At 69.6% G+C, this 45,126-nt stretch carries 42 protein-coding genes and 2 pseudogenes; 20 read left to right on the top strand and 24 right to left on the bottom strand.

All coding sequences use genetic code 11. From position 1 onward, the window contains the following. Both BC793_RS46480 and BC793_RS46475 read left to right on the top strand, forming a co-directional pair. A pseudogene (locus BC793_RS46480) lies at window positions 1-423 on the top strand (SPFH domain-containing protein); the annotation flags it as partial. A 192-nt stretch (window positions 424-615) separates the two neighbouring features. Next, window positions 616-1,098, top strand: coding sequence for a GNAT family N-acetyltransferase (locus tag BC793_RS46475; protein WP_109603059.1), 483 nt, complete (start codon window positions 616-618; stop codon window positions 1,096-1,098). Window positions 1,099-1,140: 42 nt separating this feature from the next. Here BC793_RS46475 and BC793_RS46470 read toward each other — a convergent pair whose 3' ends face one another. From BC793_RS46470 to BC793_RS46460, 4 genes are all read right to left on the bottom strand, one after another. Then, window positions 1,141-1,677, bottom strand: a complete 537-nt coding sequence (locus tag BC793_RS46470) for a hypothetical protein (RefSeq protein WP_109603058.1) — start codon at window positions 1,675-1,677, stop codon at window positions 1,141-1,143. A 185-nt stretch (window positions 1,678-1,862) separates the two neighbouring features. Next, a complete protein-coding gene (locus BC793_RS50055) occupies window positions 1,863-2,309 on the bottom strand; it encodes an STAS domain-containing protein (RefSeq protein WP_158319575.1) in 447 nt (148 codons plus the stop codon). Window positions 2,310-2,475: 166 nt separating this feature from the next. Beyond that, window positions 2,476-4,335: a hypothetical protein gene (locus BC793_RS49310; protein WP_146246767.1), complete on the bottom strand. Its 1,860-nt coding sequence runs from the start codon at window positions 4,333-4,335 to the stop codon at window positions 2,476-2,478. 53 nt (window positions 4,336-4,388) lie between these two features. Further along, the gene (locus tag BC793_RS46460) at window positions 4,389-5,072 is read right to left on the bottom strand and encodes a hypothetical protein (protein WP_146246766.1); all 684 of its coding nucleotides are present in this window, start codon (window positions 5,070-5,072) and stop codon (window positions 4,389-4,391) included. Between the two features lie 187 nt (window positions 5,073-5,259). On the opposite strand from BC793_RS46460, the gene BC793_RS46455 reads away from it, so the two are divergent. Beyond that, window positions 5,260-6,540: a serine hydrolase domain-containing protein gene (locus BC793_RS46455; RefSeq protein ID WP_109603055.1), complete on the top strand. Its 1,281-nt coding sequence runs from the start codon at window positions 5,260-5,262 to the stop codon at window positions 6,538-6,540. A 159-nt stretch (window positions 6,541-6,699) separates the two neighbouring features. On the opposite strand, the gene BC793_RS46450 is transcribed toward BC793_RS46455, so the two are convergent. Then, window positions 6,700-7,197 (bottom strand): hypothetical protein, encoded by a 498-nt coding sequence (locus BC793_RS46450; protein WP_146246765.1) that lies wholly within the window; start codon window positions 7,195-7,197, stop codon window positions 6,700-6,702. A gap of 319 nt (window positions 7,198-7,516) precedes the next feature. Between BC793_RS46450 and BC793_RS46445 the strand changes: the two genes are divergently transcribed. Both BC793_RS46445 and BC793_RS46440 read left to right on the top strand, forming a co-directional pair. Then, window positions 7,517-8,029, top strand: a complete 513-nt coding sequence (locus BC793_RS46445; protein ID WP_109603053.1) for a hypothetical protein — start codon at window positions 7,517-7,519, stop codon at window positions 8,027-8,029. Between the two features lie 476 nt (window positions 8,030-8,505). After that, entirely contained in the window at window positions 8,506-8,907 is a 402-nt protein-coding gene (locus BC793_RS46440; protein WP_158319574.1) for a protease complex subunit PrcB family protein, read from the top strand. A gap of 229 nt (window positions 8,908-9,136) precedes the next feature. Here the strand turns inward: BC793_RS46440 and BC793_RS52080 are convergent, their stop codons facing one another. The 4 genes from BC793_RS52080 to BC793_RS46420 all read right to left on the bottom strand — a co-directional run bounded on the left by BC793_RS52080 (window position 9,137) and on the right by BC793_RS46420 (window position 11,068). Next, a complete protein-coding gene (locus BC793_RS52080) occupies window positions 9,137-9,547 on the bottom strand; it encodes a helix-turn-helix domain-containing protein (protein WP_428839546.1) in 411 nt (136 codons plus the stop codon). Beyond that, window positions 9,513-9,785 carry a helix-turn-helix domain-containing protein gene (locus tag BC793_RS52075; protein ID WP_275416338.1) on the bottom strand — a complete coding sequence of 91 codons (273 nt, stop codon included), beginning with the start codon at window positions 9,783-9,785 and terminating at the stop codon, window positions 9,513-9,515. Before BC793_RS52075 ends, BC793_RS52080 begins: the two co-directional genes overlap by 35 nt. Window positions 9,786-9,938: 153 nt before the next feature. Continuing rightward, window positions 9,939-10,355 carry a hypothetical protein gene (locus BC793_RS46425; RefSeq protein WP_239170719.1) on the bottom strand — a complete coding sequence of 139 codons (417 nt, stop codon included), beginning with the start codon at window positions 10,353-10,355 and terminating at the stop codon, window positions 9,939-9,941. Window positions 10,356-10,573: 218 nt separating this feature from the next. Next, window positions 10,574-11,068: a VOC family protein gene (locus tag BC793_RS46420; protein ID WP_146246764.1), complete on the bottom strand. Its 495-nt coding sequence runs from the start codon at window positions 11,066-11,068 to the stop codon at window positions 10,574-10,576. 267 nt (window positions 11,069-11,335) lie between these two features. Here BC793_RS46420 and BC793_RS46415 point away from each other — a divergent pair, with 267 nt between their 5' ends. The 8 genes and pseudogenes from BC793_RS46415 (at window position 11,336) to BC793_RS46380 (ending at window position 21,523) form a co-directional block, all read left to right on the top strand. After that, the gene (locus BC793_RS46415; protein WP_239170720.1) at window positions 11,336-11,686 is read left to right on the top strand and encodes a GntR family transcriptional regulator; all 351 of its coding nucleotides are present in this window, start codon (window positions 11,336-11,338) and stop codon (window positions 11,684-11,686) included. Beyond that, a pseudogene (locus BC793_RS52990) lies at window positions 11,676-12,167 on the top strand (ATP-binding cassette domain-containing protein); the annotation flags it as partial. The gene BC793_RS46415 and the pseudogene BC793_RS52990, both read left to right, overlap by 11 nt. A gap of 395 nt (window positions 12,168-12,562) precedes the next feature. Continuing rightward, window positions 12,563-13,384: a hypothetical protein gene (locus BC793_RS46405; protein ID WP_109603049.1), complete on the top strand. Its 822-nt coding sequence runs from the start codon at window positions 12,563-12,565 to the stop codon at window positions 13,382-13,384. A gap of 351 nt (window positions 13,385-13,735) precedes the next feature. Beyond that, window positions 13,736-15,220, top strand: coding sequence for a family 43 glycosylhydrolase (locus BC793_RS46400; RefSeq protein ID WP_109603048.1), 1,485 nt, complete (start codon window positions 13,736-13,738; stop codon window positions 15,218-15,220). A gap of 139 nt (window positions 15,221-15,359) precedes the next feature. After that, window positions 15,360-16,328 (top strand): SMP-30/gluconolactonase/LRE family protein, encoded by a 969-nt coding sequence (locus BC793_RS46395; RefSeq protein ID WP_109603047.1) that lies wholly within the window; start codon window positions 15,360-15,362, stop codon window positions 16,326-16,328. 58 nt (window positions 16,329-16,386) lie between these two features. Beyond that, on the top strand, window positions 16,387-18,516 hold the full coding sequence (locus tag BC793_RS46390; protein WP_373871334.1) for a PQQ-dependent sugar dehydrogenase: 2,130 nt from the start codon (window positions 16,387-16,389) through the stop codon (window positions 18,514-18,516). A 194-nt stretch (window positions 18,517-18,710) separates the two neighbouring features. Then, window positions 18,711-20,126: a family 43 glycosylhydrolase gene (locus BC793_RS46385; protein ID WP_239170721.1), complete on the top strand. Its 1,416-nt coding sequence runs from the start codon at window positions 18,711-18,713 to the stop codon at window positions 20,124-20,126. A gap of 11 nt (window positions 20,127-20,137) precedes the next feature. After that, window positions 20,138-21,523, top strand: coding sequence for a glycoside hydrolase family 43 protein (locus tag BC793_RS46380; protein ID WP_109603045.1), 1,386 nt, complete (start codon window positions 20,138-20,140; stop codon window positions 21,521-21,523). Window positions 21,524-21,539: 16 nt separating this feature from the next. On the opposite strand, the gene BC793_RS46375 is transcribed toward BC793_RS46380, so the two are convergent. After that, complete coding sequence (locus tag BC793_RS46375; protein WP_109603044.1) at window positions 21,540-22,190, bottom strand: TetR/AcrR family transcriptional regulator; 651 nt, start codon at window positions 22,188-22,190, stop codon at window positions 21,540-21,542. Between the two features lie 196 nt (window positions 22,191-22,386). Between BC793_RS46375 and BC793_RS46370 the strand changes: the two genes are divergently transcribed. Further along, window positions 22,387-23,202, top strand: coding sequence for an oxidoreductase (locus BC793_RS46370; protein ID WP_109603043.1), 816 nt, complete (start codon window positions 22,387-22,389; stop codon window positions 23,200-23,202). Here BC793_RS46370 and BC793_RS46365 read toward each other — a convergent pair. The 3 genes from BC793_RS46365 to BC793_RS46355 are packed head-to-tail and all read right to left on the bottom strand — an operon-like array spanning window position 23,183 to window position 24,881. Next, entirely contained in the window at window positions 23,183-23,788 is a 606-nt protein-coding gene (locus BC793_RS46365) for a DUF3618 domain-containing protein (RefSeq protein WP_109603042.1), read from the bottom strand. The genes BC793_RS46370 and BC793_RS46365 overlap by 20 nt on opposite strands. Continuing rightward, window positions 23,764-24,186: a phage holin family protein gene (locus tag BC793_RS46360; protein ID WP_109603041.1), complete on the bottom strand. Its 423-nt coding sequence runs from the start codon at window positions 24,184-24,186 to the stop codon at window positions 23,764-23,766. The genes BC793_RS46365 and BC793_RS46360 overlap by 25 nt, the downstream gene beginning before the upstream one ends. Then, complete coding sequence (locus BC793_RS46355) at window positions 24,183-24,881, bottom strand: hypothetical protein (RefSeq protein WP_203896645.1); 699 nt, start codon at window positions 24,879-24,881, stop codon at window positions 24,183-24,185. The genes BC793_RS46360 and BC793_RS46355 overlap by 4 nt, the downstream gene beginning before the upstream one ends. Before the next feature lie 534 nt (window positions 24,882-25,415). On the opposite strand from BC793_RS46355, the gene BC793_RS46350 reads away from it, so the two are divergent. Then, entirely contained in the window at window positions 25,416-26,228 is an 813-nt protein-coding gene (locus BC793_RS46350; RefSeq protein ID WP_109603040.1) for a DUF2382 domain-containing protein, read from the top strand. Window positions 26,229-26,407: 179 nt separating this feature from the next. Further along, window positions 26,408-27,892 (top strand): SulP family inorganic anion transporter, encoded by a 1,485-nt coding sequence (locus BC793_RS46345; RefSeq protein ID WP_109603039.1) that lies wholly within the window; start codon window positions 26,408-26,410, stop codon window positions 27,890-27,892. Window positions 27,893-27,966: 74 nt separating this feature from the next. Here BC793_RS46345 and BC793_RS46340 read toward each other — a convergent pair whose 3' ends face one another. From BC793_RS46340 to BC793_RS46325, 4 genes are all read right to left on the bottom strand, one after another. Beyond that, a complete protein-coding gene (locus tag BC793_RS46340) occupies window positions 27,967-28,938 on the bottom strand; it encodes a flagellar M-ring protein FliF C-terminal domain-containing protein (RefSeq protein ID WP_158319573.1) in 972 nt (323 codons plus the stop codon). 242 nt (window positions 28,939-29,180) lie between these two features. Continuing rightward, entirely contained in the window at window positions 29,181-29,402 is a 222-nt protein-coding gene (locus tag BC793_RS46335) for a DUF397 domain-containing protein (RefSeq protein WP_239170722.1), read from the bottom strand. A gap of 253 nt (window positions 29,403-29,655) precedes the next feature. Then, on the bottom strand, window positions 29,656-29,814 hold the full coding sequence (locus BC793_RS50050; RefSeq protein ID WP_158319572.1) for a hypothetical protein: 159 nt from the start codon (window positions 29,812-29,814) through the stop codon (window positions 29,656-29,658). Between the two features lie 153 nt (window positions 29,815-29,967). Further along, window positions 29,968-31,137, bottom strand: coding sequence for a helix-turn-helix domain-containing protein (locus BC793_RS46325; RefSeq protein WP_158319571.1), 1,170 nt, complete (start codon window positions 31,135-31,137; stop codon window positions 29,968-29,970). A 225-nt stretch (window positions 31,138-31,362) separates the two neighbouring features. Between BC793_RS46325 and BC793_RS46320 the strand changes: the two genes are divergently transcribed. Continuing rightward, window positions 31,363-31,776 carry a YkvA family protein gene (locus BC793_RS46320; RefSeq protein WP_109603035.1) on the top strand — a complete coding sequence of 138 codons (414 nt, stop codon included), beginning with the start codon at window positions 31,363-31,365 and terminating at the stop codon, window positions 31,774-31,776. A 25-nt stretch (window positions 31,777-31,801) separates the two neighbouring features. Here BC793_RS46320 and BC793_RS46315 read toward each other — a convergent pair whose 3' ends face one another. The 6 genes from BC793_RS46315 to BC793_RS46290 form a co-directional block, all read right to left on the bottom strand. Further along, window positions 31,802-32,440, bottom strand: coding sequence for an ATP-binding protein (locus tag BC793_RS46315; RefSeq protein WP_109603034.1), 639 nt, complete (start codon window positions 32,438-32,440; stop codon window positions 31,802-31,804). Between the two features lie 86 nt (window positions 32,441-32,526). Then, window positions 32,527-35,595, bottom strand: a complete 3,069-nt coding sequence (locus tag BC793_RS46310; protein ID WP_239170723.1) for a hybrid sensor histidine kinase/response regulator — start codon at window positions 35,593-35,595, stop codon at window positions 32,527-32,529. Between the two features lie 80 nt (window positions 35,596-35,675). After that, window positions 35,676-37,976 (bottom strand): putative bifunctional diguanylate cyclase/phosphodiesterase, encoded by a 2,301-nt coding sequence (locus BC793_RS46305; protein ID WP_109603033.1) that lies wholly within the window; start codon window positions 37,974-37,976, stop codon window positions 35,676-35,678. A gap of 164 nt (window positions 37,977-38,140) precedes the next feature. After that, entirely contained in the window at window positions 38,141-38,716 is a 576-nt protein-coding gene (locus tag BC793_RS46300; RefSeq protein ID WP_109603032.1) for a hypothetical protein, read from the bottom strand. Further along, a complete protein-coding gene (locus tag BC793_RS46295) occupies window positions 38,713-40,056 on the bottom strand; it encodes a hypothetical protein (RefSeq protein ID WP_109603031.1) in 1,344 nt (447 codons plus the stop codon). The genes BC793_RS46300 and BC793_RS46295 overlap by 4 nt, the downstream gene beginning before the upstream one ends. Then, window positions 40,053-40,769: an ATP-binding cassette domain-containing protein gene (locus tag BC793_RS46290; protein ID WP_109603030.1), complete on the bottom strand. Its 717-nt coding sequence runs from the start codon at window positions 40,767-40,769 to the stop codon at window positions 40,053-40,055. Before BC793_RS46290 ends, BC793_RS46295 begins: the two co-directional genes overlap by 4 nt. 240 nt (window positions 40,770-41,009) lie before the next feature. On the opposite strand from BC793_RS46290, the gene BC793_RS46285 reads away from it, so the two are divergent. The 3 genes from BC793_RS46285 (at window position 41,010) to BC793_RS46275 (ending at window position 44,319) form a co-directional block, all read left to right on the top strand. After that, window positions 41,010-42,191 carry a sensor histidine kinase gene (locus tag BC793_RS46285; RefSeq protein ID WP_109603029.1) on the top strand — a complete coding sequence of 394 codons (1,182 nt, stop codon included), beginning with the start codon at window positions 41,010-41,012 and terminating at the stop codon, window positions 42,189-42,191. Next, a complete protein-coding gene (locus tag BC793_RS46280) occupies window positions 42,188-42,850 on the top strand; it encodes a response regulator (RefSeq protein ID WP_109603028.1) in 663 nt (220 codons plus the stop codon). The genes BC793_RS46285 and BC793_RS46280 overlap by 4 nt, the downstream gene beginning before the upstream one ends. A gap of 188 nt (window positions 42,851-43,038) precedes the next feature. After that, window positions 43,039-44,319 carry a lactonase family protein gene (locus BC793_RS46275; RefSeq protein ID WP_203896646.1) on the top strand — a complete coding sequence of 427 codons (1,281 nt, stop codon included), beginning with the start codon at window positions 43,039-43,041 and terminating at the stop codon, window positions 44,317-44,319. Between the two features lie 63 nt (window positions 44,320-44,382). On the opposite strand, the gene BC793_RS46270 is transcribed toward BC793_RS46275, so the two are convergent. Beyond that, window positions 44,383-44,976: a hypothetical protein gene (locus BC793_RS46270; RefSeq protein WP_109603026.1), complete on the bottom strand. Its 594-nt coding sequence runs from the start codon at window positions 44,974-44,976 to the stop codon at window positions 44,383-44,385. Window positions 44,977-45,126: the final 150 nt, after the last annotated feature.

Below are 45,126 nucleotides of genomic sequence, written 5' to 3'. Positions count from 1 at the left end.
CAGGCCGAGGGCCAGGCCAAGGCGATCCGGACGGTCTTCGACGCCATTCACCAGGCCAACCCGTCGCAGAAGGTGCTGGCCTACCAGTACCTCCAAGCCCTGCCGCAGATCGCCGAAGGGTCGGCCAACAAGGTCTGGATCGTCCCCACCGAGCTCACCAAGGCGCTGGAAGGACTCGGCGGAGCATTGGGCGGGCTGGCGGGCATGGCCCACGACGTACCAGCCGCCGCGGTGGACTCCCAAGCCGTGGAACGTGAAGCCACCGAGGCAGCCCAGGCGGCTGCCGCCGAAGCCCAGAAGATCAACGCCGAGGTACGCGCCGCTGAGGCGGAAGTGTCGGCGGCGACCGGCGAGCAGCCCGGTGGCCTGCCTGCGCCGGATTCACCCCGGTCGCTGCGCGCCGGTGACGACGTCGAGCCCTGACTCGTGACGCCCCCCTGGCACGCTGGTCACCCAATAGGTTCATCGGGACGGCCGCTCCGGCGCCATAGCTCGTCCGGCAGGTGCCGCACAGATGCGAGTCACCGCGGGGAACAGGAGGGGTCCACCCGGGCGAGCGACGGAGTGCGGTCAGGGGGTCGAGTGACCACAGTCGGACCGACGGATACTCGACGCATGACTCACGCATACTCGGTGCGTCGTGCCGCGGACGGCGACCTTGCATCGGTATTGCAGGTGCTGGCAGACAACCAGTCCAGCCGGCCAACGGAACGACCTGACCCTGCGGCCTCTCCGTCGGATCGGCAGATCGCGATGTGGAGCCGGATCATCCGCAGCCCCGACGTGACGGTCTACCTCGCTGAGTCCGGTGGAGAGCCGGTCGGCACGGCGTGCCTGTCCATCCTGCCCAACATCACCTACGACTGCCGTCCGACGGCGTTCATCGAAGCCGTCGTGGTTCGCTACGAACATCGCCGGCGCGGGGTGGCGAGACTCATGCTCGGGTGCGCTCTCGATGCCGCCCGTCGCGAGTCCTGCTTCAAGGTCCAGCTACTGACGCACAAGAGGCACGCGCTCGACGGCGCGCATGACCTCTACCGGTCACTCGGCTTCGAGGCGGAAGCGGAGGGCTTCAGGCTCTACCTGCACGACGCCTGAATCTCTCTGCCGCTCGGCATGCCAGGATCACCGGCGGTATCGTCATCGCCTCAATCCGTGGCGCTGCAGGTGGCAGCGGATTGTCGCCGCCGAACCCATACCGGCAAGCGGCAGCAGGTACCGTTCGCCTCGCGGGGTGCATATCGGTCGATTCCCTTCGCCGCCGTCGGACGTACCTCGCGAATCTCGGTCACCGCCGCCGACACAGACTTCGAGGACGGCGACCGGCCAGAACCACCGCACACGTGCGGACGACACCGCCTCGTACGCCACCGTCACGGTGTCCTTGCCGGGTGCCGCCAGTTCCAGAACGTCGGCGCCGAACACCAACCGGGCCGGCCGACGTCGGGCGGTGACGACCGGGAAGACGGTGGAGCAGAACGTGAAAACCGCTACGAACACGATCCCGCTGAGCCAATCCGGATCCGGCGATCGCCCCATGGCGGCCGGGATCAGCAGTGAGGCACCGAGCCAACCGGTGCCGGCGCCGATGAATCCCACCGTCGTCGCCGCCAGGGCGAAGCTTCGCGCGGACCACACCACGATCTCGCGTGATGGAGCGACGGGGACACTGGACATGAACCCATGGTGCTCCCCTCGACGCGTGAAAGCCACCAGCCGCATCGATGGTGATGGTTACGTTGGCGAAGCATCGATCCTCGGAATGAGTCAGAACCACGTCGCCGGTGAGGCGGAGTAGCCGCCGCAGCGGAGCCACGCCGCTGGATGACCGTACGCCGACCGCACGGGCGTCGGCCCGGCGATCAGGCCGCGTCGAATTGCAGGGTGAGGCGAGCCGGTCGTGGAAGCGTGAAGCCGTCCCGGCCTGATGGAGGAGCCTGGCAGGGGTGCGCCGCGTCGACGGGCATGAGCATCTCTGCGGCCCGCAGGTCACCGAGTGCGGACAGCAGCAGCGGGGACGGCGCCGTGAAACAGAGCTGCACGGCACGGCTACTGGCCAGGTCCTGTGCCGCGATGAGCACACTCAGCCCGGTCCTGTCGATGTGCACCGCCTTCGAGAGGTCGACGACGACCCGGTCGTGACAGCCGACCGCCCAGGTGAGAGCGTCACGCAACACCGGTGCGGCTGCCGAGTCGATCCCGCCACGCACCGCGACGACGGCGGCGCCGGCTGTCTCCTCGATCCTGACCGTGTCCGGGCGCGCGGTCTCCGGAGTGCTGTCACGGTCTTCAAACGCCCGCTCCGACATGCTGGTCCTTCCGTCCGGTGCTGACGACGTTCGCCGGGGCGCGTGGCGGTGAGTACACAGCTTGATGTCATTCCTTTGACGATTCCTGCCGCGGCTCGAAGCCCGCAACGCCGCGACGCCGGTCGGCGTTCCGATCCGGCATCCACTCCCCGGCCGGGTGGGAGGTTCACGGGACGAAGGGTGTCTCCCGCAGGACGATCCGGTCGTCACGAACCACCAGGACCCGGCCGTCGTCGGCGACCGCCAGCAGTTCCCGGCGTGGCTCGCCGGCATAACCGTCCATCGGCGCGCTCGTGCAGGCGAGGCCGGAGCAGCGCCACACGGTCTGCCGCCAGTACCGGGCCGGCTGGCCGATGGTGACGTGGAAGCCACGCGCCCCGGTGCCGGGCAGGGCGGCGGTCAGATAGACGTACGGCCCGACGGCGGCCACCGCACCGGACTGCGCACCCGCGCCGGGAGCGATCATGGCCGAGTTGTCGCCGTCGTACAGTTCGCCGGCCCGGACCGCGATCGTACGGTCGCCGGCTGTTGCCCAGACCGCGTCCGGTGGAGCGGCTCGTCCGTCGGACCGGCGCGGGCCGGCGCAGGTGACCGGTTCGCAGCTGAACCGGTACACGCTCCAGCCGAGCCAGAACGAGGCGACCGGCCGCCCGTCGGCGCCGATCGTCAGCCGTGCCCGTCGTCCGTGGGGAAAGCCGTCTTCGGGGGTGTGGTCGGCGAAGCCGAGGTCATGGCGTTGCGGAGCGGCACAGGCGACGTCCGCGCAGCGGATCATCAGGAACCGGTACCGGCCGTGCTCGCCGCCTTCGACCGGAACCGCGGCGAACAGCCAGATGGAGCCGTCCGGTGCGGCCGCTCCGGCCGCCTCGGCCCCGACACCCGGCGGTCCCGGTTTCTCCCGGCCGCTGGCCCGCACCGGCAACCACGCCTGCCGGCAACCGTCGCGTACGCAACGTGCGTACTGCACGAAGGGGCCGCCGGTGTCCGGACCGCCGGTCACCGCGGTCTTGACGACCGTTCCGTCCACACCGATGGACGCGGTCCCGAAGCCGTCGATCGTGGGCGGGCCACCGCTGACGTCGGTGAAGCGGTCACACAGGTCGTCGTCGCAGAACCACACTCCGCCCGAGGTCACGATCACCGGATGTCCACCGGACGGCCAGGCCACCGCCATCGCGGTACTCGGGCCCCGATCATGCGTGCGAACCGACGGCAGATCGTACGGGTTGAGGACGACCAGACCCGCTGGCGCGAGTACAGCCGCACCGATCAGGGCGAAGCCCGGCCACCATACGGCCCGGGCCGGAGGGACCCCGCCGGCGGCGTGCGGGCGGGCGGCGAGGCCGATCTGGGCCGCCAGCGCGATGACGATCACCACGGCGACGGCCAGCGGACCGGCGTACGGCAGATCGTGGAGCCCGATCGCGTCGGCGATGACCGTGAGAAGCATCGGCATCGCGACGGCACCCAGCAGGAACGACGCCGCGTTCCGCCAGGACGGCTGGTGAGGGGCCTCTCCGGCGATTCGTCCGATCACGCCGAGCAGCAACCGGGCCGCCAGCAGAGCCGTCAGCACCAGCACCGTGGCGACCACGACGAGTGACCCGGCTGCGGGCACCATGCCGGCGGCCACGTACAGCACGACGTAACCGGCGCCGGCCGTCACACCGAGGACGGCTACCGCGAACGGCACACCCGCTGCGCCCCGGAGAACGGCGCGTGGCGGACCGGCGCCACGGACGACCGCCACGGTGCCCGACAGCAGGGCGAGCAGCCAGAACAGCACCGTCACCGCCGACTGCAGCACAGCGACGTCACGGCCGTCACCGGTGCCGGGAACGTCATCGACGATCACCCGCCAGCCACCGCCGTACCAGTCCAGCACTGATGACACCGATAGCATCACCGCCACGACGGGCAGTACCACCGCCGCCAGGAGCCGCCGGGCGGTCCACGCGATGTCGTACGACAGCAGAACGTCGCCGAGTAGACCGCCACTCGTGCGGGGCAGCCGGGAGGAGGACATCGCGCCAGGATAGACGCGAGATGATCTAGCCGTGACTCCACCGGAGTCGGGCGTCAGCCGAACAACGTGGAGGGGATCAGCCACTCCCCCCACAGGCGGTGCAGCCCGTAGCCGAGCAGTGATCCGCCGAGAGTGGTCGCGAAGGCGATCGCGAACCCGGCGTACCAGCGTCGTGGCACCTCACCGGCCGCGAGGGTGCGTGCGGCCGAGACCCATGGTCGCTCGCGCAGAAGCCAGTACAGCAGGCCGAAACCCAGGGGCACGCCGATGACCAGCCAGAACCAGAACCAGCGGGTACCGGTCACCGGTACGGGCCCGAAGATCAGAGTCGCCAGGAAGACGACGATCAGGACGCTGCTGATCGTCGTCAACGACGTCAGCGTGCCGGTCGGATCGCCACTCTGCACACCAGCGGCCTCCAGTTCCCCGGCCAGGGGCGCCGACGACGGAAGAGTGGAGGGATTCGGGCCGGAGACGACGTCGGTGACCGTGTAATGAAGACGTCCGTCCGCCGTCGACCAGACCAGCAGCGGCCCGTCCGTCTCCCACGACCTCACCGAGACCTGCCGATTCCAGGAGAATCCGGTGGCATCGCTCCAGGTGTCGCCCCGCTGATACGACTCGATGCGCCCGGCTGCCAGGTCGGCTCTCGCCTGCGCGAGATCGGTCTCTCGTGGCGCGGCCCACCAACTCGCCACCATCCACACCACCCAGGCCGCCGCCAGCAACGCTCGCACGGCACTGGACCACGATGCCGGTCGTACGGCATGGCGGAGACGCGAGGATCGCGTGGCACGGTCGTCGGTCACGAACGGATCGTCCCATGTCGCACGCCACTCCGGGCACCGCGGACTGAGGCACCTCGGGGCCGGGCAGCGTGGTTGCCGGGTGCAGGCAGGCTTGGCATGATGCGCGATTGTGTCGATGACTCGTCGCGGCGTCCTGGGGGCCGGAATCACCGCCGCCACCGCCCTGATGACCGGTTGCGATCGCGATGAGCGCGCAACCTGGGCTGACGGCCGGCCCGCGGACGGGACACCGGTCGCCGCCACCACGACGGTCGCACCGTACGTGGCGCCGCTGAAGGCCGTACTCGATAAGTATCTGAAGCCGACCACCGCGAACCCGAGACATCCCACCTATGCCGGTGCGACCGCGGTGGTCATGGTCGGCGACACCGTGACCGCGAGTGTCGCCGTGGGTCACGCGCTGCGCTACGGTGCCGGACCGGTCCAGCTGCCCGCCGCCAAACGGGTGGCGATGCGCACCGACTCGATCTTCGACCTGGCCTCGCTCGCCAAGGTGTACACGTCCATCCTGCTGTTGCAGCAGGTCGACAAGGGCACCGTCGACCTCGATGCCCCGGTCGTGCGGTACCTGCCCGGATTCACCGGCACCGGCAAGGGCAGGATCACGGTACGGATGCTGCTCACCCACACCAGCGGTCTCCCCGTCGGCGCCACGGTCAAGGGCCTGCCGTCACCGGCCGCCAGACGTGCCGCCGTTCTGGCCACCCCGCTGGTGAAGAACGCGACCCCGGGCACGGTCTACCGCTATTCCAGCGTCGGCTTGATGGTGGCCGCGCAGATCGTCGAGAGGGTCACCGGAACCGGCCTCGACGCAGCTCTGAAAGCCGGCATCACCGGACCCCTCGGGCTACGCGGCACCGGCTTCACCCCGCTGAAATGGCTCAGCAGGAATGACCAGGCCGCCCGGCTGGCCGCGACCGACGCCCGATCCTCCCGCGGTCTGCTGCGGGGCGTGGTGCACGACGACGTGGCCAACCAGATGGGCGGCGTCATCGGCAGCGCCGGCCTGTTCGGCACCGCCCGCGACGTCGCCGTCATCGGCCGGCTGCTGCTCGGCGGCGGCACCTACGGCGGCAGACGCCTGCTCTCCGCCGCGATCGTCAAGGAGATGCTCACCAACCAGAACAAGGGTCTGCCCGCGGTCGATCCGGACCGGCCCGGCCGCCCGTCCGACCACGGCCTCGGTGTCACCCTGCGCCAGCCCTGGTTCATGGGCGCACTGTCCTCACCGGGCACCTTCGGGCACACCGGATTCACCGGTACCTCGCTGCTGGTCGACCCGAGCCGCAAACTGGTACTGGCCCTGCTGACCAACCGCGCCCACCCCAACTGGAGCTGGGCCGACCCCGACCCGATGCGCGCCGAAGTCGCCACCACCATCGCCAAGTACGTCTGACGCCCCTGGTGTCGCGTCCATTGGGAGATGGCGAGTGATCGAGGCGCTGGCCAGCGGCTCGCACGGTATGCCCGGAAGGTGGCGAGGTGAGTTGTCCGTTGAGCCCTGACGGTTCCTCGAAACGTCAGGTCGCCCGACCTCGTTATCTGGGCAGCGTGGTCAGTTGAGTTGGCGATGCGCCCAGTGGACCTCGCCGTCGGGACCTACGCTGATCAGCACGATCATGAGATCGCCGACCGCGGCAGGCGCGGTAGCGATAGCCGAACCGGGTGGGGTTCCTGGGCGTGCCGGGCGCAGTACTGTCTGGAACGTGACGGGTGATGCGTCCAGCGACGACGTGATGAACGTACTGGCGCCCCCATAGGATCCGTCGAGCTGACGCGTGTCGAAGTCGTGCAGCCAGGAATAGCGTTCCGCAGCGGCATCCAGAGATCCGTCCCAGCCGCTACCGACTTCGTCCTGCCGGTCCGACTTCACCGCGATCCAGCCCGGCGTGAGATGACTGCGCTTGTCCAGGATGACGATCCGCAGGGTGCTGTCGACCTTGCTGCGGGCTGGCGGGGTCCAGGTCACCCGCCCGAGGAAGATCTGGTCATCTTCCTCGCCGAATATTGCGTTGCCTGGAGCGAGAGCGGCGTCCGCAGTTGCCTGGTCCACAAGTTGAAGCGTGGCTTGCGCAGCGAGTGCCTCCGGCCCAAATGATGGCCGGTTGTGCCACCAGCGCCAGCCCGCGACCGAACCGCCGGCGACCAGGAGTAGCACGGTACCGAGGAGGAGTATCGCCCGATGCTTCACATCCGGCAGTAGAGCACAACATCGATCGAGTGATGGCTCGTTGAGTGGGCTACTCCCAGGCCGTCGGACTCCGCGGGCTGATCTCGCATTCGGTGTGGGATGAGGATGCGTTGACGGAGCAGGTCGGGGCGGGACAGGGGGTGAGGCTGGATAAAAACAAGATCATCACTATGCTCCGCGCATGGAAGACACGGGGCAGCTTACTTTTCACACCCAATCGGACCCACAACTGGCGAAGGCGCTGGCGCGACGCGCCCTGCTGCCGTTCGCGCTGACCGTCGGCGTAGGCGGGCTGGCTCTGGCCGTTCTGCTGTACCTGATCGACGGCCCGGACACATTGGTGAAGGCCTTGGCCTTCACCGGCGTCTTCGCGCCGCTGGTGCTGATGTTCGTGGCGCCGGGAAAGGCCGTGGCGCGAGCCGGCGACCAGATCGGACGGCCGATCGGTGTCAAGATCGACGTCGAGGGTGTGCACACCACGCACGGCTTCTCGACGACGACACTCGGCTGGTCGGAGATCAAGACTGTGCGTTCGGCACGCGGCCAGATAGTGCTCTCGCTCGGTTGGCAGCCCGGTGGCAAGCTCGCGACGACCAGCATTCCGACAGCCGGCCTCGACCCAGCCGAAAAGGCCCGATTGCTGGCGGTCCTGGACTCCCGCGGTGCGGCACTGACGAAAGCGCCTCCCTCCTGAGAGCAGAGCGCCACGCACGGCGTTCCAGCGCTCGATCAGTGGAACTCTCAGCCCCTGATCGGGAACGTCACTCGAATCTCGTGCTCGCCGATCGGTGCCTCGTCGGCGGTGGTCATCGATCAGTCTCGTAGGCCACCGCCGGCTGCTACACAGCTGTTCCACCAGCGCTTCGAACTGCGTGAACGGCGGCACTAAATTCCAGTCTTCCCACCCGTAGTGCCAGCTCGATCGATTCAGGTGGGCCACCTGCGTGACCGGCTATTCGCGGCGCTCAGCGGCCGGACCACCCCGACTCAGAACGCAGCGACGGTCCCACCAACGAACTCTCATGTAGCCGCAGATAACGCGCGATCTGCCCCGGACCGGTCGTCACCGCGGGATGAGTCCACCAGAAGTGAGCCAGAGCCGATAACTGACTGCCGGTGCGCCGGATGAATGTCCGGGAGGCGAGGCGATCGCCTCCGTACCCTGCAATCATGGTCCGGACTCGCACCTTGCCGCTCGTCGCGATTTCTCCCGTCGACTCCTCCGCCATCATGCCGGGACTCTTCCTCCTGCGGACCCCAGACGAGTGGGCGACGCAGTGGCGGAGGCTGAACTACGGTCGGGAGCCGAAGCCGGAGCTCCCACCGGTCGATTGGGACGAGGAGGTCGTCCTGTTCTTTCTGCTCGGCTGTCGCCCGACCACCGGCTACCGGGTGAGCATCGAGGAAGTCGAGGTACTGGACGGCGAACTCGTGGCTCGTGTCACCGAGCGGCGCCCGGGCGACGGCCCCACCGGGCAGGCACTCACGGTGCCGGCGCACGCCGTCGCCATTCCAGCGGCTGACGCGCGTGACAGCCTGCTCCTGATTCTGCGGGTCGTCACCGACGACTGAGCGCCTGGATCAGCATTGGCTGGTGTCGGCAGGCGAATCAGGTGCAGCCAGTCTCGGGCGGCGATCATCTGGCGCATGGCGGCGCTGATGTGGGTGTTGAGGTTGTCCCCAACGAGCACGATCGGTCCGCGCAGTTGCTGGTGGGCGGCGTCGAGCAGGCTTATGTAGTCGCGTTCGCTGAAGCTGCGGCGTTCGTTCTTGCGGCCGCGGTGGGTGATGGTGCGGTAGATCATTCGGGGACGCTGGCCGGGTTTGTAGCAGGCCAGGCCGGGAATCGGGACTCGCCGGAAGCCCTTGCCCGAGATCGGATCTGCGGCGTTTCGCCGCGTCGGCCCCAGGTGCGGGCCTTCGGTGGGCGCAGCGCCTGACCGGCCTCGTCCTCGAAGCAGTCCACGCGTCGCGCTGCGCCGCTACCGTTTTCCCGCCGGCCACACCTCCCGCCGCCACGTCGCGACCGCCTCCTCGTCACGCTCGACGGGCCGATGCGACGGACCTGCACCGACCAGCCGATGCGGTGCAGCAGGCATGACGTGCCGCGCAGCGTGTAGCGGGTACGGAACATCCGGGCGATCAGATCCGGCACCCGGATCAGGGTCCACCGCTGATCATCGCCGAAGCCGTGCGCCGCCGGCCCCCTCATCCAACGCCTCGGCCAGCCGCCGCAACCGAGGCCCATCCAGCCGGCACCGACTGCCGCCGGGCCCCTTCGATGCCAAGGCGTCCTCGCCACCGGTCCGCCACCCGTACACCGCAGTCTGCGACACCCGCAGCCTGGCCGCGACCTCCGGCACCGACATCCCCGCAGCAAACCACCCCGCCGCCTGGCGCCGCACCGCCTCCCGCTTCGCCCACCCCCGCGCGGACAGCCCCACCTCCATCGGCATACCTCATCACCCGGGCCTACAACGATCACCGGCGAAGAGCACCCCCGACACGACCAGCCACAGTGGACGAGCTCGGCCAGGTCAAGATCTGTAGTCGGCAGTCGGTGCTGCGCCCGCTGGCGCGCTGGCTGGGAGGAGGGTCCAGAGTCAGCTCGATCTGCGCAGACCTTCGGTGATGGCCGCGCGCAGTTGCTCACCATATGCGCCTGCCGGCAAGACATCGACATGCTCGGCCGCCTGCTCGAAGGCGGCGTGCGCGGCGGGCGTGTTGCCCAGCCGCTCGTTGGCCATCGCCACACCCACGTGCAGCGAGGGGTAGAAGGCGGCGACCCTGTCATCGCCGACGGCGTCGGCATGCCGCAGCGCCTCCTGGTTCCACCGCAGGATCTCCTCGGGGGCGTCCTGCTGCCTGGCCAGATAGTGCGCCGCGACGCACGCCTCGTAGTCGTCCGTACGCCGCGCCCAGGCCTGTTGGAACAACGCCTGCGCGTCGGCCGACCGCCCCTCCGCCTCTGCCCGCATCCCGTCCTGGCACAGCTGCAGCACCGGGTTACCGAGATCCATCATCACTCCCATTGGTTGCCGACTGGCTGACCCGACGATCTTCAAGGCTCAACCAGGTCGAGGGTCAAGCAGGCAAGACACAACGGCTGCAATGATGCGCTTGTTGAGCATTCAGCCTGTCCCGGCCCACTCGACAACCTCCCGACCGACACGGGCCTGGCCTTTACTGCGGTCGAACCTGTTTCAGACGCGTCCCGGCCTGACTTTCCGGCCGGGGCTCAGCCCAACGACTTCAATGCCTTGTCCAAGGTGGCGAAGACGGTGTCGGAGCCGCCCTCCCAGGACGGCGCCGGATCCGCCTGCCCGGGCGCCGGCTGGTAGAGCCACCAGATGTTCTGCCAGGGGTCGAGCATCCGGGCAAGCGTCGTCTCACCGTAGAACGGGGTCGGTTCGGTCACCGTCGTGGCGCCCTCGGCACCGGCCCGCTCGAGCACCGCCGCCGCGTCGGTCACCCACAGCTGCAGCAGGCCGGGCCGCGCCGGCCAGCCGTCCAGCCGGTCGGCGACCATCAGGTCGACGGTGCCGAGCCGCAGCTGGGCGTGGATGAGCTTGCCGTCCGGCGTCGGCGTCCGCGCCTCGACGGTCTCGGCCGCACCGAACACCTCGGCCACAAAGTCCACGAACCGCGCGGCATCATCCACGATCACGAACGGATTGAGGACGGCGCCGCCGTAGGGGACAGCTTCCGGAGAGAGCAGAATGTCGCTGGTCATGCCGAGGATCATGCCGTCAGTTGCGGTCAGTTCCTGACCTGATACTTCAGCGGTGCGGGGCCGCCACATTGGTGGCCGGCCGTCTCCCCGCGTGATGAGTCCACCAAAGCGGCGGTCTGTCCACCGTGGCGGCGGGCGGTCGCGATCCGTGCTTGACAGCATGCGACGGGATCCGGGATCCTCAGTCCGCTATTCAACTAGTGGATTGGTGGACTTTTGATCTTCCGGATCGATCGCCGAACCGGGACCTCCGTCTACGTCCAGCTGGTGCAACAGGTCCGCCAGGCGATCCGGATGGGCCGGCTGGCGCCCGGTGACCGGCTGCCCACGGCCCGCGAGGTCTCTGAACGCACCGGCATCAATCCCAACACCGTGCTCAAGGCGTACCGGGAACTGGAGGTGGCGGGGCTGGTGGAACCACGGCAGGGATCCGGCACCTTCGTCCGCCGAGACCTGGCACCACTGCCGGACCACACCGAGGCACTGCGGCGCGAACTGGCGGACTGGGTCACCCGCGCCCTGGCGGCAGGCCTGGACATCTCGGATATGCAGGCTCTCATCGTCGAGGCGGCGGCGGGAACGGCACCGACCCTGGAGGACGCGCACCATGTCGACTGACCGCACGGTCCCGGCGCTGGACGTCGCCGGGGTGTCCCACAGCTTCGGGCGGCGGCGCGCGTTGTACGACTGCTCGTTCACGGTGCCGGTCGGTGGGGTCACCGCGCTGATCGGCCGTAACGGGGCCGGCAAGAGCACACTGCTGCGCGCCGCGAGTGGGCTGTTGCGGCCGGACGGCGGCGAGGTGCGCGTGTTGGGGGAGCCTGTCGGTGACCGCTCGCTGCCGAGGATCGGGTACGTGGCACAGCAGGCACCGCTGTACCCGATGCTGACGGTGGCGCAGACGCTCGCCCTGGGCCGTCGACTCAATCCGCGCTGGGATGCCGGCTACGCCCAACATCTCACCGATGACGCGGCGCTGCCCTCCACGGCGCGGGTGGGCACCCTCGCCCCCGGGCACCGCAGCCGCCTGGCGCTGGTGATGGCGCTGGCCAAGCGGCCCGAATTGTTACTGCTGGACGAGCCGTTGGCTTCGCTCGACCCGGTCGCCCGCACGGAAGTCATCGGGACATTGATGGCCGATGTCGCCGAGCGCGGCACGACGGTGCTGCTGTCGTCGCATGTGGTGGCCGACATCGACGGCGTCTGCGACCACGTGGTGGTTCTGGCGGAGGGACGCGCCTGCCTCGTCGGCGAGGTGGAGCCGGTGCTGGCCGGTCACCTGGTCGCGGTGGGTGCCGGTTTCGAGATCAGCACGCTCGACGGTGCGGAGGTCATCGAGGTTCGCACCGCCGGCCGTGACGCCATCGCGCTGGTCCGATCCGCCGGGCCGGTCCCGGCCGGCGACCTGGCGTGGCACCGGCCGACGTTGGAGGAACTGCTCCTCGGCTACCTGCGGGCGGCCGGGCCGGAGCTCAAGCGAGAGGTCTCCGCCGCATGAACTGGCTCGCTCTGCGCCTGCTGCGCCCGTACCTGATCGTCGCCGCCGTCCTGAGCGCGGCCTCGACGGCGTTCGTCCTCCTCGGCGCCCGCGCCATCGGCCGGCAGGTCGACGCGCACGGCATGGTGGTCGACGACTACGCGCCCGACCGAACCGGCCTGTGCGAGACCGGCCTCAGTTGCCTGCCCGCCGGGACGGCGACCGATCTGGGGCAGGCCATCGTGCTGATCGCCGCGTTCGTACCGCTGCTGATCGGTCTGATCCTGGGCGTGCCCCTGTTCGCCAGGGAACGGGAGGAGTCGACCGACGCCTTCGTCCTCACCCAGTCGATACCTCCGATGCGATGGCTGTCCACCAAGCTGTTCTGGGCCCTGAGCGCCGGCGCGGTCTGCACGGCCGCGGTAGCCGTCAGCTTCCGCCGGGCGGCCGCCGGATACACGCTGGTCCTCGACGACGTCGGCTACACCCTGCTGGGCGAGGTTCACAAGTACAACGTCACCTTCATGGTCATGCAGGCGGTGTTCATCACCGCACTGGCCGGCGTCCTCGGGTTGGCCGGCGGGCGCACCCTGCGCACCCTGATCCTGTCCGTCCTGGCGTGGCCGGTGGTACTCGTCGTCGCGCAGATCGGCGGCCTGCTGCTGGCGATGGTGGCCTTCCTGCTGTCCTCATGGTCGGACTCGCTGTCCTCGATGCTCGGCACGCTGGACGGGGATGAGACCGCGACCTTCGCGGCACTCGCTCTCGCCGTATGCACCGTCGTCGCCGTGCTCATCGGGCGACGCACCGTCGCGGGGTCGGCTCGCCGACGGCCCTGATCTCCCGCGCGCCTGGCCCCCGCCGGTCAGGTGGCGCTCCGCATCAGAGCTCTGCGGTACGCAAGAGGCACCATGTTTGCGTTAACATGCCGGCGCCCACCCCCTTCCTCAAGATTGCAGCGCTGCAAAGACTTAAGGTTCCCTAAAGACTCGGTGACGCGGGCGCCCTTGACGAGGCTTTGTGTTAGCGCAAACATTGATTCATGCCTGTTTCGCGTAGGTGACAGACCCGGGTCGACGGCCTCCATACATCGGGACCCGCGGGCGCGATCAGGTGTTCCCGTGGCAGACATTCCCCAGCTGCCACGGTTCGCCTACCGAAGGACAGCCATGTCTTCCTCCCCTCCCCCCATGCACCGAACCCGCTCGCTGCGACGCGTCGCCGTGGTGGGTCTCACCGTCGGTGTCGCGGCGGCCGGTGTTGCGGTGGCGACGCGTTCGGCCTCGGCCGCGGTCGTCGATCCCGCCGCGTCCTACGTGCTGGTCAACCGCAACAGCGGCAAAGCCCTGGACGTCTACAACCTCGCCACCACCGACGGCGCCGCCATCAACCAGTACACCCGCAACGACGGCGCCTGGCAGCAGTGGAAATTCCTCGACTCCGGCTCCGGCTGGTACCGCCTGCAATCAGTGCACAGCGGCAAGGTCCTCGACCTACCCACCACCGCCGACGGCGTCCAACTGGTACAGAACACCGACCGCAACGACTCCCGCCAACAGTTCCGGCTCGCCGACTCCGCCGGCGGCCACGTCCGGCTGATCAACCGCAACAGCGGCAAAGCCCTCGAAACCTGGGAATGGTCCACCGCCGACGGCGCCAAAGTCTCCCAATACCAGGACCTCGACGGCGCCAACCAGCAATGGCAACTGGCCCGGGTAGGCGCCGGCACGTCGCCCACCACGTCGGTTCCCGGTAGTCCGGGACCGTCCGGGACACCGACCACACCGCCGGCGGCATATCCCGGGCCGGGTGCCGTCTCGGGTGCGACGGGCACGCACGACCCGACGGTCGTCAAGACGCCGCAGGGCTCGTACATCGTGGCGCAGACCGGTGACAACATCCGGCTGACCACCTCCACCGACCGCACGACGTTCCGGGAGGCGGGAGCGGCGTTCCCGAACGGGGCCCCGTGGACCACCGCCTACACCGGAGGCAGCCGCAACCTGTGGGCGCCGGACATCTCGTACCGCAACGGCCAGTACTACCTGTACTACTCGGCCTCGACCTTCGGCTCGAACCGCTCGGCGATCTTCCTGGCGACCAGCCCGACGGGTGCCTCCGGCAGCTGGACGAACCGGGGCCTGGTCATCGAGTCCAGCGCGTCGAACAACTACAACGCGATCGACCCGAACCTGATCGTGGACGACGCCGGCCGGTGGTGGCTGAACTTCGGCTCGTTCTGGTCCGGCATGCAGCAGATCGCCCTGAACCCCTCGACGGGTCTGCGGGCCGACTCCTCGATCCGTCTGATCGCCGGCCGTAACGGCGGGGCGATCGAAGCGCCGCACATGGTCAAGCACGGCTCGTTCTACTACCTGTGGGTGTCGTTCGACCGCTGCTGCCAGGGCGCGGCCAGCACGTACCGGATCATGGTGGGCCGTTCGACGAGCCCGAACGGGCCGTTCGTGGACCGTAACGGCACGGCGATGAACTCCGGCGGCGGCACCCAGGTTCTGGCAGGGCACGGCAGCATCCACGGTCCCGGCCACCAGGCAGTCCTCCAGGACACCGACGGCGACGTGCTGGTCTACCACTACTACGCCGACAACGGCGCCTCGCGGCTCGGGATCAACCGGCTCGGCTACGACACCGCCGGCTGGCCGTTCGTCTACTGATCCGCACCGGAGAAGCCTGATGCGCGGCTCTGTTCTCCGCGGCGCATCAGGCCGGTGAGTGGCCACGTGACGGCTACCCGGCATGCCGGGTAGCCGGTCACCTCGCTGCTCGCCGTACTCGAACGCGAGGGAGGAAACAATGCTCAGCCTGTTGTCGCGCGGCGTGGCGGTACTGGTTCTGCTGACGTCGGGGACCGTTCCCGCCGAAGCGGTGGACATTGCCGAACAGTGTTCCGGCAGTCCTCTTTCAGGCGAAACGGTCACCGCACGTCCCGTCCGCACCGGGTTCGCCTTCACCGAAGGCCCGACCTGGGTCGCGGATCCCGGCTACCTGCTGTTCTCGGACATGCAGAACCCGTCCGGCGCGCAGGGAGTCCAGCCGTCGTCGATCTGGCGCTTCACCCCGCCCGGCAGCTTCGAACGGCTCGTCGCGCAAGCGGGCAGCAACGGGCTCGCGGTCACGCCGGACGGAACCCGGGTGATCGCGGCCACCCACGACCAGCGCAGCGTGTCCACGTACACGCTGGCCGGCCTTTCCCGCGGTGTGTTGGCCGCCGACCATCTCGGCCGGCACTTCAACTCTCCGAACGACGTGACGATCGCCGCGGACGGCACCGTCTATTTCACCGACCCGAACTTCCAGCGCGGCAACCGCGCCGACGAGCTGAACGGCGTCACCGGCGTCTACCGCGTCCGCGGTGGGGTGGTGGAACTCGTCGACGGCACCGTGTCCCAGCCCAACGGCATCGTCCTGTCGCCGGACGGCAGGACGCTGTATGTCGGCGGATTCGGCAACAACGCGATCTTCGCGTACGCCGTCGCCGACAACGGCGACATCGGCCCGCGCCGCGTTCTCGCCCGGGTGAACAGCCCCGACGGCGCGGGCGTGGACTGCGCCGGCAACCTCTACTGGGCCTCCTACAACGACGGCCGGGTGCACGTGATCGCTCCCGACGGTCGTGCCCTGGGCGCGATCACCGCGGGCCGGCACGTCACCAACGTGGCGTTCGGCGGCCCGGACCGGCAGACGTTGTACGTCACCTCCGGCCAGCCCGGCAACTTCGGCATCTACAGCGTCCACCTCGACCTGGCCGGGCACCCCTATTAGCAGGACCTCGGGCCTGGAGCTTCTGCCGGGCCTGTCGACTGACAGCGAGGAGACCGCAGTGAAGGACCTACGGGCAGCCCCGCACCGGCGGCGACCGCGGCACGCGGCTCTGGTGATCATCTCGGCGCTGGTGCTGGCGGCCACGGGCGGCCTTGTCGCCACCGCGGCACCGGCAGCCGCGGCGACAGTCGACACCAGCGCCTGGTACGTGCTGCTCAACCGCCATTCCGGCAAGGCACTCGAGGTGTACGACCGGGCCACCGCCGACGGTGCCCGCCTCACCCAGGCCACGCGCACCGGCCAGGCCTGGCAGCAGTGGCAGTTCGTCGACGCCGGAGACGGCCACTACCGCCTGCGGTCCCGCCACTCCGGCAAGGTCCTCGACGTGCTCAACCGGTCCACCGCCGACCGCGCGACGATCGTGCAGTGGGCCGACGTGGGCGGCACCAACCAGCAGTTCCGCCTCGCCGACTCCACGGGCGGTTATGCCCGGCTACTCAACCGCAACAGCGGCAAGGCCGTCGACGTGCTCGATTTCTCCACCGCGGACAACGCCTCAGTAATCCAGTACACCGACCTGGGCGGCACCAACCAGCAATGGCAGCTCGTACGGGTCGGTGCAGCCCCGGACACGAGCGCTCCGAGCACGCCGGCCGGGGCCCGCGCCACGGAACTGACCTGCACGTCGGTACGGCTGTCGTGGACCGCGTCGACCGACGACGTCGGTGTCGCCTTCTACGACATCTACCACGACGGCCAGCTCATGACCTCGGTCGCCGGCGCGACCGTGACGACGGTCCTCACGGTGACGCCCGGCGCCCGATGGGGCCTGTACGTCAACGCCCGTGACGCCGCCGGAAACGTCTCACAGGCCAGCGCCACCGTGCCGATCACCGTCCCGCAGTGCCAGACCGACACCCAGGCTCCCACCGCTGCGACCGGGCTCAGCGCCACCGCCACCGGCACCACGGTCAGCTTGCGCTGGAACGCCGCCACCGACAACGTCGGCGTCACCGCCTACGAGATCACCCGCAACGGCACCCCCGCCGGCTCGGTCAACGGCACCGCCACGAACTTCACCGACAGCGGGCTGACCGCATCCACCCGGTACGAATACCGGGTCGTGGCCGTCGACGCCCAAGGCAACCGGTCGACGCCCAGCACCCCGATCACGGTCACCACGGGTGCCGGATGCACCGCGGCGATCTGCGCGGTCACTCAGGTCGCCACCGACACCGACGTGCCGTGGGGACTTGCCCAGTTGCCCACCGGCGAGGTGCTGTACAGCCGCCGCGACGCCTTCGACATCGTGCGCCTCGACCCGCCCACCGGCGCCAGGACCAGCATCGGCCGGGTGCCCGGCGTGCAGGGCACCGACGGCGAAGGCGGCGTGATGGGCATCGCCGTCGCCGCCACGTTCAGCACCGATCCCTGGGTCTACATCATGCACACCAGTCCCACCGACAACCGGGTGATCCGGATGCGATACACCGCAGGCGCCCTCAACGGCAGCCCTCAGGTGCTGGTCAGCGGGATCGCGCGCAACAAGTTCCACAACGGCGGCCGGCTGCGGTTCGGGCCCGACGGCAGGCTCTACGTCGCCACCGGTGACGGTCAGAACGGCGAATGGGCACAGGACCGCACCACCCTCGCCGGCAAGGTCCTGCGGATCAACCCGGACGGCACTATCCCCGCCGACAACCCGTTCGGCAATGCGGTGTGGAGTTACGGCCACCGCAACCCGCAAGGCCTGGCGTTCGACTCCCAGGGCCGGCTCTGGGAGCAGGAGTTCGGCAACAGCGTCATGGACGAGACGAACCTGATCGTCCGCGGCGGCAACTACGGCTGGCCCCGCTGCGAAGGAACCACGGGCAACTGTACCGATCCGAGTTTCGTGGCACCCGAACGGACGTATCCGGTCGCGGCGGGCTCATGCAGTGGCATCGCGATCGTGCGCGACGTCCTCTACATCGCCTGTCTTCGCGGCGCTCGGCTGTACCGGGCACCGATCACCGGCACCGATCTGGGCAGCCCTCAGCAGTTCCTCAACGGAACATACGGGCGACTGCGGACCGTCGAGCCCAGCAACGACGGTGGCCTGTGGCTCACCACCAGCAATCTCGGCGAGAAGGACAGCGTGCCCGACAACAGCGACGAACGCATCCTCAAAGTCACTCTGAGTCAGTGAGGCATCTTGTTGCGCGGAGGCGACCCCTCACGCGAGCAGGTGTTCCCGTGGCGGTCATTCCCCAGTCGTCACGGTTTTCCCCTAACCGAAGGACCGTTATGTCTTCCTCCGCTCTTCCAGTGGAACGAGCACGCCCACTTCGACGCGTTGTCCTGTCCGCTCTCACCATCGTCGTGGCTGCCGCCGGCGTTGCGGTGGCGACACGTTCGGCCTCGGCCGCGGTCGTCGACCCCGCCGCGTCCTACGTGCTGGTCAACCGCAACAGCGGCAAAGCCCTGGACGTCTACAACCTCGCCACCACCGACGGCGCCGCCATCAACCAGTACACCCGCAACGACGGCGCCTGGCAGCAGTGGAAATTCCTCGACTCCGGCTCCGGCTGGTACCGCCTGCAATCAGTGCACAGCGGCAAGGTCCTCGACCTACCCACCACCGCCGACGGCGTCCAACTGGTACAGAACACCGACCGCAACGACTCCCGCCAACAATTCCGCCTCGCCGACTCCGCCGGCGGCCACGTCCGGCTGATCAACCGCAACAGCGGCAAAGCCCTCGAAACCTGGGAATGGTCCACCGCCGACGGCGCCAAAGTCTCCCAATACCAGGACCTCGACGGCGCCAACCAGCAATGGCAACTGGCCCGGGTAGGCGCCGGCACGGCAGGCACGTTCACCAACCCGATCAAGCGCAACGGCCCGGACCCGTGGCTGCAGCACCACAACGGCTACTACTACCTGGCGACCACCACCTGGAACTCGACCATCACGATGCGCCGCTCGACGACGCTGGCCGGGCTGGCCACCGCCGCCGACCAGGTTGTCTTCAACCTGGCCGGCCGGGCCAACGGCTGCTGCAACATGTGGGCGCCCGAGTTCCACCTGCTCGACGGCCCGAACGGCAAGCGCTGGTACTTCTACTACACCGCCGGGCAGAACGTGTCCGACTACAACCCCACCCAGCGGCTGCACGTTCTGGAATCGGCCGGCACCGACCCGATGGGCCCGTACACCTTCAAGGCCGACCTCGGCAGCGACTGGTCCCTCGACGCGAGCGTCCTCAAGGTCGGCAGCAGCCTCTATCTGATGGCCACCTACAACGCCGGCGGATCGTACGGCCAGTCCAACTTCATCCAGCGGCTGTCCAACCCGTGGACGCTCACCGGTTCACGGGCGCGGTTGAGCTCGCCGACGCTGTCCTGGGAGCGGCAGACCGGCGCGGTCAACGAGGGCCCGGAGCCGCTGTACCACAACGGCAAGGTCATGGTCGTCTACTCCGCCTCGGCGTGCTGGGGACCCGACTACAAGCTGGGCCTGCTCACCCTCACCGGCACCGACCCGATGAACATGGCGCACTGGACCAAGAGCCCCAACCCGGTGTTCCAGCGCAACGACGCCAACGGCGTCTTCGCACCCGGCCACAACGGCTTCTTCAAGAGCCCGGACGGCACCGAGGACTGGATCGTCTACCACGCCAACGACTCCGCGGGCGGCGGCTGCGACATGAACCGCTCCACCCGCGCCCAGAAGTTCACCTGGAACGCCGACGGCACCCCCAACTTCGGCGCACCTGTACGTCTGGGCACCACCCTCACCGCACCGTCCGGGGAATGAGGGCCGGATTCATGAACCTCTCCCGACGTACCCTCCTCGCCTCCGGCGCGGCTGCGGCCGGTGCGACCCTGCTCGGCCCGGCCGGACCCGCTCAGGCCGCCACCTACAGCGGCTATGTGATGGGCTACTTCACGGAGTCGCCGTCGAAGCTGGCCGACGATTACGGCCTGCACCTGGCCGTCAGCACCAACGGTCTGGACTGGACGCCGCTCAACCAGAACAACCCGGTGGCCACCCCGACCGCGGGCACCCGTGGCCTGCGTGACCCGTTCATCCTGCGCAAGCAGGACGGCACCTTCGTGGTGCTGGCCACCGACCTGACCGGCACCGATTTCACCCGGCCGAACCAGTACATCCACTGCTGGGACTCGCCCGACCTGCGCACCTTCACCGGCTACCGCCGGCTGCGGATGCACACCATGAACACCCACACCTGGGCACCCGAAGCGTTCTGGGACGCCGCCCGCGGCCAGTACGGCATCATCTACTCCGCCAACAACGGCGGACGCGACGCCTTCTACGTCAACTACACAGCCGATTTCCGTACGGTCGGGTCGGCGCAGTTGTTCTTCGATCCCGGATTCAACGTCCTCGACGCCACCATGCACCTGCACAACGGCGTCAATTACCTGTACTACAAGAGCTTCAGTGACGGCCGGCTCTACGGCGCCCGCTCCAGCACGTTGAATCCGCGTAGTTTCGACCGGGGCACGTACACCAGCGGTGTGGTCAACGGCGGCATCGAGGCACCGATCGTCGTCAAGGCGAACGACCGCAACGAATGGTTCCTGTACGGCGACTCGTTCTCCCCGAACAACGGCGAACTGTACGTGTGGCGCTCCGGCGACATCGGCGCCAACAGCTGGAGCCCGCTGACCAAGGCTCAATACCACCAGCCGCTGAACGCCAAGCACCCGACCATCTGCCCCATCACCGCCACCGAACAGGCGAACCTGCTGTCCCGGTGGGGAGCGCCGGCCTGGAACCGGATCACGTCCTACAACTATCCCGACACCGTGATCCGGCACGCGAACCACGTCGCCCGCATCGATGCGTACCCGTTCGACCCGTACACCGACTCACAGTGGCGGCTCGTGCCGGGGCTCGCCGACGCCGGCGGCGTGTCCTTCCAATCGGTCAACGTCGCCGGCCACTACCTACGGCACTCCAACTACAACCTGGTGCTCGCCGCCGACGACGGCACCGGCACCTTCGCCGGCGACGCGACGTTCCACCGCACCGCCGGCCTCGCCGACAGCGGCTGGACCTCGTTCCGGTCGCACAACCTGCCGACGTACCACATCCGGCATTCCGGCTACGTTCTGCGTATCGATCCGCTCAGCGGCGCCTCCGCCGCCGCGGACCGGCAGGACGCCACCTTCCGCATCGGTTACTGATCCTGAGCCGGCGACGTCACCGCGGCGGTGACGTCGCCGGCTGGGCGGCACGGGGAACGGGGGCCCCGTCGCCGTCCGGCGAGGACGAGCCGATGCCGGCGATGTCCATCAGGGCACCGGCGGTCGTGACGGCGAGGCCGTCCAGCTCGTGCGCCTGCACGACGGATCGGGCGCTGGCTCCGTCGAAGACCATGGTCAGTTGCCGGGCCAGCAGTTCAGGGTCGCGGGCACCGCCCCGGTGCGCCTCGTGCCGGAAGAAGTCGGTGAGCCCGTCCTTGTGTCGGCGGGCGATCACGCTGGCCGGGTGGTCGGGAGACTTGGCCTGAACCGCTGTCGCGACGAACGGGCAGCCGAGGAAGTCCTGCATCGGCTCGAGGTGTTCGAGGCGTTCGAAGACGTGCAGGATCCGCTCTCGTGGCGATCTGCCGTCATCGGGAGCCGGCAGGAGGGCCGCCGAGAATCCGGGCGCCGAGCGTTCCAGGCTGGCGGCCACCAGGTCGTCCTTGCCGGCGAAGAGCTGGTACATCGAGCGCTTGGACACACCCGCCTCGCGGCACACCGCGTCGACACCCACGTGAATGCCCTGTTCATGGAAGAGCTTCGCCGCGGCGTCGAGCAGCCGCGCACGGGTGGAGGCGGCACCGGCGGGCAGTGTCTGGTTCCCCATGAGCCCCAGCGTACCCAGTGTTCCGCGTTCTGGAAACCGATCTGTTTATGACCCCTTGCGCCTGGAAACCGATCTGTTTATCGTGTGTAAACAAATCGGTTTCCTCGGCGCGATGTCGTGGCTGTCCGCCTTCCGGGGCGCAGCGTCCCATCGCACTGACCAAGGCCGGAGATCTTCCGAACAGAAGGAGACCATCATGGGGTCGACCAAGCCGATCGCGCTCGTCACGGGTGCGTCCGCGGGCATCGGCAACGCCATCGCTCACGGCCTGGTGACAGCGGGCTATGAAGTGATCGGCACCGGACGTCGCACCGCGCACCTCCCCCGTCGCGACGGCGTGACCTATCTCGACCTCGACGTGACCAGCGACGCGTCGGTCACCGCCGCCGTCGCGCAGGTCATCGAGCGGTACGGCCGGATCGATCTGCTGGTCAACAACGCCGGTGTCGGCTCAGCCGGAGCCGCGGAGGAGAGCTCGGTGGCGCAGGTGCAGGCGTTGTTCGACATCAACGTCTTCGGCGTCATCCGGATGACCACCGCCGTCCTGCCGCACATGCGCGCCCAGGGCCGCGGCCGGATCGTCAACATCTCGTCCGTGGTCGGCTTCATGCCGGCGCCGTTCATGGCTCCCTACGCCGCCTCCAAACACGCGGTCGAGGGCTACTCCGAATCGGTCGACCACGAGGTCCGCGAGTACGGCGTCCGGGTCCTGCTCGTCGAACCCGGCTGGACCAACACCGGTTTCGAGAGCAACAGCGTGCGTGCCGACACCCCGATGGAGATCTACGCCGAGCAGCGCGGCATCGCCGACAAACTGATCGGCGAGGCGGTCCGGGCCGGCGACGATCCGGCCGCCGTCGCCCGGGCGGTCGTCGCCGCGGCGACCGACACCAAACCGAAGCTGCGCTACACCGCCGGCTCCCGGGCCGCCATGGTCAGCACCCTGCGCCGCGTCGTTCCGTCCCGGGCCTTCGACCGGCAGATCCGCAAACTCAACCGACTGGCCGGCTGACCTGCTCCTTGGCGTCTTGCGCCGACGACCGCGCCTGGTCCTTCGCGGCCTGCGCGGCCTGCTGTGCGGTGTCCTTCACCTCGCTGACGGCGTGCTGGACCGTACCGGACAGATCCTCCTTCAGGCCGGCCGCGACATCCTTGACCTTGTCGGTGAGTTCGCCGCTGTTCTCCTTGAGCTGCTGGCCGGCGCGGCGTTCCGCGTCGGTGACCGGGACCAGACTCGCGGCGAGCAGGCCGGCACCGAAGGCGATGATCCCGGCGGCGAGCGGGTTGCCCTGGGTTTGTGCGGTGACCGCCTGCGGGGCGCCACGGACGGCGCCGGCCGCGTCGTGCGCCTTCCCGCTCGCCACGTCCCCGAGGTGGGCAGCCTTGTCCTGCACGGTGCTGATCGCCGACGAGGCGGTGTCGCCGGCCGCATGCCGGGCGTGGTCGGTGCTGCCCATCACCTTCTCCTTCACCGTGTTCCAGCGGCGCTGCGCCACCCTGCCCGGGTTTGTCTTCTCGGCCAGCAGGTCGACGTCGCGGGTGAGCGACGCCCGCGTGTTCTCGATGTCCTGCCTCAGCCGTGCGGGTTCTTCAGCCATCGTGCATCCTCCTTGAGCGTGTCGACGGTGCGGTGCGGGACCGGGTCGACGGTCTTCAGCCTGTTGCGGCCGGTCACGAACAGCGCCGCACCGGCGATCGCCCAGACGGCGGCCACGATGAGCGCGGCCCAGCCGGTGTCCATCACGTTCGCCAGGCCGAAGACCGCGGCGAAACTGAGCAGGACGACGGCGAGGTAGCCGGCGAACGCGGCGGCGCCGAGCATCCCGGCGGCCTTGCCCGCCTTGGACGCCTCCTGCTGCAGCTCGGCCTTGGCCAGCTCGACCTCCTGGCGGAACAGGTGCGACAAATCGTTGCTGATGTTGCCGATCAACTCACCGATCGACGTCTCGGCCACCCGCTCGGCCTGGGCTTCGTGGGTTGACGGGTGGATGGTCATGGCCGCGACGCCCGGTGCTGCATGCGCGTGAACTCGTCCAGCACGCTGGGCGTACCGGTACCGGTGCCGGTGCCGGTGCCGGTGCCGGTGCCGGTGCCGGTGCCGGTCGCGGCGTATGCGGTGCCGGTCTGGTCCGCGCCCGTCCGGTTCATGGCAGCCGCCGGGTCCCGCGTGGGCTGCGGAGGAGACGCCGCGAATGCGCCGGTGCCGCTCTCAGCCGCCGGGGCGCCGGCGTGCGGGTCGGCCTTGGCGATGCTCTTGCCCAGACGGCCGACCACGAAGCCGGCCGCCAGTGCGGTCGCCAGGAAGGCACCGGGCCGGCGCCGGGCGAAGTCCTCGACCTCCCGCAGCACGCCCTCGGCACCGTTGCGGTCCAGATAGTCGGCGAGCTGTCGGCCGCTGTCGGCAACCCGGGAGACGACGGCGGCGGCCGGTGAATCCTGCCGGTCGCCGCGCATCTCGTCGAGGTGGTCGGCGGTCTGGCGGATCGTACTGACCAGCTTGTCGTTCTGCGTGCGGGCCTGCTCACTGAGCTTGTCGCGGACGTCGGCCGCGATCGTACGAGCCTGGGTCTGGGCTTCTGCGCTGACGCGCTGCGCCTGTTCCCTGGCGGTGCCCTTCACGTCCACCGCGGCTTGTGTGACGGCTTCCCTGCCCCGCCCGGCCACCTTCGAGGCCTTCGACGTGCCGTTCATCGCGGAAGGGCCCGCCGTATGAGTGCCGCCCATTGGATTACTCACCATGCCTCCTACGGAGAATCCGATAACCATCCGGGGCGATTCCCGTACGCCAGCCTTTTAATCCCCTCCCATGTCATTCACTGGACCATTCGCCGAAGCGTTCGTCATCGGCCGCCGGGACGCGCGTCGTTCGTTGACCGGCGCTGCACTCCGGATATGCGGACACGGCCCACGTGCACCGTCCCGCCACACGGGCGGCCGTCGATTCTAGTCATTTCTTCGCGGTGATCACGCCTTATCGAGACGTCTCGTTTGCTGCTCGCCGTTGACGGAGGCAACGGGTGCTTTGGCTGCTCAGCGCCGAGAAGGCTTCCGCCGAGTGGTCGCTTCCCCCCTCGGTGGGGGCCCCGGTCGCCGTTTGTCCGAATGCGGCTTCAAAAGCCAGACCTCGGGCTACTGGTCCGACTTTTGAGCGCTGAAAGAAAATGTATGGACGGCATTTGGTCGGGTATAGCTCCTCACGTCCAGCCGACTGAAAGGAGTCATGCCATGATCGTGCAAGAGCAGGTTGATCTGCTGTACGGCCGCGAGGTTGTCGACCGGGACGGCGAAAAGGTGGGCAGCGTCGGAGCGGTGTGGAGCGACGGGGCCGGCCAACCGACATGGGCTTCGGTCAAGACCGGGCTGTTCGGCCTGAACGAGTCGCTCCTGCCACTCAACGACGCCACGCTGCAGGGCGACCGGATCGTGGTGCCGTTCGAGAAGGCCGCGATCAAGGATGCGCCGAACGTCGACGCCTCGCACGACGAGCCGTTGAGTGCCGAAGAAGTCGACCTCCTCTACCAGCACTACGGCATGAGCTGGGACGAGAGCTACCGCACCGGCCGGAGTAGCACCGCCACCGCCGCCGGCGGTTACACCGGCACCGAGAACCGCACCCCGGGGACCGCCGTAGCCGGTTCACGTAAGGCCGCCGGCGATGACGCGATGACTCGCTCGGAGGAGCGGCTCAACGTCGGCACCACGACCGAACAGGTCGGTCGTGCGCGGCTGCGCAAGTACGTCGTCACCGAGCAGCAGCAGGTCACCGTGCCGGTCACCCACGAAGAGGTGCGCCTGGAACGTGAGCCGATCACCGCCGCCAACCGTGACGCCGCGTACGCCGGACCCGACATCACCGAGTCCGAGCACGAGGTCACCCTGCACGCCGAGCGTCCGGTGGTGAAAACCGAGACCGTGCCGGTGGAACGGGTGCGGCTGGGCACGGAGACCGTGACCGAGCAGAAGACCGTCGGCGGGACGGTCCGCAAGGAGCGCATCGAGGCGGATCTGCCCGACGAAGCCCGTCGCACCATCGACTGACATCACGTTCCAGCCGGAACCAGGCCGGCGGCGATCTCGACTGGCGTGCGCAGGTCGAACGGCGACAGAAGGGTACGGCCTCGATGGCGTGATCATCACCACCGGACCACGACAGGAACTCTCCGGCTACGGAAGGGTGTGGTCGGCTGGTCGCGCGCATTCGAGAGGAACACCCATAGATGTCAGAGACTGCGCGTTGGTCGCGGCCGGATTGGCTCTCCTCACCGAAGGTGCTGCGTACCGAGGTTCTGGCCGGTCTCGTCGTTGCTCTGGCATTGATCCCGGAGGCGATCTCGTTCTCCATCCTCGCCGGGGTCGACCCGCGGGTCGGTCTGTTCGCCTCGTTCACGATGGCCGTCACGATCGCCTTCACCGGCGGCAGACCGGCGATGATCTCCGCTGCCACCGGCGCGGTCGCCCTGGTCGTCGGGCCGCTGGCGAAGGAACACGGCTTGGACCATCTGGTCGCCGCGGTCATTCTGGGCGGGCTGTTGCAGGTGGTGCTGGCCCTGGTCGGGGTGGCGAGGCTGATGCGGTTCATCCCGCGCAGCGTCATGGTGGGCTTCGTCAACGCCCTCGCCATCCTGATCTTCACCGCGCAGCTGCCGCACCTGATCGACGTGCCGTGGCTGGTCTACCCCCTCGTCGCCGTCGCCCTTGCCATCATGTTCGTGCTGCCGAGGTTCACCACCGCCGTCCCGGCGCCGCTGGTGGCGATCGTGCTGATGACCGCGTTCGTGCTGATCGCGCGCGTGACCGTGCCGAACGTCGGCGACGAGGGCACTCTGCCCGACAGCCTGCCCACCTTCGGCATTCCGAACGTGCCGTTCACCCTCGCCACCCTGCAGCTGATCGCCCCGTACGCCCTCGGTATCGCCCTGGTCGGTCTGATGGAATCGCTGATGACCGCGAAACTGGTCGACGACGTCACCGACACCCACTCCGACAAGACCCGCGAGTCCTGGGGCCAGGGCGTGGCCAACATCGTCACCGGCTTCTTCGGCGGCATGGGCGGCTGCGCCATGATCGGCCAGACGATGATCAACGTGAAGGCGTCCGGCGCCCGCACCCGCCTGTCGACGTTCCTCGCCGGCGTCTTCCTGCTCATCCTGGTCGTCGCCCTCGGTGACGTCGTCGCGCTGATCCCGATGGCCGCCCTGGTCGCCGTCATGATCATGGTATCGGTCGGCACCTTCGAATGGCACAGCATCGCCCCGGCCACCCTCAAACGGATGCCCGCCGGGGAGATCATCGTCATGCTGGTCACCGTCGCCGGCACCCTGACCACCCACAACCTCGCCGTCGGCGTCGTCCTCGGCGTCCTGGCCGCCATGGTGATCTTCGCCCGCCGGGTCGCGCACTTCGCCCAGGTCGACCCCGAGACCACCGCCGACGAGACCACCAGGACCTATCACGTACGCGGGGAGCTGTTCTTCGCCTCCAGCAACGACCTGGTCTACCAGTTCGACTACGCGAACGACCCCGACCGCATCGTGGTCGACATGAGCGGGGCGCACATCTGGGACGCCTCCTCCGTGGCCGCCCTCGACGCCATCACCACCAAATACGCTGCCCGCGGCAAGCAGGTGCAGATCGTCGGCCTGAACGAGGCAAGCGCCACCTTCCACGAGAACCTCGCTGGCAAGCTGAACGCCGGCCACTGATCACCGGCGGGCAGGCCGCGGAGCGGATGCAGCGCGGCGGACACTGACTCGGAGCGGGTACCGGAGTGTGCTCTTCACCGATCGGATCCGGTCCAGCCACGGAGTACGGCCGCGGCTTGTCCGGGATCGTCGCCGGCGAGCCGGCCGATCTGGCGTTGCCGCTCGATGCCGTCGTGACGCGGGTCCCCGGGCGCCGGCGCGGCGAGGTCGGCGGTGGCCACGACCGGGCGCCGCCCCTCCACCGCCGCCCGCATCCGCTGCAGATCGTCTCGCTGCGCCGCCGCTCTCCGGTATCGCCGGCGGGCCACCACCCCGATCAGGAACAGCAGAGCCACCGCGGCGGCCGCCGGCATCCACTGCCGGTCGGCCGTCGCCGCCGTACCGGGCTCGGCCAGCGTGTTCGCGGCGGTGTCTGCCACTCCGGGTCGCATCGGCATCGCGGCGACCGCGACCGTGTCACCGCGACCGGCTTCGACACCGGCCGCCACGCTGACGAGTTCCGTCAACTGGGCGAGGTCGATGTTCCGGCCGGCCGTGGCGTCGACGAGCACGGCGATGTTCAGCTTCTCCACCCTGCCGGGCGCGGTACGGCGAGTCTCGCGCAGAGAGTTCAGAGCGTTGGCGCGTGCCGTGCTGGTGCTCTCGTACCGGGTGCCGCCGGTGTCCTCGGTGTAGGCCCGGCTGCTGATCCGCTCCGACAGCGCACCGGCCGCCGGATCCCGGGCGTAGGTCGTGCTGACGGTCTCGACCTGGTCGAAGTTCAGCTCCGCGGTGGTGGTGACGACGGCACGGCCGGGGCCGACCACCGCGTCCAGCATCGTCTGGAGCGCGCTGTTCAGCCGTTCCTGGTATGCCGCCGTGGCCGCGTCGCTGCGGCGCACGGTCAGCCCGACGGCTCCGGCCCGTGACACCGGGCCGGAATCGACGGCGCCCAGTCGGTGCGGAGCCATCGGCATCGCCGCGTACGCGGGCTGGGCTTGAAGACACATGACGCTCGCCAGTGCGGCCATCAGGACCACGGCGCTCGGAGACGACGGCCTTCGCATAGCCTCCTTCATCGTCCATCCGGCGGCCGGCTCCATCAGTCTTGCGGGTGCAACCGGGTTGCGGTGGGTCCAGGGCACCACCGCGAGGACCACCAAGGGCAGTCGGCGCAAACCTCCCCGAGGGTTGCGGTCTTCGAAGGTTGAAGGCTGAACCGATCCCTCACCGAGGGAGGGGTCCACCTGAAAGCCCAAAGCGGCGGCCGGGGGACCCAAAACCCCCGGCCGCCGCCCTCAGGTCGCGGTCAGCCCCGGTCGAACTCGCCGGCCGCCGCGCCCTCCAGGAAGGCCTTCCACTCGTCGTCGGTGAACACCAGCGCCGGACCCGACGGGTCCTTCGAGTCGCGGACCGCGGTCGCCTGCCCGACGAACGCGACCTCCACGCAGTGCCCGGCCGAGCCGGAGCGGCTGCTCTTCTTCCAGTCGGCGCCCTCCAGGTCGACGCTCATCCCCTTGATCTCAGGCATGAGGCTCTCCTTCCTCTCGTCCGGCGGGCGGTCCCGCCGGGACGTCTTCTCGGCACTCACCCGTGGTGAGCCTCGCTCGGGCGGTGGAGCAGGTAGTACGCGTGCGGCCCCTCGCCGTTGTCGATCTCAGCCAGAGCAAGGCGATCAACCTGGACCTCACGTACGAACCCCGGGCCCGATCCGGTGTCGATCCACACCCGCGCCCATCCGTCAGCTGGCAGCTCGCGGGGGCCCACGGTCAGGATTGGCCGGGTCACGACCGGGGCCGCCGCAGCGTGCCCATGCCGTACGGCGGCGCCGCAGTGATCCGCTCGACGGCCTGGGCGTACTCGACGCGCTGCTCGTCACGCCAGGTATGAACGGCTCGAACCCGCCGGCGCCACATCACGCGCCGCATCACCTCAATCAGCATGTCCGCCTCCGATCAGTGGCGGGCCGCGATTCACGGACGCGACCCGCCGATCTGGGGCGACGGCGAGCGCGGGACTTTCTCACAGCCGGACGCCCGCCGCCGCTGATCAGGAAGTTATGCGACGCAGACGGGGGCGGTGATTGCTCGCTGCTATCAGTCCTTGATGAGGGATGCCAGGTTCGCCGCGGTCGCCGCGCTGCGCATCTGCCTCGTCAAGGAGTTGCGCTTCGCGCGGCGGATGATCGACCCGATGGTGTCGCGCACGGTCGGCCGGAGCCGGAACCACTGCGGGCCCGTCGCCTCGGCCCGCAGGAACGTCGCGATCGCCTCCTGGTCGCGGCCCACCTGAGCCATCGCAGTCGCCACGTCGGCGAAGAAGGGAGCTTGGCGGTTCGCGATCGGCAGGCGCCCGGGTGCGACGTCGTCCGCCGCTTCCAGGGCGCGGTGAGGCTCCCCGAGTTCCAGCTCGGTGGCGACCGTCCAGAACCCGACGTTCGTCGGCCCGAACGCAAACCGGGCCAGGCCGAGGTCCGGGCCGGGCTCGCCGAGTGACTCGGCCGCCGCGCCCGCCTCGCGGAGGTGTTCGTGCGCCTGGTCGCCGCGGTGGTCCACAGCGGCACGGAGGGCGGCATGCAGGTGCAGCATGCCGTACGCCTGCCGGACCTCCGGGTCGCCGATGTGCGGCTGGATCTCGTCGGCCACCCGCTGGGCGAGGCGGGCCGGCGCGCCCGGCATCTCCGGCGGCATCGCAAGGACCCGGATGAACTCGGCGATGCCGATCCATGCCGGGTTTCCGAGTTCGCGAGCCTCGGCGACGGCCAGCCGGGCGGCATCCCGGGCCAGGTCCGGATAGCCGAGGTGCTTGAGCGTGTAGACGCCCACGTGGGCGACCTGGACCAGATCCGCCCCCCGGAGCCCGCCGAGCATGTTGGGCAGCTGGGGTGCGACGGTGGCGAAGTCGTAGCTCCCGCCCGCGATCATCAGCCCCCGCACGTCGTGGCGGGGCTCTTCCAGTTCGCCGATCTCGCGGCGGATCAAAGCCTCACGAATATGGGGCACGTGGGCCGCGGCCGCCGCCCTAGCCGGGTCGGTGGGGTCGCCGGACTGCCCGGTGAGGTCGGCGATGGAGACGTCCAGCGCCGACGCGAGCGCGACGAGTGTGGCGCGGCGCTCAACGGGGCGGCGACCGTTCTCGATCTGGTTGAGGTACGGCTGACTCATGCCGGCCAGGCCGGCTAGAACGCGCTGAGACTTGCCGCGGCGCTGTCGCCAGTACGCGACCTGAGCACCGATAAACAGCGGTTCGCCAACGGTAGTGGCCATGACGGTCGCTCCCCTGGTAGCGGTCAGGGTGGGCGGCCGGCCGCTACAACCGGCCGCCAACATCGACGGTACGCCATGCGTAACGACGATGCCGATCGGTGGATGCCGGCCAGCCGGGTGAAACGGTCAGGTCATCGACCTTCCGGTGTTCCGGTAGACCGTCTTGCGTTCGACGCCGAGCCGGCCGGCGATGTACTCGGCCGACGCCCGTACAGTCGGATTCTGATGGACACCGTGTGGAAGATCGCCATCGGCGCCGGGGTCGGGCTGGCCGTGGTGTGGCTGGCGCTGATCGCGGCGTTGCTGCTGGCCGGCCGCCGCTACGAACGACCCGGGCTCCGGGAGATGCTGCGGCTGCTTCCGGACCTCCTGCGCCTGCTCAAGCGGCTCGCCGGCGATGCCGACCTGCCTCGTGGGGTGCGGGTGCGACTGTGGCTGCTGCTGCTCTATCTCGCCGTACCGATCGATCTGATCCCCGACTTCATCCCCGTCATCGGTTATGCCGACGACGCGATCATCGTGGCGCTGGCACTGCGGTCGGTGGCCCGCCGCGCCGGGCCGCAAGCGCTGCACCGGCACTGGCCCGGCACCCCGGCCGGACTCGCCGCGGTACTCGGTGCGGCCGGTATCCGCCTCTGACGTAGCGAGAGGGGACGGCCGGCCGTCAGGGTTCGCGGGGGCCGGTCGGTTCCGGGTCGTCCTCCGCGGGGTCCGGGCCGGTGGCGATCCCGGGAGGTGGTGAGGGACCCGGGGCGGTGGTGGCCCGGATGAGCACGCCGGGCGAGATCTCGACCTGGACGTTCCCCAGTTCGTCCGCCACGGTGGTGACCGGCGGGCCGCCCGGTGCGGTGGGCGGGAGGCAGACGGTGACGGAGACGGTCACCCCGCCGGGCCCGTCCGTGATCAGCATGGTGTCGGTGAGGTGCCGGGCCAGCCAGAGGCCGCGTCCACCGGCCGTCTGCAGCGACGGCGGGCCGGCGGGTGCCGGCACCCCGTCGGGGAAGCCGGGTCCGTGGTCGACGATGTCGCAGAGCAGGGTGTCACCGTCACGGCGTAGTTCGATGCGGCCGCGGCCGCCGCCGTGGCGTACCGCGTTGGTGGTGAGTTCGTGAACCGCGACGACGAAGTCTTCGAGTGCCTCACCGGTGAGGCCGCAGGCGCGGGCGCTGTCATGGACCGCGTGCCGCAGCGACGGGAGCTGCGCGGCGGTGAAGTCCTGTACCAGTCCGCCGCAATCCGCCGCGGCCAGTGGAAGATCGACCGCGTCGACGGCCTCGCCGGCTGCGGGCTCCCACGGGTGCATGGCGGCCCCTTACCCCAGCGGGATCACGGGTAACCCCGAGGCAGTCTTTCGGCGTGTCGTCCGACGAGGCCGTCAGACGCTGGACGTCATGTCCTGGCGCCGAATTGGTCGGGGGCCGGGCGCAGGACCGGTGAGGTGCCCGCCTGGTGCAGCACGACACGGACGCGGTCGAGCAGTTCGTGGCTGGTGAAGGGTTTCTCGACGAGAGTGACGCCGTCGGGCAGGGTTCCGTTCTCGGTGAGGACGGGCTCCGCGTAGCCGGACATGTAGAGCACCGGTATGCCGGGGCGGCGCCGTTGGACCTGGGAGGCGACCTCGTTGCCCATCATCCTCGGCATGATCACGTCGGTGAGGAGCAGGTGAATCGGGCCGGGGTGGGTCTGGGCGAAGTGGATGGCCTCGGCGCCGCCGGTGGCGGCGAGGACGTGGTACCCGGCGCGGGTCAGAATACGGGCGGTGATCTGCCGCAGATCGTCCTCGTCCTCGGCCATGAGGATGGTCTCGTGTGGTGACGTCTCGGCGGCTGGTTCGGCAGCCGGGACGACAGCGGCTACGGAGCCGGCCCGGTCGGTCGTTTCGACGGCGGGCAGGAGGATGGTGACGGTGGTGCCGATGCCCGCTTCGGAGTACAGGCGTACGTCGCCGCCCGCGGCAGTGGCGATGCCATAGACGGTCGCCAGCCCCAGTCCGGTGCCGGAGCCCTTCGGTTTGGTGGTGTAGAACGGCTCGAAGGCGCGTTCGATGACGTCCGGTGGCATGCCGGTGCCGGTGTCGCTGACCCGGAGGCGTACATACCTGCCGGGTCGCACGATGCCGCTGGTGGTGTCGTCGTCGGTCAGCTCGGCATTGCTCGTGTCGATGGACAGGGTGCCGCCACCGGGCATCGCATCGCGGGCGTTGACGGCCAGGTTGAGCAGGATCTGTTCGAGCTGGCCGGCGTCGGCGTGGATCGGCCACAACTGCCGGTCGGCGCTGGTGATGAGGTGGATGTGCTCGCCGAGCGAGCGGCGCAGCATCTGCTCGACGTCGCCGACGACGTGGTTGAGGCTGAGCACGGTGGCCTGGGTGATGTCGCGCCGGCCGAAGGCCAGCAGTTGCTTGGTCAGTCGGGCGGCACGTTCGGCGGCCCGGCCGACCTGCCCGAGATCGGTGCGGACCTCGGCCAGCTCGGCCGGATCGAGGGCGGGCCTGTCCAGGGTGTCGAGGACCATCGCGGTGTAGTTGCTGATCACCGCGAGGATGTTGTTGAAGTCGTGGGCCACGCCGCCGGCGAGTTCACCGAGGCTCTCCAGCCGGCGGGCGTGTTGCAGGCGGCGTTCGCCAGCGTCGCGTTCGGCCTGGGCGATCAGCCGTTCCCGTTCGGCCTGGGCGATCAGGCGGTCGGTGACGTCACGGATGGAGGTGGTGACGATCGTGCCGCGGTCGGTGTCGACGGAGGAGAGGCTGATCTCGGCGGGGAACTCGGTGCCGTCCTTGCGTACGGCGGTCAGTGCCGCTCCGGCGCCCATCGGCCGGTTGCGGGGGTGGGCGAAGTAGCCGTCGCGGTGCCGCACGTGCGGGGTACGCAGCCGTTCGGGGACGAGGAGGTCGACCGACCGGCCGAGCAGTTCGTCGCGGGGGTAGCCGAACAGGCGTTCGGCCTGCGCGTTGATCAGCGTGATGGAGCCGTCTCGGGTGACGCCGATGATCGCGTCCGGGGCGGCTTCGAGAAGTCCCTCGAACATCGCCTCGGCGCGCTGTCGCTCGCTGATGTCGCGGGAGATCGACGCCACTCCGGTGATCGCGCCGGTGGCGTCGGTGATCGGTGACAGCGTCAGTGACACGGTGACCGTCGTGCCGTCCCTGTGGCGGCGGGTGACCCGGTGCTGGTCGATGTTCTCGCCGGCGGTGATGCGCCGCATCAGCTGTTGCTCGGCCTGCTCCTGCCCGGATGGGAACAGCAGGGACGCATGCCGGCCGAGGACCTCGTCGCGCCGGTAGCCGTAGAGCTGCTCGGCTCCGGGATTCCAGCTGGTGATCACCCCGCCGAGGGTCTTGCCGATGATCGCGTCGTGGGACGATTCGACGATCGCGGCGAGGCTTTCGCGTTCGGCCAGCGTCTGCGCCCGCCCGGCCAGCGCCGCGGCGTGACCGGCGAGTTCGGTGAAGGCCTCGACGTCGTCCTCGGCGAACAGGCTGCGGCAGCGGTTCAGCAGCAGCAGGGCGCCCCGCCCGCCCGGCGCGTCCACCGCCGTCGCGGTCACGAACCGGGTGTCGGTGGCCTGAGCGAACATCACCGCCACCACCGGCGGACGGGTCCATCCCGCCAGGGCGTCGATCGGATCGTCGGCGGCCAGTAGCTCGTCCAGTCCCTCCTTCGTGCATTCGAGCGTGCTCACCGGCCGGGAGACGCAACCCACCACCCGGACCGGCCGATCCGGTCCCGGCATCAACACCAGCACCATGTCCGCGCCGAGCACCGCCGTGGCGTCGCGGCAGTAGCTCTGCCACGTCCGGGTCGGCTCGTTGGCGGGTACGGCCAGCAACCGGCGCATCGCCGCGTGCGTGGCGCCTCGGGCCCATATCCGGCGCACCGCACGCGGCGGTACGAAAGCGAACAGGTACAGCACACCGGAGAGCACGGCGAGCGCTCGCGGTCCGATCACAGCGCCGGTCACGGAGATCAACAACGCCGCGCCGAACACACCGGTCCCGGCGGACGCACACCACAACCGGGCGCTCGCCGCACCGCCACGCCGCCGGGCCTCGGCGGCGAGAAGCCACGCCGCGACCAGTTCCACGACGAAGAACACCACCACCGCCGGCCAGACCGCCGGTCTCGGCACCGGCCGTGTCGCCGACGCGAGTACCGGCACGGCGCTGAGCACCCACACTGTCACGGCCACCGGCAGACACCAGGACGGCAACGGGCGCAGCCGACCGACCAACCGCAAGGTGAAGACCGGTTTGGCCAGCAACAGCCCGATGGCGAGGATCATCACCGGCCGCGGTGGCGCACCCACGAACAGGCGGACGACCCCGAGCACGAACAGCATCGCGACCGAGGCGAACATCCACATCACGTCACGCAGCAACGGGTCACGGTGCCTCAGATATCGCCATGACACCCACAGCAGGACGAACACGAACAGCGAAGTGACCAGGATCAGCGCCATGACACCCTCTGTCCCGCCGATAGGCGCCCTCATATCAGGGCAATAACCTTCAGGTTATGACAAGTTGAGGCGAGCAATGCTCAGAACGGTGACTGACTCACCTCCCTTATCGGCACCTGCCCGAACTGCCCGGCGGTGAGGTTGGTGGCGGGCATCGGGCGGGCGAAATGGTAGCCCTGGCCCCGGTCGCAGCCGAGTTCCTGCAGCAGGGTGGCGTGGAATGCCGTCTCGACGCCTTCGGCGACGGTCGTCAGGCTCAGGCTGCGGGCGAGATCGACGACCGTACGGACCAGCGCGATCTGCCGGTGGTCGTCCTCGCCGGCGGGCATCAGCGATCGGTCGATCTTCAAGATGTCGACGGGCAGGTCACGCAGGTACCCCAACGACGAGTAGCCGGTGCCGAAGTCGTCGATGGCGATCCGCACACCGTCGGCACGTAACGCCTCCAGATGGGCGAGAGCCTGCGCACTGCCGGTGCCGGCGCCGATCAGGATGCCTTCGGTGATCTCGAGGGCCAGCGCGGTGGCGGGCAGACCACTGTCGGCCAGAATGCGCCGTACCTTGGCGGTGAACGTGTCGTCGGTGAGCTGACGCGGGGACACGTTGACGGTGAGCGTGACACCGTGCTCACGGTGCCAGGCGGCGGCTTCCGAGCAGGCACGGCGCAGCACCCACTCGCCCAGCGCGATGATCAGGCCGCTCTCCTCGGAGGCCGGGATGAACCTGTCCGGCCCGATCGGGGCCTCTCCCGGCGGCAGCCAGCGCACCAGTGCCTCCACCGCCACCGTCCGGAACGTGCCGAGGTCGACGATCGGCTGGTAGTGGACGGCGAACTCGTCGGCGTCCAGCGCCAGGCGCAGCTTCGCGACGGTCTCGATGCGCTCGGACTGGCGGCGGCGCAGCGTGCGGTCGTACCAGATGACGCAGTTCTTCCCGGCCGTCTTGGCGGCGGTCAGCGCCATGTCGGCATCGCCGAACAGGTGCTCGCCCTCCGCGGTGTCGCCGGGACCTCGCACGCCGACGCTCGCCGTCAGGTGCAGGGTGTACCCGCACACGACGATGGGCAGGCGCAGCACCTCCGCGGCGGCGTGGGCGCGGACCTCGAGGACCTGCTCGTCGGAGGCCGCGACGAGGACGGCGAACTCGTCGCCGCCGGTGCGTGCGAGAAGGTCACCGGGGCCCAGAACGGTATGCAGGCGCTGGGCGATCAAAACGAGAAGTTCGTCGCCGGCGCGGTGGCCGAGCCGGTCGTTGACGTCCTGGAAGCCGTCGAGGTCGAGCATCACCAGCCCGTACGGGTCCCCGGACGCGATCCGGGCCTCCAGGACGCGCCGGTTCGGCAGATCGGTCAGTACGTCGTGCTCGGCGAGGTGGCGCAGCGACTCCTGCAGCGCCGCCTGCTCGTCCAGGGCACCGGCCAACGAGGTGGCGTGCCGCTGCAACTGGCGCTGGCTGTTGGTCATCCGCACGACCAGCAGCAGGGCGACCAGCACGGTGGCCGTCAGCGGCACGCCGACGTCGTAGAGGTCGAGCTGCCCTTCGTCGGCGTCCTCCAGCAGCGCGTATCCGGTTGCGGCCGGGCCGACGAGCACCAGCAGACCGTGTACGACGGCGGTGCGCCAGCTGCCCGCGATCGGGTCCGGTTCGGCCGGGTGTGCCGCGGACCCCGGGTGCAGCGCGGCGACGCCGGGCAGTGCGAACCCGATCAGCCACGCCGTGACGCTCCAGCCGGTTCCCGACCACGAGCCGCCACCGGCGACCGACAGGAAGTGCGGGATGTCCGCCGCGGTCAGCAGCACGGTCATGGCCAGCAGCAGGACATGGGTGTGCCGCAGTCGCCGCTGGACGACCAGCAGCCGTACCGCCATGGCCACCAGAAGCAGATCGAGCAGCGGATATGCGGTGGCGCCGCTGAACGTGTAAGCGCCGTCGGCGTCGACGATGTACGGGTCGTAGAGCCCGGCCCACGCCAGCGTCGCGCCGGTGCACGTGACGATGCCGGCCTCCGCCATGCCCGCCCACCGGGAACTGCCGGCCGCACGCTCGGGCAGCACCGCCAGACCGGCGGCCAGCAGCGGGTACATGGCGAAATACACGCCGTCGACCGCCGAGAGTGCCGGGCTGCCGGACACGCTGACGTGCACCGCCCACACCGTGTTGGCCGCCGCTCCACAGATCAGGCCGGCGGCCAGCAGCATCCATCCGGCCGGGTGCGCCGGCCGGTGCAGCCGGACTCCGGCCAGGATGCAGACGGCCGACCCGAGACCCACCAGCGCGTACGCGCACTGCTGCCCCGCCGCACCGAGATGGGGCGCCAGCAGCGCGATCGCTGCCGCCGCCACCAGCCAGGCGTGACGGGCGTACGCCTCAGCCGGCCGCATGGCGCACCAGGCGGCGGGCGCGGACCACTGCGGCCCTTCCCCACGCGGGAGGCCGTCCGCCGATCGTCGAGGTCCCGCCCGTCCCGGCGACTTCGCTCACGCTGATTCCTTCGGCGCGAACACCGCCGTGTTGAGTGAAGTCACCAGAAGGCCTCCTGCCGGTGTCAGCGGGGACTGCTCCGGCCGGGGCCGTGCGTCACATACCCGGCCGCACCGGTGACCGCGAAGACCGCAGCGGTCGTCAGCGCCGTACGGCTGTCCGCGGACTGGCCCGCCCAGGTGAGCAGATGCAGCGCGAACGGCTCCGGCACGGCCGGGATGCCGGCGGACACGCAGCCCGTCACGACCGGCAGGGTCCAGGCCAGCCGCCGGCCGAACAGCGCCGCGGCCAGGGCGGCGAACCCGGTGAAGCCGGCCGCATCGCGCAGGACGACCGCGACCGGAACCGTCGTCACCGCCGTCACCACCACAGCCGCGACCACGAAGATCGCGGCCAGGTGCAGCGCGCGGCGCGGTGCCCAGCGGATCGCCGCGGTCGCGTCCAGGGTGCTGTCCGGGCCGCCCAGGCCGTGACCGAGGACGGCGATACCCAGCGCCAGCGCGAGGGCCGCGGCCGTGACGGCATGCGGCGACCCGGCCGGGCCCGCGCCGAACCAGGCGACGGCGGCCATGGCCGGTATCGCGCACAGGACCCCGGCCGGTACTTCACGGGAGCGCAGGAACAGCGCGACGGCCGTCACCGGCCGGCTCCGAGACCGAGGGCGGCAGCCTGGTCGCCGCAGGTCAGGCCGGCTGTGCGTACCGCGGCGACACGGCGTTGCTGCTCGTCGGCGGGTAAGGCGAGGAGGGCCTTCCACATCGTGTCGCGGTGGGCCTGCTCGGCCGGGGCGACAGTGGGACCGGGCACCGGGTGGCTGCCGGCGAGCCAGGCGGCCGTCACGGCCCGGGCACGCAGCACGTCGAGGTGGTCCCCGGCGCTGTCGCGGTGATCGCCTTCGCGGACGCAGAGCGGAGTACCGGCGCCGGCCAGGATCCGGGCGGTCAGTTCGGCGGCGTCATCGGTGGCGATGAGATTGTCGCTGTCCAGCCACGCTTCGGCGGTCGGCTGCCGTCGGCCGAGGTCGGGTACCGCTTCGTGGACCGAGGTCGGCGCGTTCGGCAGTCCGCCGAGCAGACGCAATGCCTGGCGGGCCGGCGCGACGAGGGCCGGTAGCCGTCGGCTGTGGGCCGCGGTGACACAGACCCGTGGTCCGCCGTCGTCGGTACAGACCTCGGCGACCGCGGCCGGGTCGACCGGGAAGGCGGCGACGGTCAGCATCGGGGCGGCCAGCACCAGTCCGAGCGCCGGCGGGACGACGGCGAGCAACCGTACGAGCCGGTTCGTCGCGAGGAACAGCACCAGCCCTCCGGCGGCCAGCCCGCCGAGCCACCAGGCCTGACCCGCGCTGACGGCACCGTCGACGGCCTGGAACTCGGAGATCGTGCTGGTGAAGTAGGGAAGCAACAGCGCCGCCCCAGGTTTCGTGGCGTCCTCGAGTTTGGTCGCCTCGATCGCCGCGAGAAGTCCGGCGAGGCTGCCCACGCCCAGCACGGCCGGGGTGTACGCGTACGGCAACAGCCGGCCGATGCCGAGACCGAGCAGTCCCGCCGCGGCCAGGGCCAGTACGCCGACGGCGGTCACCGCGTACCAGCCGTGGCCGGGATAGCCGGCGGCGGTGGCGACCTTCGGTGCCCCGGCGGCGAGGACGAGCAGGTAGCCGGCGGCCAGGCTGAAAGCCGTGGCCAGGGCGGACGGCCGCAGCCGCCGCCATCCCGGCGCGGGTGTGGTGCCGAGCAGTTCCTCGACCCGGCTGCGCCGCTCCCGGCCGGCCTGCCAGGCGCCGGCGGCCAGAGCCAGCGGCCAGAGGACGACCAGCATGATCCGCTGGAAGACGGCGAGCAGGGTCCACTGCTGATCCCACAGGCCGGTCTGTCCGGTCAGAGCCGGCACGTAGAGTCCCGCCACACCGATCACCGCTGTCGCGGTTCCGGCCAGGAGCGCACCGGACCGACTCAACTCGATCTTGAAGATGCCGGTCACCAGGCCACCGCCGATGCCGTCCGGTGCCGTTCGATGAGGGCCGAGTAGCCGCGTTCGATCGGGCTGTCTCCGGCGTCACCGGGACTGCCGGCCGCGGCGATGCCGTCCGGCGTGCCGTGGAACACGATCCGGCCGGCGTCGGCCAGCACGACGCTCGTGCAGGCCGCGGCCACATCCTCGACGAGGTGGGTGGAGACGATGACGCAGCAGTGTTCGCCGAGGTCGCGCAGCAGCGCCCGGAAGTCGAGTCGCTGCTTCGGGTCCAGGCCCACCGTCGGCTCGTCGAGCAGCAGCAGGTCCGGTTCGTTGACGATGGCCTGGGCGATACCCGCACGGCGCAGCATGCCGCCGGAGAGCGCCTTCATCCGGGAACCGGCGCGGTCCGTCAGGCCTACCCTGTCGAGCGCGTTGCGCACGGCCCGGCGGCGCCCGGTGCCGGGCACCTCCTTGAGCCAGGCCATGTACTCGACGAATTCCGACACGGTGAAGCGCGGGTAGTAACCGAACTCCTGGGGCAGGTAGCCGAGGGAGCGCCGTACCGCACGCAGGTCGGGCTGCCCGCCCATCGGCTGCCCGAGCAGCTCCAGCCGGCCGGCGGAGGGCCGCAGCACGGTTGCCACCGCCCGGATCAGGGTGGTCTTGCCGGCCCCGTTCGGGCCGAGCAGTCCATGCACGCCGATACCCAGGCTCAGGTCGACGCCGTTGACCGCCATGTGCCGGCCCGTTCTCACCCGCAGGCCTTCAGCCTGCACTGTCGTCGCCACGATCGTTCTCCGCTCATCGTCCGGTGCGGCTTCGATCCTGCGGTGGATCAGTGGGGGTACGCCTCAGCCGTGTAACCGAGCGCCTTCGCGGTGGCTCGGCCGAAAGAACGAGGACGTCCGGGTACGGGTGTCGTACCGTGGCCTCCTGTGTTGATCATCTTTCCGGGACGCCCGGGCCCGCAGCGAGTGATGGCAGGCCTGTTCGCCGTCGTGGTCGCGGGCCTGGTCATCGTCGAGGGACTGGACGGCCCCACTCTGCCCGCCAGAATCGGCATCGTCGCGAGCGGACTGTGCGCGGTCGCCGTCCTGCTGCTCGCCGAGGCCCGCCCGTCCGCGGTCGCCATAGCCGCGGCCGTGTCCGTCACGGTCTCACTGGCCTGTGTGCTGGTACCGGCGATGCGCCCGGAGCACACCTTCGGCATCGTGGAGTTCGCCGCCCTGTCGGTCGCGGTCATCCGCCTGGTCATGCAGCATCCGATCGTCAGGGCGGCCGGTCCCGCCGCCCTGACGATCCTCGCGATCGGGCTCCTCCCGGTGCGGGTCTTCCTCCATCCGATGAACGTGCGGACGCTGTCACAGGACGGTGGCCTGGTCGCCATCGTGCTGGTCGCGTGGGTTCTGTTCGTCACCATGCTCGGCCTGTACCTGCGCATGCTGGAGCGCCGCAGAGCCGACGCCGACCGGCTGGCCCGGCAGTACGAGCGCCTGGATCATGCCCGCGACCTGCACGACTACGTCGCCCACCACGTGACCGCGATCGTCGCCCAGACACAGGCGATCAGGTTCGTCACGGGTTCGGGCGCCGCACCCTCACCGGAGGACCTGGACACCATGCTGGCCGACATCGAGAAGGCCGGCGGTCAGGCCCTCACCTCGATGCGTACGCTCGTCGGCATCCTGCGCGACGAGACGCCCCCGGCCGCGCCCACCGAGGACACACTGGACGAGATGCTGACCACTGTGACCGGCACCCTGCCGTCCGGATACCCCGTACCGGACATCGCCGTCGACGAGTCGCTGGCCCACCGGCCGATGCCCGCCGCCACCCTCGACGCGGCACACCACACCGTCCTGGAGGCACTGACCAACGTGCTGCGACACACGACCGGGACGACACGGATCGACATTCAGGTCCGGCCCCTCCCCGATCGACCCGGGCTGGCGGAACTCTCGGTCCGCAACGACGGCAGGGCGGGCCCCTCTCCCCTACCGGCCGGCGGCTTCGGCCTGACCGGGCTCAGCGAGCGGGTACGCGCCGCGGGCGGCGAGTTCTCGGCCGGACCGGTCGCATCAGGCTGGCAGGTCACCGCGATCCTGCCGGTCACCGAACAGACGTCGAATTCCCGATCACGCGTGCGGGGACGACGATGACCATTCGGCTTCTGCTGGCCGACGACCAGGACATGATCCGTACGGCGTTCCGCATGATCCTCGGCACGCAACCGGACATCGAGGTGGTGGCCGAGGCGTCCGACGGCGAGACCGCCGTCGAACAGGCCCGCCGGCTGCGTCCCGACGTCTGCCTGCTCGACATCCGGATGCCGAAACTCGACGGACTCGAGGCGACCCGCCTGCTGGCCGGCCCGGCCGTCCGCGAACCACTCAACGTCCTCATCGTCACGACCTTCGACCTCGACGAGTACGTGTACCGCGCGCTGCGCAACGGCGCCTGCGGCTTCCTCCTCAAGGACACGTCACCCAACCTGCTGGTGGAGGCCGTCCGCGCGGCCGCCGCCGGAACCACGCTGATCTCACCGGCGGTGACCGTACGTCTGCTCGCACACCTGGCCCCACGCCGAGGGGCCGAACCCGAGCCACCCGAGGCGCCGCCCACCGAGCCACTCACCGAACGTGAACTCGCCGTGGTCCGGCTGGTGGCGCACGGACACACCAACGACGAGATCGCCGGGCGCCTCTACGTGACACTCTCGACGGTCAAGACCCACCTGGCGAACGTGCAGCGCAAACTCGCCGCCCGCAACCGCGTCGAGATCGCCGCCTGGGCCTGGCGCAACGAGGTCTGCTCCTAGAAACCGACCGGCTGACCCCGAGAAGCCGGCCGGGTCAGCGACCGGCCGTCCGCCCGCCGCAGCCGGATGCCGTGCGGCGGGAAGGATTACGCAGTCCTTACGACCGGCTCCACGGTTCAACCACGCTCAACAGCAGTGCCGTACCGGATGACGACATGCACCGCTCGTTCGTCGGAGGTAGGGCAGACATGCGTAGGAGAGCCGGCATCGGTATGGCAGTGGGCCTGTTGTTGACGGCCGGAGCCGTGTCCACGGGCATCGCATCGGCGCATGAGAACCCGGCCGGCAAGCAGTCCCCAGCGGCCCGGGGCGGTGAGGCGAAGGGGCGCGACGGGATGGTCTTCGTCCAGACGAACGACCCGGAACACAACTCGGTCCTGGCCTTCCGGCGCGCCGCGGACGGCAAACTGACGCCGGCGGGTGAGTTCCCGACCGGGGGCCGCGGTGGCGCCCAGAAGGACAACCCGTTCGACCCGCTCGCGTCGCAGGAGTCCCTCGTCTTCGACCGCCGGAACAACGTGATGATCGCGGTGAACGCCGGCAGCAACTCGGTCACCACCTTCCGCGTACGAGACGGCAGACTCACCCACCCGCGCACGGTCGCGTCCGGCGGCGACTTCCCGGTGAGCATCGCCGTCTCCGGGCGGACCGTCTACGTTCTCAACGCCGGCCGCGACACCAACGTGACCGGCTTCCGGCTGGGCCCCCATGGGCTGCGACCGCTCGCGGGATCGACTCGTAAGCTCGGCATCACCAACGCCGCCGTGCCACTGTTCACCGATTCCCCGCCCCAGGTCGGGTTCAGCCCCGACGGCCGGCACCTGGTGGTCACCACCAAGAGCAGGAACACGATCGAGGTCTTCGCGGTCTCCCACGACGGGATGCTCTCCGCGAAGCCGGTCACCACCACATCGGCCGGGGACGTGCCGTTCTCGTTCGTCTTCGACCGGGCCGGCCATCTGCTCGTCACCGAGGCCGCCAAGTCCGGGGTCACCTCGTACACGCTGCGCAAGAACGGCACCCTCGACGTCATCACACCGTCGGTGGAGTCGGGCCAGCAGGTACTGTGCTGGATCGCCCGGGCCGGGAGATTCTTCTACGGCACCAACCCGGGCAGCTCCACCATCAGCCTCTACACGGTCGACGGTAAGGGAAAGGTCAGCCTCGGCGGCAAGGACGGCGTGATCGCGGCCGCCGGCGGCCCGGAAGCGATCGCGGAAGTCGCCGCTGCGGCCGCGGCCGCAGCGGAGGACCCGGACGCCGCACCGGCCGAGGCACCCGGAGCGGGTCCGATCGACCTGGCCGCCACGGCGGACGGCACCTTGCTGTACGTGCAGAACACCCTCGCGGGCACCATCGAGGGATTCCGGGTCGGCCCGAACGGCGACCTCACCCTCGTCGAAACCGAATCCCACGGACTGCCCGTCTTCGCCGACGGGTCCGGCATGGAGGGTCTGGTCGTCTGGTAGCACGCGGACCGTACGCGGGCGGCCGAGGACCTGCCTCACGCCCGCGTACCCCTGCCGGTGGGTTTATCGGTGCTCGGGCACGTCGAGCAGGGCGACCGCTTCGGTCAGGAGCCTCAGTGTCGCGATCCGGTTCTGACCCGCGATGCGCCATCGACCCATCGAGATGGCGTCGACGGTCTGTTCGATCGCCTCGCGGGTGTAGTCGATCGTCGACGCGTCGATCAGCACAAGGCACTGATGCTCGTGACCGTGGGCGCGGCGCAGGGCGCTGCCGACCTTGATCAGGGCGGCGCTCGCCGCGCTGAGGGTCTGGGCGACTTCGAGCCGCTCCTGGTCGAGATTCATGGTGGCGCAGTGCACGCCCATCGCAAGGGCGGTGATGAGCCGGCCGGCGACGTCGCCGGTCCACACTGCCGGTGTCGTCGCGGTCGGGGCCGGTGGCGCGGTGACCTGCTGAACCAGGCCGGCGATGATGGCGTCGACCATCGCGGCGTCCAGGGTCAGCTGTGTGACGGGTAGCCCGGGATTGCGGGTCTGCCAGAGTTGGACCAGGGCGTCACGGATCGCGTAGGGCGGCACCGACCTGTCGTGGTCGGCCAGCAGATCCACGATGGCGGTGACGACGGTGTCGAGGTCGCTGCCGACGTAGCTTGGCATACCGCGAATTTAAGCCGCCCGGCCCTGTCCTGCCCCACGGTCGAGTAAACGGCGGCTAATACTGCAACCCGGTGTTGCGACTTGAGCAGCGGTCGCTCGTTGACTGGTCATGTTGGGTGGGGCGGTGCTCGCGGAGTGGCAAGCGGGTCT

Source organism: Actinoplanes xinjiangensis (genome assembly GCF_003148685.1).
Classification (GTDB): Bacteria; Actinomycetota; Actinomycetes; order Mycobacteriales; family Micromonosporaceae; genus Actinoplanes; species Actinoplanes xinjiangensis.
The sequence above is the reverse complement of the archived record's forward strand: the minus strand, read 5'-3'. Positions and strand labels throughout refer to the sequence as shown.

Excerpts from the sequence above, each read along its gene's own strand:
- BC793_RS46380 (WP_109603045.1), top strand. The coding sequence starts at position 20,138 with ATGAACCTCTCCCGACGTACCCTCCTCGCCTCCGGCGCGGCTGCGGCC.
- BC793_RS46365 (WP_109603042.1), bottom strand. The coding sequence starts at position 23,788 with ATGGCTGAAGAACCCGCACGGCTGAGGCAGGACATCGAGAACACGCGG.
- BC793_RS46335 (WP_239170722.1), bottom strand. The coding sequence starts at position 29,402 with ATGCCTGAGATCAAGGGGATGAGCGTCGACCTGGAGGGCGCCGACTGG.
- BC793_RS46305 (WP_109603033.1), bottom strand. The coding sequence starts at position 37,976 with ATGCGGCCGGCTGAGGCGTACGCCCGTCACGCCTGGCTGGTGGCGGCG.
- BC793_RS46405 (WP_109603049.1), top strand. The coding sequence starts at position 12,563 with ATGAACTGGCTCGCTCTGCGCCTGCTGCGCCCGTACCTGATCGTCGCC.
- BC793_RS46395 (WP_109603047.1), top strand. The coding sequence starts at position 15,360 with ATGCTCAGCCTGTTGTCGCGCGGCGTGGCGGTACTGGTTCTGCTGACG.
- BC793_RS52075 (WP_275416338.1), bottom strand. The coding sequence starts at position 9,785 with ATGGAGGTGGGGCTGTCCGCGCGGGGGTGGGCGAAGCGGGAGGCGGTG.
- BC793_RS46275 (WP_203896646.1), top strand. The coding sequence starts at position 43,039 with ATGCGTAGGAGAGCCGGCATCGGTATGGCAGTGGGCCTGTTGTTGACG.
- BC793_RS46285 (WP_109603029.1), top strand. The coding sequence starts at position 41,010 with ATGGCAGGCCTGTTCGCCGTCGTGGTCGCGGGCCTGGTCATCGTCGAG.
- BC793_RS46350 (WP_109603040.1), top strand. The coding sequence starts at position 25,416 with ATGATCGTGCAAGAGCAGGTTGATCTGCTGTACGGCCGCGAGGTTGTC.
- BC793_RS46270 (WP_109603026.1), bottom strand. The coding sequence starts at position 44,976 with ATGCCAAGCTACGTCGGCAGCGACCTCGACACCGTCGTCACCGCCATC.
- BC793_RS46310 (WP_239170723.1), bottom strand. The coding sequence starts at position 35,595 with ATGGCGCTGATCCTGGTCACTTCGCTGTTCGTGTTCGTCCTGCTGTGG.
- BC793_RS46475 (WP_109603059.1), top strand. The coding sequence starts at position 616 with ATGACTCACGCATACTCGGTGCGTCGTGCCGCGGACGGCGACCTTGCA.
- BC793_RS46425 (WP_239170719.1), bottom strand. The coding sequence starts at position 10,355 with ATGGATCTCGGTAACCCGGTGCTGCAGCTGTGCCAGGACGGGATGCGG.
- BC793_RS50055 (WP_158319575.1), bottom strand. The coding sequence starts at position 2,309 with ATGTCGGAGCGGGCGTTTGAAGACCGTGACAGCACTCCGGAGACCGCG.
- BC793_RS46420 (WP_146246764.1), bottom strand. The coding sequence starts at position 11,068 with ATGACCAGCGACATTCTGCTCTCTCCGGAAGCTGTCCCCTACGGCGGC.
- BC793_RS46340 (WP_158319573.1), bottom strand. The coding sequence starts at position 28,938 with ATGCGAAGGCCGTCGTCTCCGAGCGCCGTGGTCCTGATGGCCGCACTG.
- BC793_RS49310 (WP_146246767.1), bottom strand. The coding sequence starts at position 4,335 with ATGTCCTCCTCCCGGCTGCCCCGCACGAGTGGCGGTCTACTCGGCGAC.
- BC793_RS46345 (WP_109603039.1), top strand. The coding sequence starts at position 26,408 with ATGTCAGAGACTGCGCGTTGGTCGCGGCCGGATTGGCTCTCCTCACCG.
- BC793_RS46375 (WP_109603044.1), bottom strand. The coding sequence starts at position 22,190 with ATGGGGAACCAGACACTGCCCGCCGGTGCCGCCTCCACCCGTGCGCGG.
- BC793_RS46355 (WP_203896645.1), bottom strand. The coding sequence starts at position 24,881 with ATGAACGGCACGTCGAAGGCCTCGAAGGTGGCCGGGCGGGGCAGGGAA.
- BC793_RS46370 (WP_109603043.1), top strand. The coding sequence starts at position 22,387 with ATGGGGTCGACCAAGCCGATCGCGCTCGTCACGGGTGCGTCCGCGGGC.
- BC793_RS46360 (WP_109603041.1), bottom strand. The coding sequence starts at position 24,186 with ATGACCATCCACCCGTCAACCCACGAAGCCCAGGCCGAGCGGGTGGCC.
- BC793_RS46455 (WP_109603055.1), top strand. The coding sequence starts at position 5,260 with ATGACTCGTCGCGGCGTCCTGGGGGCCGGAATCACCGCCGCCACCGCC.
- BC793_RS46440 (WP_158319574.1), top strand. The coding sequence starts at position 8,506 with ATGGTCCGGACTCGCACCTTGCCGCTCGTCGCGATTTCTCCCGTCGAC.
- BC793_RS52080 (WP_428839546.1), bottom strand. The coding sequence starts at position 9,547 with ATGAGGGGGCCGGCGGCGCACGGCTTCGGCGATGATCAGCGGTGGACC.
- BC793_RS46320 (WP_109603035.1), top strand. The coding sequence starts at position 31,363 with ATGGACACCGTGTGGAAGATCGCCATCGGCGCCGGGGTCGGGCTGGCC.
- BC793_RS46290 (WP_109603030.1), bottom strand. The coding sequence starts at position 40,769 with ATGGCGGTCAACGGCGTCGACCTGAGCCTGGGTATCGGCGTGCATGGA.
- BC793_RS46280 (WP_109603028.1), top strand. The coding sequence starts at position 42,188 with ATGACCATTCGGCTTCTGCTGGCCGACGACCAGGACATGATCCGTACG.
- BC793_RS46470 (WP_109603058.1), bottom strand. The coding sequence starts at position 1,677 with ATGTCCAGTGTCCCCGTCGCTCCATCACGCGAGATCGTGGTGTGGTCC.
- BC793_RS46315 (WP_109603034.1), bottom strand. The coding sequence starts at position 32,440 with ATGCACCCGTGGGAGCCCGCAGCCGGCGAGGCCGTCGACGCGGTCGAT.
- BC793_RS50050 (WP_158319572.1), bottom strand. The coding sequence starts at position 29,814 with ATGCTGATTGAGGTGATGCGGCGCGTGATGTGGCGCCGGCGGGTTCGA.
- BC793_RS46325 (WP_158319571.1), bottom strand. The coding sequence starts at position 31,137 with ATGGCCACTACCGTTGGCGAACCGCTGTTTATCGGTGCTCAGGTCGCG.
- BC793_RS46400 (WP_109603048.1), top strand. The coding sequence starts at position 13,736 with ATGCACCGAACCCGCTCGCTGCGACGCGTCGCCGTGGTGGGTCTCACC.
- BC793_RS46445 (WP_109603053.1), top strand. The coding sequence starts at position 7,517 with ATGGAAGACACGGGGCAGCTTACTTTTCACACCCAATCGGACCCACAA.